The following is a 47,755-nucleotide window of genomic DNA, read 5'->3' as shown; positions in this document are numbered from 1 at the left end:
ATCTCTCTCCTGCCGCGACCAGTAGGCGAGGACCTGCGCGGCGCCCTCGACGAGCCAAGCGTCGAGCATGGCCGGGACCCAGTCCGGCTCTGTCCGCCCGTACTCGCGCTCTGCTTCGGATCAGCCCTCTCGCCTTGTGGCCAACGGGATAATCCGGCCGTGCCGCCTACCTTGCTGCCGGTCGCCCCCCTCTCTGTCAGACTGCTGTGGGACGTGGGACGAGTGAGTCCTTTTGGTACGTAGCGGGGTGAGACGGGACGATCGCGACAGTGACGATGACTCTCTCCGACCAAGCCGCCATGACCGGGCAGGATGGTCGGGTGACCGATGAGCAGCCGGGCCGACCCAAGCGGCGGACGTTCACCAAGGCCTCCAAGGCACGGATCCTTGCGGCCTTCGACGCCCTTCCCGAAGGCAGCCCCGAGCGTGGTGCGCTGCTGCGCTCCGAGCGGCTGTACCACTCCCACATCGAGCACTGGCGTAAGCAGGCCGAGAACGGGACCTTGGCCGCCACGACCGGCAAGCCGAAAAGGACGCCGACTCTGAGGAACTGGCCGCTTTGCGGGCTGAGATCAAAAGCTCAAGGCCGAGGCCGCCAGGCTCGAGTCCCGTAACCAGAAACTGACCAGAGGACTCGGCAGGACCAAGACCGCGCTCGATATCGCGGGAAAAGCATTCGCGCTGCTTCAGGACATCTCAAGCAGCGCGGACTCCGACGTGAGCTGAACCGCGTCCTGGACGAGCATTTCCCCGCCCTGGAAGAGTCGGTCGGCACGGTCCGGGCGCGCCGGCTTCTGGGGAGGTCGCGGGCCACCTTGCACCGGCACCGCAACCCCCGCCCACCCGTGCACGGCCCGCGCCGGCCGTTTCACCACCCCGCAGAATTGTCGGATGCCGAGCGCGAGCGGGTGCTGGCGGTGCTGAACTCGCCGCGGTTCGCCGACAAGTCGCCGGGCCAGGTGTGGGCGGTCCTGCTGGACGAGGACGTCTACCTGTGCTCCCACCGGAAAGTCGTGCACTGGGAGATCTGGCCCACCGAGAACGGCACCCTGGCCAAGGAGTTCCTGACCAACGCCATCGCGGCCAACGGCGGTATCAGGCCCGCCTCGATCCACGCTGACCGCGGTACGTCCATGACCTCCAACACCGTCACCGGCCTGCTCGCACTCCTCGGTATCGACCAATCCCATTCCCGGCCGCACGTGTCCAACGACAACCCGTACTCTGAAGCGCAGTTCAAAACACTCAAGTACTGCCCGGCGTTCCCCGGGAAAGTTCGGGTCCATCGAAGACGCCAACGTCTTCTGTACCCAATTCTTCATCTATTACAACAACGAACACCGCCATTCCGGGATCGGAATGCACACCCCTACGTCGGTGCACGACGGCACCGCTGCGGCAATCCAGGCCCGGCGTATCGCAACCCTCCATGAGGCCTTCCTGGCCCACCCTGAGCGGTTCCGCGGCCGGCGCCCCTATCCGCCGCCACTGCCGACCAAGATGTGGATCAACCAGCCACCAACGACACCGAAGAGCGACACCTCACCGCAAACCACGCAAGTAGCCTGACGTCTCAACAGGTTTGACAGCTTCCGCCGGCAGCACGCCGAGTGAGTTTCTCGCTCGACGCCTGCCCGATCGCGGCGGTGTGTCCCTGCGGCTGAGCACCGCGCGCGGGTGACATTCGTCCAAGACGGGTGTCGATCTGCGGACCTAGCGTGGGCGAACCTCAAACCGACAGGAGCGCAAAATGGCCCAGCACACGCGAGCCATTGCCCCGAACATCTTCCCCGAATTGATCTACGACGACGCGCCAGCCGCACTCGGTTGCCCTGGTCGGCACCCGGATAGCGGGTCTTCGACCGGTGGCGGGCGACGAGCAGCTCGCGCTGCTGCGGATCCTGGTCGACCGTCGGGTCGCCGCGGAACTGATCAGCGACCTCGAGCGGGTCTACCGGCGTTCCAAGGACGCCGACAAGGAGCTCAAGGAACTGGTCGCCCGACTCAGCCGGCGTGATCGGCGATCAGCCGGTCAGCGGCCCAGCGGCCGTTGTAAGCGGCAGAGTCGGTCCAGGGGAAGTTGAGGTAGTCTCCGGCCAGCAGTACCGGGCTCGCGGAGGGCAGCCGGTCGCGGTAGCGCTGCACCGCCGCGCCGTGCCCGACCGGAATGTAGGGCATGGCCTCATGCCAGCGCGTCACCTGGCTGGCGATGACCCGGTCGGCCAGCCCCGGCAGCCAGGGCGCCACTGCGTCGACGGCCGCGGCGCGGACCTCACCGTCATCGGCGTCCGTCAACCGCCGCGCGGCGTCCTGCCGGAACATGACGGTGAGCACCTCACCCGCGGCGGTGGCGTCGGCGCGCGAGTAGACGGCGATCGCCGCCAGCGGGGACGGTGAGCTCGGCGTGACCAGGACGCCGTAGGCACCGCCCAGTTCGTCATCCGCCAGTGGCTCGGCCAGGGCCAGCCCGGCGAGCAGCCCGCAGCTGTAGGGGGTACGCAAAACCGCGGCCTCGTCCGGAGTGGGGTCTGGCAGCATCCTCGTGGTCGGGCCCGCCGGGGTCGCGATCATCACTGCGTCGGCCTCCCGTGGGCCGCGGGAGGTGGTGATGGTGACGCGCCCGCCTGGGGAATCCGGCCGTTCGACGCGTTCGACCCGGACGTCGTACTCGACGTCCAGCTTCGCGGCCAGGGCCGTGGTGAGCGTTCCCAGCCCGCCGCGCAGCGTGTAGGCCGAGGAGGCTCGGGCCAAGAAGGCCGTCAGCGCCCCCGGCAGCGCGGCGCTGTTGGCGGCCAGCTCTTGGAAGAAGAGGCCGTGAACCGTCAGGGAGGTCACCCGATGGGCCACGCCGAACCCGAAGCGCGCCTGCGCCCATTCCAGCCCGCTGTGGCCATCCAGATCACTCCAGCGGCCGAGGTCATTCGTCGAGCGGGCGGCCAGTTTCCGTGTGGCCCATTGTCCCCGTGCCGCCGGGATGACGTCCCGGACCCGCAGCAGCCCACCGGACAGCAGGGACTGCGGGCGGTCGGTGTCGAACCACCATGACCGGTCGCCGTCCACCGCCATGGTCCGTCCGGAGACCTTGACGAACTGGTCGGCCAGCCCAAGCGTTCGCAGCAACTCGGGGATGATCTCGTAGCCGGTGGACAGGAACTGCGCGCCCCGCTCCATCAGCCCACCGCCCACCGCTTGCGTGGACATCCGCCCGCCGGGACCGTGCTCCGCTTCGAGCACGCTCACCTGCAGCCCGGCCGCAGCCAGCCGGTGCGCGGCGGTCAGGCCGGCGATACCCGCGCCTACGACGATCACCTGGTCCGAACGAACACTGCGCATGCGACCCGCCATCCTCCGCGCTGATCCTCACGGCCGACCACGCAGAACCGCCAGAATTGCGCTCAAGCCCCGCCGGGTACCGGCCGTATCCATGTCCCGCGGACAGTAGACCCTGCGGGTGCCGCAAATCCTATCCATCACCTGCGACCTGCATTTATTCGAGAACAGCTACGATCGGCGCACGGGCGCCCCAAAGATGACCCGTCGTGCTGCTGCGACTTCCTTATCTGGCACTCACAAGCGTGTTCACCTATACGGGTACTGCTGATGAGTGACACCGACAAGGCGGACACACTGGCGCCATCGCCTACCGTCCGTGACGCTTCGTTCAGAGCAGGCCCGTACCCACGAGCACCAAGCACGCGCCCCTGTCCGCCACCGGCCGCCCACCCACCACGCCCCACACACCCCATCACAGTGCGTACGAGGGGTCGGACACTACGGGCGGCGCTTCGCGCCGTCGTCGGCCGCTGCGGACGGTCCGCCGCGTGCACGCGCGCCGCACAACCGCTCCAGCCCTGCGGGGAGGACCACCGGCACCCGCGCCGAATCGGTGGCGTGACCGCCTACCGTGACGCGGGCACCGGCCGCCGTGGCGGGCAGAGCGATCTTCATCTCTGCCCGGGTCGGCGGTCCCGGGGGGCATGGCCGCCGGTCAGGACGTGACGGGCAGGAACGCGTCCACGGGCAGTTCCTTGAGGTTGCTGATCGTGTGGTCGCGTTTGGTGGAGTCCAGCCACGCTATGGCCACGTCACCAGGCTGGAACGTGTCCGGGTCGTAGCGGAAGAAGACGGAATCGAGGAGGACTCGGAACTTCTGCCCGGCCGGGACCGTGCCCGAGCCGATATTGATCTCGCTCGTGTTCTGGTCGAACCGCCTGACCTGTTCCGGCTGGTATAGCCCCTCCAGGGGGTGGTCTGTTCCCCCGAGCGAAATTCCGTAGGCCGCGATGCCGCCGATGCAGTAGTTCGGGTGTCCCTGTACCGGGAACGTGCAGTCCTGGGCGCCCGCCCTGACCCGGCCGGCGCTCACCGCGTCTTTCCTGTAAGCCAGGAACCAACCGGTGTGCAGGCCCCCCGTGAACTCGCGGTTGCCCCAGTCGGGGCCGGTCGTGCCGTTAAGGTCGCAGTGGTCGATGCGGAACCGGTGGCGGAGGTACTGCGGTCGGGAGCGGGTGAGGCCTTCGGCATGCCCTCACTCCGATGCAACCTGCGGATCTCCTTGTAGAGGTCGGCCTTGTCGCTGGGGTCCGCTTCTTAGAAGACCTGGGCGAGCCCGCCCAGGTCTTCTAAGAGTTCAGTGATCTCCTCGGTGGAGAGACGCGCGCTCGTCGGGGTGCTCCTCAGTTCACCTTCTGCCCGTGCTCGCTCTTGCTTGGTGGCGTTGATTCAGCCGCTGACTTCGAGGGGGTCTGCGCCCGTCGTGTGGGGCCGAGTTCGGTGATGAGCCACTGGTCGACTTTGGGAAGGACCCGGATCCTGATGCGGTTGCGTTCGCCTTTGCTGAGGCCCCCGAAGACTCCCGTGATCATGTCGTGGGCTTCGTTGGCCGGGTCGATCGTCCTCCGACTTCGGGGACCCACAGTGGCACGAGGAAGTGTTCGAAGATCGGAAAAGTGAGGCCGTACTGGTTGCTCTGCACAAGCCCCTGACCAGGCACTTCCCGTCTCCTGGCGCCCGCCGTCCCTCAGCCCGGCCTGCGGACACCGAGGCGTGCCGTGGTTCTGCTGCTTGGGCATGGTGGCCTTCAACTGGTTCGGGTGGTGGTCGTGGGACTGATAGAGGACGAAGCTGTGGCCGCGGTTCGGCGCATAGAGCAGTCGGCCCCGGGGAAGCACCACGTCCACGCCCACGCGACGTCCAGGCCGAGGCCGAGACGGGCTGACGGCGTTGCCCCAGAGGTCCATGGCGCGCATATATTCGCATTCTTGAGAGGTGATGGTCTGCGCGGAGGCAGGTGATTTCACTGTGCCGCCCGACGGCGCGCCTGGCATCGTAATTGCACCAGCAGGTCGTCTCGAGGCCGTCTTGCGACTGAGTATTCGCGCCGGTCGGATCCGAGCCATCGACGTCATCGGTGACACACGCCGGCTCGCCTCCATCGCCGTGACCCTCCCAGGCCGAATCCGATCCGCGGTCCCCCTCATCCCAGCGGCTGACACTGACACGGAAGAGCGGAAGGCATGATCGTGGAGACGCGCTGGTCAGCCCAGCGGGAAGCCGAGGGCACGTCCGGCCTTGCGCAACCCGTCCCGTGCGGTCGGATGCGCGACACGATCAACGATTGAGCAGGGCCTGGACCGCCACGAACGCGGCGACGGCGAAGACCAGGTAGGCGAACCAGCGGCGCAGCCGGTCGGCCGGTAGCCGGGCGGCGACCCGGGCCGCAGTGATAGAGCCGACGGTGGCGGCCAGGGTGAATACGGCCGCGATCCGGTAGTCCAGGACGGCGTCGCCGGCGTGGGCGGCGAACCCGGCTACCGAGTTGGTCACGATGATGACCAGGGAGGTGCCGACCGCGACGGTCATCGGCAGGCCGAGCAGCAGAACGAGGGCGGGGATGATGAGGAACCCGCCGCCGACGCCGAACAGGCCGGTGAAGAACCCGACCACCACCCCGGCGCCGACAGCTTTGGGTAGGCAGCCGCGCCAGTTCACCCCGCCGCCGGGCAGGGCGCAGTCCCCACCGACGGTGGCCTGTTCGCGCAGCATCCCCGCCCCGGCGGCGACCATCAGCGCCGCGAACCCGACCAGCACCGCGCGGGGGTCCACTAGGCGGTTGACCGTAGCGCCGCCGAATGCGGCCGCGGCGCCGGCGGAGCCGAAGACCGCGGCGATCCGCCACTGCACCTGCCCGGCGCGTAGCCGGGGCAGCACGGCGGTGGCCGAGGAGATCCCGACGACGAGCAGGGAGGTCGGCACGGCCGCGCGCAGCGGCAGCCCGACGCCGTAGACCAGGGCCGGCACGGCCAGGATCGACCCGCCACCACCGAGCAGCCCGAGCAGCACCCCGATCAAAGCACCCAGGACGAGCGCGGCGGTCACGTCCGACCTCGCCGCGTTGGTTGCACGCGGTTCACGCCGCTTCGCCGGGTGCTTGCAGCCGACCGGGGATCTCCCGGGTGCGTTCACCACCGGCGGAGCCGGTGAGCACAGCGGCGGCGATGGTGAGCGCGAGCATGCCGCCTCACCGCCTGTCTCTGGCCAGGGCCGCCACGACGGTGTCGAGGTCGGTACGTGGGCCGCGGTTATAGGGCAGCTTGGCCAGCAGCATCCCCATCGCGCAGGTGTTCGACACCGCGGCAAAGGTCAACCCGGCGCCGATGGCGGCGGCGAGCCACTTCGCCGGCGGGAACACCACACTGGCCAAGACCGCCGTCAAGACGATGGAGCCGGCGACGAGGCGGACCTGGCGTTCGAGGTCCCAGCGGACGCGGCCGTGGCGCACCGGGGCGCCGGCGGCCTGCCAGGCGGTGATCCCCCCGTCGAGGACCCGCAGGTACGACAGGCCGGCGGCGGCCAGGGCCTGCTCGGCCCGGGCGGCGCGCTGTCCGGAGCGGCAGATGAGCACCATCGGCTCGTGGAGGTGCTGGCACAGTTCGTCGCGGTGCTCGCGTAGCACGCTGAGTGGCACGTTGCAGGAGCCGGGGATGTGCACGGTGTCGAACTCGCCCGGGGTCCGCACGTCGATCAGCCGCAACCCCGCCCTGGCCTCCACAAGTTGCCGCAGCCCGGCGACGTCCAGTCTGTTCCGCTCTGAAGCGGTGGTGGTCTGCTTGTCGGTGATCATTGGTGGTTCTCCTCAGGCGTGACGATGGGCAGGCCGGCGTCGGCTGCCTCGGCGTAGGCGTCGTCGATGTGCACCATCCGCCGGCCGGCGCGGGCCAGCAGGCTGGTAGCGGCGGCGGCCCGGTAGCCAGAGCCGCAGTGCACCCACACCGTCCCGGCCGGCACCTCGTCCAGGCGGGCGGGCAGTTCGGGTAGCGGGATGTGCACGGCACCGTCGATGTGGCCGGCGCGCCACTCGTTGCCCATCCGCACGTCGAGGACGACGTCGGGGGCGGGCAGCCCATGCGGCGTTCGGCCGTCGCGCGCGGCGGCCAGCTCGACGAACGTCGCCGTGGCGAGTTCACCCAGGCGGGTGTCATCGCCGTTGTCCCAGGACTCAGGGGTGCCGGTCGCCATGGCGGCCGGGCGTTCGATGCCGATGCGGGCCAGCTCGCGCTGGGCGGCGGCGACCTGCTCGGCGGACTCGCCGAGCAGGGTGATCGGCGCCCCCCACGGGGCCATCCAGCCCAGCCAGGTCGCCATCGGCCCGTCCAGGCCGAAGCTCAGGGTGCCGGTCAGGTGCCGGTGGGCGAACGCCTTGCGGGAGCGCAGGTCCACCACCCACTCCCCGGCCTCGATCCGGGTCCGCAGCTCGGCCGCGTCGGCCGGCCGGGCGGGGGTGAGGTCGATCAGGTCGGCGCCGGCAGTATTGCGGGCGCCCATGTGGGCGTAGTAGGCGGGGTAGGCGTCCAGTCCGGCCAGGGTCTGGGTGACGAAGTCGTCGGCCTCCAGCCGCAGCGCCGGGTTGACACTCTTCTCCCGTCCAATTGTCGAGGCCGGTGCGTCGGACTGGGTGGCCGAGCAGAAGCTGCCGAACCCATGCGTCGGCCAGACCTGCGCGCCGTCGGGCAGCAGATCAGCCAGCCGCCGAACCGAGGCGTGCTGGGCATGGGCCAGGGTGTGGGCGTGCTGGGTGCCCAGCAGGTCGGTGCGGCCGGTGGTGCCGAACAGCAGCGACCCGCCGGTGAACACCCCCACCGGCCCGTCCGGGCCGTCCAGCACATACGACAGGTGGTGGAAGGTATGTCCCGGGGCGGCCACGACGGCCAGACGCATCGCCGGGGACACGGCGATCGCGTCGCCGTCGCTTACGGGGACCCGCTCGAAGGCGACCTCGTCGGCCGCCGCCACCAGGTACGCCGCCCCCGTCACCTTGGCCAGGGCCAGACCGCCGGAGACATAGTCGTTGTGCAGGTGGGTCTCGGCCACGTAGGTGATGCGAACGCCCAGCCGGCCGGCCATGGCCAGGATGCGGTCGATGTCGCGTTGCGGGTCGATGACCACCGCGACCTGCCCGTCGTAGGCCAGGTAGCTGCGATCCCCCAGAGAGGAGGTCTCGACCGTCTCGATCTGAATCACAGGTGCTCCTTATGCCGTACCCCGTAGGGTATCTAGCCTCGAAATGAAACCGCCGACGCCGGCATGCGACGCGGGCCGTGCAGCCGACGGCGTCGCATGCCGCCGTCCAGGGTTGGGCACTCAATCCGACCTGGGCGAGCTGGGGGCGTCGACGGTGACGGTTGTCAGGCGAGGGACAAGAACAAGCGCTCGAGCTCGGCCTCGTTCAACCGGCGCTCACCGCCGTCGTCTTCGATCATGCACTGCCGCATTCCCGTGGCGATGATCTTGAAGCCGGCGCGATCCAGCGCCCGGGAGGCGGCGGCGAGCTGCGTCACCACCTCTGAGCAGTCCCGGCCTTCCTCGATCATGCGGATGATGCCGCCGACCTGCCCCTGGACCCGATTGAGCCGGACGAGCACATCAGCGAGCCGATCGGCGTTCACTTCCATCGTCTCTCCACTTCATAGTACCCCCGGGGGTATCGGGTCAGGATAGCCGACATTGTTCCCCGCCTGGCAACCCAGGCCACCCGGCGGCGGGTGGCCGGCCGGCGGGTTCCGATCCGGCCAGGAGGACGTACAGCGCTGGAAGGTGGGCCAGGATGCGGCCCTCGCGGATGTAGAGGTTTTTCGGCCGGTCGGGATCGGGTCTGGAGGCGCTGGTGTGGCCGTGCCGGCACCACCCATCAGGTCTGCTCGATTCTGCGGTCGAAGCCGTCGATGACGGTGGTCCGGTGGAAGTTGCGATTGTCGGCGGATCTCTCGGAGGCGACTTCGATCGCCGTCCCGATGGCGGCCACCTCGTCGGCGAGCAGGCCGATAGCGCCGACGGCACGGGTAATCGCGTCGTCGTGGTCGCCGCGGAGAGCCTGGGAGCGCTGGTAGGCGGTCTTCACCTGGGTCCAGCGCTCGGTTTGCTCGGGTGTCAGGGTGCCGCGGAGTTCGGCGAGTTTGAGCAGGTTGGCCTCAGCGCCGGAGGTGAGGGTCTGCGCCTCGCCCAGGTAGTGGTCGTCGATGAAGGTTTGCAGTTCGTCGTCGCTGGTGACCGGGAGGACCCGTTCGGCCACCTTGTTCATGTCGCGGTAAGAACCCTGGAGCCGAAATGGTGGCTCTGTGCGGGAGACGTCGGCTTGGGCGGCAGAGGCGATGTAGGCGCGGTTGACCGTCAGGATGACCTCTCGGACGTGCAGCAGCTTGCGCAGGACGGACAGGATCTGGTCCAGCTCGGTCTGCGGGTAGGGGTGTGCGAGCAGGTCGGGCCGTACGGCCTGGTCTCCGGCGGCGAGCCGGACGAGCAGTTCGATGTCCTCGCGGTCGTGGGTGGACAGCGGGGCCAGCACCGGGTTGGAGGTGAGGGCGTTCTCGATGTAGCTGAGCGCGAACAGATCGTGCTTGCCGGATAGGACGTCGCCGATGTTCCAGACATCGGCGCGGTTGGCGAGCATGTCGGGGATGTGAAAGCGCTGCCCGGACTCGGTGTAGGGATTGCCGGCCATGCACACGGCGAAGCGTTTGCCGCGCAGGTCGTAGGTCCGGGTCTTGCCCTCCCAGACGCCTTCGATGCGGCGCTGGGCGTCGCAGAGCGGGATGAACTTCTGCAGCAGCTCGGGTGAGGTGTGCTGGATGTCATCGAGGTGGAGCAGCACGTTGTTGCCCATTTCCAGGGCGAGATTGATCTTCTCTACCTCCTGGCGCGCGGTGGCGTCGGGGGCCTTGGCGGGGTCGAGTGAGGTGACGGCGTGGCCGAGCGCGGGGCCGTTGACCTTGACGAAGATCAGGCCGAGCCGGTGGGCCACGTACTCCATCAGAGTGGTCTTGCCATAGCCGGGCGGGGAGATCAACAGCAGCATGCCCATCTGATCGGTGCGCTTGGCGTCGCCGGACGCGCCGAGCTGCTTGGCCAGGTTGTCGCCGATGAGCGGCAGGTAGACCGCGTCGACCAGCCGGTTACGTACGAACGCGCTCATCACGTGCGGCCGGTACTCGTGCAGCCGGAGCCGCCTCTGCTCTACGGTGACCAGTTCGTTGCGGTGGCGCTGATGGGCACGGAACGCCGGGACGTCCTCGGTGCGGAACCGGCGGGTGCGGGCGAGGACCTCGTCCAAGCGCAGTTCGAGGCGGCGGCCTTCCATGCGCGGGTGGGTACCGAGCAACTCCTCGACGACGGCCGCCGGGGGTGCGGCGACCTCGTAGCGGGTGAGGGCGCCGCACAGCAGCAGCGCGATGGTCTCCGGCAGGTCGTGGGAGGTGCCGGCGAACGAGCGCAGCCATGCCTCGACGAGCTGGTGGCGGGCGCTGAGCGCGCCGGCGCCGAGGCCGGTCAGGTCCGCTTCGAATTCCCGGTGGGAGTCGCCGAGGGCTCGGCGGAACCCGTCGAGCAGCGTGCGGGCGGCGGCACTGGTCGCGAAACCGGCGGGGGCGGCCGCCAGTTCCTCCACCAGATACTCACCGGCGAGATCCGGGTCCGCCGGCACCGGGCCGTCGAAGTCGGTGATGGCGGCCGTCAGCTCCGCGGCGAGGGCGGTGACGGCATCGGAGCGGCCGAACAGACAGCGGGCTCGGACGAGTGACGCGGCGCGCGTCGTCCAGGCGGCCCGGGCCGGTTCGCCGGCACCGTACGCCCAGAAGATCTGGGCGGCGGCCCGCGCGTCCGCCGGGTAGCGCAGCAGTCCGGCCTGTGCGTGCAAGCGGAGGAGCGTCGCCAGGATCGCGGTGGCGTCGTGGTCGTGGACGCCGCGTTCATAGCCTTCGTCGTAGCGGGTGGCCGCCATCGAGCGCACCAGCTCGAGCAGCCGGGACTCGGATTGGGCCGCGCCGTGCAGCTCGTCGAGAGGGGTGTCCTGGAGGATCGAGGCGGCCAGGTACTCGGCGCGGTAGACCTCGGCCGTCTCGGAGACCAGGCTCTGGTCCCAGAACCGCCGGCTCGCGGCGAAGGCCTCGTCCCGTACGGGTGAGCGGTAGTCGGTGCCGGTGACGGTGAAGGCCAAGGTGCCCTGGTGCGGAACGAGCGTGAGTTCGATCGGCTGGGTGTTGACCGCGAAGTGGTGCCTGCCGAGCCGGATGGTGTCGCCGCCGTCGGAGTACAGGTCGAGGTGGTCGCGCAGGGACAGGCCGGCCTCCTGGCGGGCAGACTTGATCCGGCCTTCCAGCTCCTCGGCGCGTACCGGTTCGCCGAGGGAGCGCAACTCGCCGGCTACCGTGCGGAGCCGCGCCACCATGGCGTCGGTGGCGAAGTAGGTGTTGACCTCCTCCAGTGAGCCCAGCCCGGTGACCCGGTGGCGCACGCCGGACAGGATGCGGTCGGCGGACTCGCTGAGACGGGCGGCACGGCGGGCGCGATCGTCCAGCAGGGACTGCTTGCGTGCGGAGAGCGCCTCGTAGACGTCGGTGCGCTTGGCCTCCAGCTCGGTGAGGTAGTCGTCGAAGTCGGCGAAGCGTGCCTCCAGCGTCTCCACCTGGAGCAGCAGCCTGCCGAGCCGCTCGTCGCAGCGTTCGGGGGTGTCGGCGGTGGCGATCGCCGCGCCGATGGCCTGGTCGAGCAGCGCGAACTCGGCCGCGAACTCCGCCCGCCTTTCGGCGCCGAGGAGTTCCCTGCGCCGGTTCTCCAGTACCGCCCGGGCCCGGTTGAGGCCGCCGAGGACCTCTCCGACCCGTTCCAGGATGGCGGTTCGGGCGGTCGCGTCCGTGAGGTCGAGGGTGCCGACGATCTGGATGACGACCTCCAATCCCTCGATCTGCGCGCTGAGCCGTTCGGCGACCGGTTCCGCGGCGGCGACGGTGGTGATGGCGCCGGCCTCTCCGGTGAGCCGTTCGACCTCCGCGTGCTCGTCGGCGAATGCTCCTTCGTCCTGCAGGAACTCGACGGTACGGAGGCCGGCCGCGTGCACTTCGGTGTCGAGCGTCGCGGCCAGTTCGTCGATGCGCGCGGTGTCGGCGTAGTGCAGCTCGCGTAGTGCCTCCAGCCGTCCCTGGCCGCGGCGCAGCTCGGCGAGCCGCGCCACCCAGCCGTCGGCGCTTTCCGGCATTTCGGCGTACGACCGCCGCACCGTCGCCTCGATCCGCTTGGCCGTCTCGTCCACGGCGGCGGCGGCCTGATCAGTGAGCGCCCGGACGTTCTCGTACTCGGTCAGGACCCGCTCAGCGGTGACGCGTACGTCCGCCAGCGGCGTCGCGAGATCGCTCAGCTCGCCCTGGCCGAGCCAGTGGTGACGGTCGGCGGCGCGCACGCAGGCGGCGATGAGGCCCTCGAACATTTCCGTGGACGGGGCCATCTCGGCGATCATCCGGGTGACGGACAGGCAGTCGGAGATCCCGCGCACCAGGTCGGCGTTGCCGACGCGTTCCAGCGCTCCGGTCCCGACCGGTTGCGCGGCGGCGTGCGCGTCGGAGACGTACGGCGTCTGCCATACCTGCATCGGGTGGACGCGGCTCGGCTCGTCGGTGAACGCCCGCAGCACCACCAGCGTGCCGTCGTCGAACAGCGAGAAGCCATGACAGGTGACGGGGGCGGCGACCTGTTCGCGGATCGCGTTGTAGGTCAGCAGCAGGGACCGGCCGTCGGCGCGGGCGTGGAAGACGTAGAGCACGTCCTCGCCGTTGGGCGAGCGCACGGTCCGTTCGAACTCCAGGTCGGTGACGTCGGTGTCGAACGTCTTGGTCACACCGGTGTCGAGGAGGTAGCCCCCCGGGAAGATGATGCCGTGGTCGCCCGGCAGCCGCCGGCACCCCTGGGCGATGCCGTCGAGCCGGACCACGTTCTTGGTGCGGGTGTTGAAGACCAGATACCGCCAGGCGATCTCGTTGTACGGGCGGATCCGCAGCAGGATCAGCGCTCCGACGCTGGCGTGGTGCACCTCGGCGTCGGCCAGGCTCTGCAACGGCTCGTCGACGGGCTCGCTGTAGATCCCCGAGCCGGTCTCGGTGTTGTCCTCGATCTTGACCGTCAGGGTGCCGCCGACCGTCTCGACGAAGACCTCGCCGCCGATCGAGATGTGCGGGTGGCGGCCGAGCACGTGGTCGTCACGGGTGGTCGCGATCCATTCGACGTCATGGGACGCCGGGAAGACATGGTCGCGTTCGCCTTGGTTGTCTTCGTACACGACGGTGCCGTCCGTGCCGACGCGCCAGCGCAGCACCCGGATGTCGGCCAGGCGCGGACCTGTCTGGAAGACGGCGAGGAGCCTGCCGTCCAGCAACCGCAGCTGCAGCAGGCGGGCCTGCCGGTAGTAGCGGTACATGTCGGCGAAGTCGCGCTGGAAGCGCGGGTCGTCCAACAGGCCCGGCACCGCTCCGGGCCCGGCGTCACCGAACGTGAAGGCCGTCCCGCCCTGGCCAGGGCGCTGCCGCGTGAGACGGTGCAGGGAGAAGACGTCCGTGACCTCCGACCCGGGCTTCAGGCCGAAGAACACGTTGTAGCCGAACAGCATCGTCTCGCCGAGCGCGACGATGTCGCGCGGGACGCAGTTGTGCTCGGTACGGATCCGTTCGGTCCCGATCAGTTGGAGTTCAGTGCCGCCGAAGACCGCCAAGCGGCCGGCGTTCAGCGTCTCGGCGCGCCGGGCGAGCTCGGCGGCGTGGTCGGCCAGCCGGGCACGCAGCACCTCATAGGTGCCGTGGTCGAGCCCGCCCTCGCCATCCGGCGCGGGATTCTCGTCGGCGGTGTCGATGACGGGCTCGTTCACGGAACTCTCCTCTGGTCGGTGCGCCTGTGTCACTACGCCTGTGTCACTACGCCTGTGTCAGTGCGCCCTGTCAGTGCGCGACCGAGTTGACGGTGGTCGGGGCGGGCGCTTCGGCGAGCCTCGTGTCGGCGACACCGATCCGCTGCGCGGTTTCCAGCAGCTCCCGCAGCCGCCCGGTCTCGGGACCGTCGGTCTTGATGAGCCGCATCAGCAGCGCCGACAACGTCAGGTCCCGTACACCGGCGGTATCGAGCGAGCCCAGTAGCCGGGACATGTCCCCGGTGAAGCTCGCTGACCCGTCCAGCCAGGGCCCGGCCAGTGTCTGCGCGACATCGGAGTGCTCGACGAACCCGTCCACGCTCTTGCCGAGCGCGATCGAGCCGACAAGCCGGTCGAAGAACACGCTGTCGCCGCCGACGATGCTGATGTCGGCCTGCTCGAGACCGGTCGCCAGCACTGTCGCCTGGGCTTCGGCGACCTGTCGCTGCACCTCGATGCCGGCCAGCCGGATGTCCTTCTCGGCCTCCAAGCGCAGCCGGTACTCCTCGTGCTGGCGGCTCGCGTCGTCCAGCGCCGCCATCGCGCCGGCCTTGTCGGTGAGCCCTTCGGCCTCGGCCTTCAGCTTCTCCCTGATGGCCATCGCCTCGGCCAGCGCGGTCTCCTGGGCGACCGCGGCGTGCGCGCGGCCGACCTTCTCGATGGCCTCGGCGTCCCGCTCGCGCACCTGGACCTCGGCGAGCCCGGCGGCGGCCGCTTCGGCCTGGACCCCCTCGGCCAGCCGGATCTTGGCGTGCGCGTCCAGCTCGGCGGTCTGCCGCCGGGCCTCGGCCAGGGTGAGCTCCTCACGTGCCTTGTGCTCGGCCGCGGCTTCCGCCGCTTCGGCCGCCTTGATGCCCTTGACCAGGTTCTCCTGAGCCTCCGCCTCGGCGTGGATGATGATCGACTGGCGAGCCCGCTCGGCCTCCTCGACCGTGCGCAGCCGCTTGATGTTCTCCTCCTGCTCGGCCACGGTCCGCTCCACCGCGATCCGCTCCCGGATCACTTCGGCGATCTCCCGCTTCTCGGCCTCGACCTCCTTGTTCGCCGAGATCCGGCTCAGCTCCGTCTCCCGCTCCCGGGCGATGACCTCCAGAAGGCGTTCCTTTTCGATGCGCTCGTTCTCGATCGCGATGACCCGCTCTTTGTTCTTCTCCGCGACCGCGACCTCCCGGTACTTGTTCTCGTGCTGGACGCCGAGTTGCTCGTCGGTGCGGATGTGCGCGGTCTGCGCGCGCAGCCGCTCCTCGGCCTTCACCCGGTCGATCTCGGCATGCTCACGAGCCCGTACGGTCTCGATCTCGCGCTGCTGCTTCAGCTCCGCGTCGGCCTGCCGCCGCTCCAGCTCCAAGATCACCTCACGCGCCTCCACGTTCTGGCGGGTGATCTCTTTCTCCTCGGTACGGGCGTGCTCGTTCGTCCGCACGTGCTGGATCGCGGTCAACTCGGTGATCTTCCGGATGCCTTGGGCGTCCAGGATGTTGGACTTGTCCAGCGACAGCAGCGGCGTCTGCTCCAGGTAGTCGATCGCCGCGTCCTCCAGGCTGTAGCCGTTCAGGTCGGTACCGATCACCTGGATGATGTGGTCGCGGAACTCGTTGCGGCGGGTGTAGAGATCCTCGAACTCCAAGTGCTTACCGACGGTCTTGAGCGCCTCAGAGAACTTGGCCGCGAACAGCTCCTGCAGCGTGTCCTGGTCACTGGCCCGCGCGGTACCGATCGCCTGAGCCACCTTGATGACGTCCTCGGCGGTCTTGTTCACCCGTACGAAGAACGTGATCCGGATATCGGCACGGATGTTGTCCTTGCAGATCAGGCCGTCGCGCCCGGTGCGTTCGATCTCGATGGTCTTCACCGAGATGTCCATCTGCTCGGACTTGTGCAGCACCGGCAGCACGACCGCGCCGGTGAAGGTGACGTCCACCTTCTTGAGCTTGGAAATGATCAGCGCCCGGCCCTGCTCGACCTTGCGGAACAGGCGGGTGACCACGAACGCCACAACAATGGCGACGAACAGCAGGAGCGCGATGAACACGCCGGCTCCTATGGTGATGGCATCCATCGAAGATCCCTGTCTATTGGGGGGATGGGCAAGGGGCGCGGGGATCAGGTGGCCGGGCCGTCCAGAGGTGGCGGTGCCTCGTAGGGCATGACCCAGAAGCACTCACCGGCCGCGTCGTAGTCGAAGATCAGTGCGGTGCTGCCCGCCGTGAGGCCCATACCGTCCGCGCCTCCCGCCAGGTCCGCGCTCGGCTGCCGGACCTGCACGATCGCCGACGAGCCGTCGGCCGCGGTGACCTCGGCCTGGCCGAAGCCGGGCCCGACCCGGACGGTACGGATGACGCACATCAAACCCACGAAGTCCCGCCGAGACGGCTCTGCCACGCTCGGGAACACCCGGCGCAGCGGCACGACCAGCGTCCGCGTGCCGAGCCAGGCCGCCGCCAAGGCGGCGAACAGCACCGCGACGGCCAGCACCGCGTGCACCACCGCGCCGCCGACGCCGCGGACCAGCACCGAACCCGTGAGGCTCACGAACCAGGCCATGCAGATCAGCAGCGACAGCGTCACCGTGGCCGGGACACCACCGAGCCCCGAGGCCGCCAGGAAGCCGCCGAAGCCGCCGCCCTCGACGTCGGCGCCGGCCCCTGTATCGGCATCGGCGTCAAGGGCGTCGAATCCCAGGCCCACGAGCAGGACCACGGCCCAGTACCCGGCGACCACCAGCAGCGCGAAACTGAACAGAACCGCTGGAAAACTCAGGGCAGCATCAAAGAATTCGCTCATGTGAATACGCTTTTCTGCGTTAATGGCATGGTCGACCAGGCCCATCGCGCGGAACGCGGGCCTGTGAAGAAAGAGATGAGCGAGTGGCTCAGCTAACGCACACGTGACCGAAAGCGGTCATTGCGTATCGTGGAACGGAAACACCGAGAGCAGGCAGGGATGCGGTCCGGGCTGGAAACGATGGGACCGCGGTGAGGGCGCGATGCGCTGCGATACTCGTATCCGGAGGTGTGCGTGCATCCGCTCATCAGCCTTCCAGGTCGGAGACGTGCTTCTTGCAGCACGTCCTACATCGCCGACCAGGCTTCCCGGCACACCAAGGGATACAATAGCGCATTCTTGACGTTTGGTGAAGCGCTTTTGTCTGGCCGGCTGGTCGGTGAAGGGCCAGCCGGCATTTGTCACCGCAAGCCGATGCACTTTCGGAGTGCTCGCCGTGGCTCGGTAGCGGCTCTTTCGTACTCGTTAATCAGTCCTCCGAGGACCTGGCGGCGTTCGATCCGGCCGAGCGGCATGCTGACTCGTGGCGAATCCACCCATTTGAAGATCGCCAGGGGTGGATTCGCCGCAACTCACCGACCAAGGGTCAGGTCGTACGCAGGGCCTCGGTCGGTGAGAGCCGGGCGGCGCGCAGGGCGGGCATCAGGCCGGCGATCGCGCCGATGACGACGGCCGAGCCGATACCGCCCGCCCACGCCTCGGCGGGAATGACGACCGGCCAATCTTTGACGCCGGCGTACACCGCGGTCGCCACGGCCCCGGCGGCCACGCCGACCACACCACCGAGGACCGCCAGCATGATCGCCTCCGACAGGAACTGCGTGCGGATCTGTCCCCGGGTCGCCCCGAGCGCGCGGCGCAGGCCGATCTCCGAGCGGCGCTCAAGGACAGAGATGATCATGATGTTGGCCACGCCAACCGCCCCTACGAGCAGCGCCACCACGCCGAGTCCCAGGAACAGGCTGTTGAACGCTCCCTTCGCTGCGGCACGCGCGGTGAGCGCATCGGAGGGCTGGCTCACGTCGACCTCGTTCGGCGCCTCCGGGTTCGCGGTCTGCGCGAGCACCGACTGCACCTCGCCGACCGCGTCGGTCTCCGACCGTACGTAGAGCGTGCTCGGCGGGCCGTCCGCCAGCCTGCCGCGGGCCATGCTGGTGTGGCCGAGGTAGCGCCGCGCCGCCGGATATCCGACCAGGGCGCTTGTGTCGATGTCCGGCGCGAGCGTCGCCGGGGTGAGAGTCCCGGCGACATAGAACCACTGCCCGTCCAGCCACACTCGCTGCCCGGGATAGACGCGGCTGATCCCCAGTCGTTCCGCGGCCGCCGCGCCGAGCACGACGGCAGGCTGCGTCGCCGTCGCCTCGTTGAGCCAGCGGCCATGGGCGACGCCGGCGCCGGCCACCCGCGGCAGGTTCAAACTCGCCGCCTGGACCTTCAGCCCGTTGGTGTTGATCGGAGGTATCAACGGGCTCCGGTACACCTTCGCGTCGCTGACCGTGCCGGTATGTGCCACCTCCTCGACGGACCCGAGCCGCGACACCCGGGCGGGCGCGGCGACCGGCATGACCGCTTCCTCCTGGGTGAAACTCTGGCCGGTCTTGGCGGTCAGCAGGTTCGTGCCGAGCCGGTCGATCTCCGCCAGCAGACCGGCCTGGGACGACGACGACAGCCCGAGAACCGCGACGATCGCCGTGGTGCCGATCGCGATCCCGAGCGCGGATAGCCCCGCCCGCAGTGGCCGGGCACGCAGCCCGGTGCTCGCCACCCGGGCCTGGTCTCCGGCGCGCAAGCGTGCCGGCACGAGATGGGATGGGAGCCGCATGTCACTCCACCTTTCCTGGCCTGCTGTACGCACCCGAGCCGGCGAACGAGCCGGGGCCGTCGTCGGAGACGATCCGGCCGTCCAGAACGTGCACCTGGCGAGGCAGCCGCGCGGCCAGGTCACCGTCGTGCGTGATCACGATGATCGTCGCGCCATCGGCGTTGAGCTCTCGCAGCAGCTCGAGGATCGAGGCTCCCGTAGTGCTGTCGAGGTTGCCCGTCGGCTCGTCGGCGAGCACGATCGCCGGCCTGCCCACCAGTGCGCGGGCGATGGCCACGCGCTGGCGCTCACCTCCGGACATCTTCGTGGGACGGAAGTCGCGGCGATGCGCGAGCCCGACACGATCGAGTGCGTCAGCGGCACGGCGCCGTCGCTCGCCGACCTCGACGCCCGCGTACAGGAGGCCGTTCGCGACGTTCTCCAGGGCGGTGGAGTGCTCGGCCAGGAAGAACTGCTGGAAGACGAACCCGATGCAGCGGGCGCGCAAGGCCGCGAGCTGCCGGTCGCCGAGCCCCGCCGCGTCGACTCCGTCGATCCGGATCAGCCCGTCCGTGGGCCGCTCCAGCGTCCCCATGACGTGCAAGAGCGTGGTCTTCCCTGACCCCGACGGCCCGACGATGGCGACCAGCTCACCATGCCGGGCGGTGAAGCTCACGCCCCGCAGCGCGGGCACGGGTGGTTGTCCTTGGTAGATCTTGGTGACGCCTTCCAGCTCGAGCGCGGGAGCCTGGCCGTGTTGATCGTGAGTCGTGCTCATGAGGCCGGCACCACCACTTGATCGCCGGCGGACAGGTCCCCGGATACCTGCACGAGCCCGTTGTCGTTGTCGAACATGCCGAGCGTCACGGGAATCGGACGGCGCCGCTGGCCACCCGCAGGGTCGGCCACCTCGACGACGTAGCCGCCTCCGGCCTTGCCCATGAGCGCGGTGACCGGGACGGTCAGCGCCTTCTTGACCCCGTCGGTTGTGATCTGTACCTGAACCGGGGCCTCGTCCAGTTTCCCCGCGTCCTTGGGACGCGTGAGCGTGATGTACACCGGGATCGTGGAGCCGGACGTGTCCTTCTTGTCGTCACCGGATTTCGCGACCGTCCCGATGCGGCTCACCTTGCCCGGGGTCGTCCTGTTGTCCGGAAGCGTGATCTGGGCACGGTCACCGACCTTGACCTGGGTCTGCTGACCGGGGTCGAGTTCCACCGTCACCTGGCGCCTGGCCGAGGTGGTCTGGGCCACCTGGGCTCCCGCCGCCGCCCGCGTTCCGGCCTTGGCCATCGCCTTCGTCACCCGGAGCGGACCGGGCAGGAATACGGCGTCCCCGAGATTCAGTCTCCCGGTTTCCTCGACGCCCAGCTCGTCCTGCAGTTCGGTGACCGCCTCCGCGGTCTCCGATCCGTAGTAGTCCGAGTCGGGATCGAGCTCGGACTTCTCGGCGTACCCGAGTCTCACGAGGTTCTCGTTGAGGTCGCGCACCTCGCGGCCCTTGTCGCCCTCCGACAGAGCGCGGTAAGCCGGTGTGCCGCCGCAGATCAGCGCCAGCGGTTTCTCGTCCACCCGGTAGAGGGTCTTGCCGCAGTCGATCTCCTTGCCCTCGCCGGGGACCCACGTGTAGATGCCCTCGGCCTGGTTGACCACCGCGTACGGGGTTCCGTCACCATGGGCCGCGTACGAGAGCGTCCCACTCTGCGTCACCTGCGTGGACAGCGGTCCTTCCCGTACGGCCGCCAGCGAGGTGCCATCGGTCGAGGACGCGGGCTGGGCGTCCTCGTCATCGAAGGGATCCATGACGGCGGCGGCGACACCCGCGGCGACCAGCAGCACCAGGACGCCCGTCCCGGCGAGCACCTTCGGCCGTCTGCGCCGGCGCGGCTTCCGGCGGTCCGGAACCGGGATGCCGGGGGCGTTGTCCTCGGCACCGGGCATACCGGCCTCATTGACATCGGTGCTCATCCCCCACCACCCGCCGGCCGCAATGACTGGCATTTCTGCGCCGCGGCCTTGAACTGCGGCGAGTCGGGATTGATGTCACCCAGGTCCAGTGCTCCGCCCTGAGGGTCGGGGAACTGAGGCACCCCGTTCTTGCGCATGCACTGCGCGTACTTCAGCGCGCGGGCCTGATTGGCCGGGTCCTGCCGGGAGCCGTCCCATCCCGGCGGCGCCAATGACTTGCATGCCTGCGACGCGGCCTTGAACTGCTGCGAGTTGGGGTCAACGGTTCCCAGCTTGAGACGGAACTTCGTCCCGTCAATGGGGTCAGGCCACTCCGGGACTCCGTTCTGGCGCATGCATTGCGCGAACTTCACATACTGGTCGTTGTCCTTACCAGTGGCACCACCGTCCGCTGCCGTGCCCGAACCGCCGGAAGAGTCGTCCGATTCACCGCAGGCCGCGAGCACCGGCAGGAAGATCGCGAGCGCCACCAGCGGCAGCGCCAGGGCCCGTTTCGGCTTCGCCTTGGACATGCGATGGTCTCCTTCGCGTCAGTGGATGGGCGCTGGAGGCCATTTCTAGGCAACGGGCGGTCACACCACGGTCAGAGCTCCTGTGACCCGGCTGTGACCGCGGCAGTGGTTAGTCTGATTACACGATGAGAGTGCTGGTGGCCGAGGATCACGCCGAGCTCGCGGCGTCCGTGGCGAGGGTCCTGCGCCGCGAGGGCATGGCCGTCGACGTGGTTCACGACGGCGAGGCGGCCATCGAGCGGACCTCGCTGCTGGACTACGACGTCGTCGTCCTCGACCGGGATCTGCCCGCCGTCCACGGCGACGATGTGTGCCGCTCCCTGGTGAGCCGGACGCGCCGTACCCGCGTCCTGATGCTGACCGCCTCCGGCACGATCGCCGACCGGGTGTCGGGCCTGAGCCTCGGCGCCGACGACTATCTGCCGAAGCCGTTCGCGTACGCTGAGTTCGTTGCCCGGGTCCGGGCGCTCGGCCGCCGGGCGCAGCCGGCGCTGCCGCCGGTCCTCGTCCGCGGTGATCTGCGGCTGGATTCGGCGCAGCGGATCGCGACCCGGGCGGGAATGCGCCTGGCGCTGAGCCCGAAGGAGTTCGCGGTTCTGGAGTACCTGCTCGGGGCCGACGGCCGTGTCGTGTCCGCCGAGGAGCTGCTGGAACGGGTGTGGGACGAGGCGGCCGACCCGTTCACGACCACCGTCAAGGCCACGATGAACCGGCTGCGGTCCAAGCTCGGCCCGCCACCGGTGATCGAGACCGTCCAGCAGGGCGGTTACCGGATATGTGATGCCCATGCGCCTTCGTGACCTGCTCCGCCCACGCGTCTCCCCTCATCTTTCACTCTGGACCGTGCGCATGCGTCTCACGGCCTTGTACGGCGCACTTTTCACGATCTCCGGTGCGGTCCTTCTCACGATCACTTACGGGCTCATGCGCCGCGCCAAGTGGGTCGTCATTGTGTACGACGACAGAGGGCCGGAAATCCGCGAGAATCTGAACCGACTCAAGGGAGCACAGCTGCGCGAGCTACTGACGCAGTCCGGGATCGCTCTCGCGATCATGGTGATGATCTCGATCGCGCTGGGCTGGCTGGTCGCCGGACGTGTCTTGCGGCCACTGCGCACGATGACGGCCACGGTCCAGCAGATCTCCGCTCGTAACGTGCACGAACGGCTCGCCGTCACAGGACCCCGCGATGAGCTGAAAGACCTCGCCGACACCGTCGATGGCCTGCTCGGCCGTCTGGAGACCGCCCTCAACGCGCACAAGCGCTTCGTCGCCAACGCCGCACATGAAATGCGCACGCCGCTCACCCTGGAGCGTGCGCTCCTCGAGGAGACACTCACCGACCGTGAGGCCACGCTGGAGTCCTACCGGGCGACCTCGGAGCGAGTGGTCGCGATCAGCAAGGACCAGGGGCGGCTGCTGGAAGCTCTGCTCACGCTGGCCAGCAGCGAGCGTGGTCTCGACCGCCAGGAGCCCTTCGATCTGTCCGATCTCGCCCGTCAGGCCCTCGACTCATCACAATTCGAGGCGGACGCGCGCGGCGTGCGCATCGATACCCGGATCGCGCCCGCCCCGTCCGCGGGCGACCCCGCGCTGGCCGCACGCCTGATCGCCAATCTCGTCGACAACGCCGTGCACCACAACGTGACCGGCGGCCACGTGGAAGTCGCGACCGAGACCAGGGCCGGGCGAGCGTTCGTCTCGGTGATCAATACCGGACCGGTCATCTCCCCGCAGCAGGTCGGCCCGCTCTTCGAGCCCTTCCAGCGGCTCGGCGAACGGACAGCGCGCAGCGATGGCCACCACGGCCTCGGCCTTTCGATCGTCCGCGCCATCGCGACAGCGCACGGCGCTGACATCACCGCACACGCGCGCCCGTGCGGCGGCCTCTCCATCGGGATCAGCTTCCCCGCAAACTGTCATACCCAGGTACCAGTACGCGCACATGCCTGACAACCTGCCGCTACGCGGCCTGCATACGATCCCGGCCGCGACCGCGCCCCCTCACCCGGGCGGCGGCCGACGTCGAACCGCACGGCCAGGTGACGCCCGAGCAGATCGCGATGTACGGCAACCTGCACCTCGTGCTCGCCTACACCGCCGCGCGGCGTAACCGCCTACCTCCTGGCCGACGGCCCCTGGCTTCTCGCTCCCGGAGCCTCGGTTCGTCAGCATCCACGCGTCCGATCCCCTCTCGGCCCGGTCACTACCGGGCGGCATACTCTTTGGGCGATCAGGTGGGTTGACCCGAAAGTGGATGGCTGTGAGGGGTGTTGATTGGTCGAGGTGATCAGGCCGCTGGTGGTGGCGAGCGGAGCGGACGTGCCGGTGCTACCGGCGCAGGTGTTCGATCCGGCACGGCTGACGGCGGTGGCCGCGACCGGGTTGATGGACACCGGACCCGTCGAATCACTGGACGATCTGGCGGTGCTGGCAGCGTCACTGACCGGGGCACGGCGGGCGTTCATCACGTTGGTGGACGCGCGGCGCTCATTTTGGGTGTCGGCCGTGGAGGTATCGGACCGCGTTGAAGGGGCCAGTGAACCGGCAGAGGCGGGAGCTTGGGAGAACCCGGTGGGTGACAGCCCCTGTCATCTTCTGATCGGTACCGGCCGTGAGCTCATCGTCGAGGATGCCGCCGGCGATCCGCGGATCGCTCACCTGGCCGCGGTGCGGGAGCTGGGGATCGGGGCGTGGGCGGGATACCCGATCCACTCTGTGTCCGGGCAGGTGCTGGGCGGATTGTCAGTGGTCGACGACCGAGCGCGGCCGTGGACGGCGGAACAGACACGCGGGCTGGCGACGCTGGCGCGAGCGGTCAGCAACTCGATCGCGCTGCGCCAGGCGCTGGACCAAGCCCACCTGCGGATCAGCGAGCTGGAGAGCGCCACTGAAGTATCGGCCGCGCTGGCCCGCACACTCCAAGACAGCCTGCTGCCGCCGGTGATCGCCTGCCCACCGTGGCTGGAGGCCGCTGCGGTGTACCTACCGGCGGCCGGCGACGTCAAGGTGGTCGGAGACTTCTTCGACCTGTTCCCCACCCGGGACCAGTGGTGGTGCGCGGTGCTGGGCGATGTGTGCGGTCACGGCCTGGAGGCGGCAAAAGTGACGGCGCTCGCCCGCTACACCGTGCGCGCCGAGGCCACCCAGCACCCCTACCCCGCCACGGTGCTGACCCGACTGAATCACGCCCTGGTCCACCAGCAGATCAGCGACCGGTTCCTGACCGCGGTATGCGTGGCGATCCGCCCCTCCGACAATCACGGGACACAAGGGGCACGCGGGCTGGTCAGCTTGGGCGGGCACCCGCCCGCGCTACTACGCCGCGCCGACGGCACCGTCACCCCCATCGGCCGACCTGGCCTGCTCCTGGGCGTCTTCGACCATGTCGAACTGTCCACCCAGGCGTGCGACCTCGGGCCCGGCGACGCGCTACTGCTCTACACCGACGGCGCAACCGAAGCCCGCAACCCAGCCGGTGACATGCTCAAGGAGAAAGGCCTGATCGGCCTGCTGGCCGATACCACCAGCCTTGACGCCCAGCAGATGCTGGACCAACTCACCACCACGCTCATCGACTACACCGATGGCCGGGCCGACGACGACATGGCCATGCTCATCCTCCGCATCCCCGGCCACCAATCCGCGCGCCCCGCTGGCGGCGTCGACGATGGAGCCGTCCAACCTCAGGCAGCGGGATCAGCCGGCCAACCGGGTGCAAACGCCACGTGAGTACAGGTGCGCTTGAAACGGGGGTTTCATAGTCGGTGAAGCCTGCACCACGGCGCGCGGATGATTTCCACATACACCAGGGCACAGCCGGTCGTGGGGTGATCGGTTGTGGTGATGGGCCCTTCCGGGATCGGCTGTTTCCCACGCGGTACGGGCAGGGTTGGCTCAGGGGTGAACGAGCACGAAAGCCCGGCCCCCACGTTCCTGCGGACGATCGGGCCCCTGCTTCGACCGGTCCGGAAGACCGCGCCCCAGCAGACATCGATTCGCTGCTCTAGGAGTTCGGTCATGAGCATCATCGCCTGGATCATTCTCGGACTCGTGGCCGGGATGGTCGCCAGAATGCTGGTCCCCGGCAAGGACCCCCAAGGACTTGTCATCACCACCCTGATCGGGGTCGCCGGAGCACTGTTGGGTGGCTTCCTGGCCACGCAGTTGTTCGACGTCGACGGCGTGCAGGGATTCTTCAACCTCTCCACCTGGATCACCGCCATCGCGGGCGCCGCGGTCCTCCTGCTCGCCTACCACCTGGTCACCGGGCAGAACAGCGGCCGGCGCTCCGGTCGTTGGGCAGGCCGCAGGTGACACCACCAACCGCACCCCCGCCCCCACAGCCCGGCCCCCGAAAAGGCGACAGCTGATGCCCACCGCCGGCGGGATCGCCCTCCTCGTTGTCGGGGCGATCCTGACGTTCGCCGTGACCGGGTCCGTACGCGGCCTCGATCTACACATAGTGGGCGTCATCCTGATGCTCGCCGGCGCTCTCGGGCTCGTGCTACCCCTGCTGACGCGCACCAGGTCACGCTCGAACCGGCCGGCCGCCCGCAGCCATCTGATATGGAACCGGTCACATATGAACCGGCCGGCCGCCCGCAGCCGCCAAGACGTCATCGATGAGGAGCCGCAGACCCTCGTGCAACCTCCGGGCCCCGACCCCGCGCCCAATGACGACCGCAGGAGCCCTGACCGTCGCCGGCCCTGGGCAGGAAGAGGCCGGGGCTAGGCCGAGGCGAACCCGACGCGACCCGATCCGGCCTGTCACCCGGCGCCTGCTCGCCGCACGGCTCGGCGCGGTTCGCCCCGGTGATCGCCTTCACTCAGGCGGAAGGGCCGCCGCTTACACGACCACCAGCGAAGCGAACGGATCATCGAGTCCGCCGCCCGCTGATTCCGGGCCACGTAAGTCTGGAGAAGCTGATGCGCATTCTGTTGTTCGGCGCCACCGGTCCGCTCGGCCGGTCCATCTCCGAGACCGCGCTGCGAGACGGACACGAGATCACCGAATTCGTGTGCATGCCGGGACGGCTGGATCAGCGACATGAGCGGCTGACGGTCATCACCGGCGATGTCCTCGACACAGCCTCGGTGACCGCTGTGATCCCCGGGCACGACGCGGTGGTCGGCGCGGTCGGTCAAAGCAAGCAGGCCCCGGCCGGCATGTTCCGGCACCCTGCCCTCGAGCCTGTCATCGAGGCCATGAAGACCCACCAGGTGCCGCGCCTTGTATGGGTGAGCGCGCACGGCGTGGGCGACAGCCGTGGCTGCTCCGGCCTGGTCTTCGAGCATGTTCTGCGGCCCCTGTTGTGGCGGGCGGAGTACGCCGACAAGGAGCACCAGGAAACAGCCGTACGCAACAGCGGGCTGGACTGGACCATCGTCCGGCCCGCCAGACTCACCGGCGGTCTGGCCACCGGCCGATATCGCGCCGCCGAACGGATCAAACTGCTCTGGCGCTCCCACATCTCCCGCGCCGACGTCGCCGACTTCGTGGTCGGAGAACTGCACAAGCAGGACCATCTGCGCCGATGTCCCACGCTGACCGGCCCATAGTGGCGCTGACGCGAAACATCACCGAACGCCTTCCGATCCCGGCACGGGAACAGTGTGGTGGCAGGCAGTAGATCGGTGGACGAGCTCGCGCCGCCACACCCCAGTCGAGCTGCGGCCGGAACTGTCAGACACCGCAGGGGCCGCTGCACGGCCCTCCTGGCCGGCCTGACCTGCGGCAAGGCGCCACCCGGCTACGCCGACGCGCGCAACGGCGGGCGCAATCGGTCCGGCCCACCTCATCTGCGCCGCCCGCAGCATCGTTCCGGGTTTCCGCACGCCGCATGCCTACGACTTGATGCCTCCTGCGACCTCATCGTCGTGCCCGGCCTCTTGTTCCGGGGTCGGCAGCCAGCCCAGTCGCTGTGACATTGCGCGTGCGCAGGTGATGATGGCGCGTACGTGATCGGAGGTGTCGGTCGCCCTCCACAGAATCGACCAGGGGTAGTGGGATACCGGTTCGATCAGCGGTCGCCAGATGGTGCCGGGGAGGGAGGAGATGCAGGAGGAGGGCACGCAGTACAGGCACCGTCCGCCGGCGACCAGATCGGCGGCGGCGCGGATGCTCTCCACGGTGCCTTCGTAGACGGCGGGCGTGAACCCGGCCGACCTGCACATCTCGACGACGAACTGGTTGAACTCCGGTGCCTGCGCGTCCTCGGCGAGCAGAAGTGGCTCTTGCGCGAGCGTGGCGACCGGCACACCGTCTAGAAGGCTGAAGCGGTGACCGTCGGGCACCAGCACGCCCAGAGGGTCCTGGCGGAACAGGTGCGAGGCGACTCCGGGCGGGGCCATGGCGGCCCGGCCGATGCCCACGTCCAGACGGCCGTCGAGGAGTTGCTGGTACTGCTCGGGAACGCTCACCTCGACCTGGTGGATCACCAGGTCGGGAAACCGGGCCTGGACCTCGTGCAGGATCTGCGGCATCGAGTCGTAGCTGGCGTCGATGATGCCCACGCGCAGCCGCGGAGATGATTCGGCCGCGCTACGGGCGACCTTCGCCGCCCGCTCGACATGGGCGAGGATCTGCCGGACCTCGACCAGGAACACCGCTCCCGCCGCCGTCAGATCGACATGGTGGGTGCTGCGTTCCAGTAGCCGTACGCCGAGTTCGCGCTCCAGTCGCTGCAGCTGCTGGCTCAACGCCGACTGCACGATGTGCTCCCGTGCGGCCGCGCGCCCGAAGTGCAGCTCTTCGGCCAGGCTCACGAAGTACCGAAGCTGACGAAGCTCCACGCCCGCCACCTCCGCTCACTGCCGGGACACCGCCCATGCGGTTTCCACTCCGCCCAGCATCCCAGGTCGGCTCGCGTACCTCACGTACAGGTTCGCACGCATCGCAGGTCGCGATCCAGGCCTGTGGTGAGGTTCTGCCGGTGAGTGACGTCTCTCTCCCCCGGGGGGCCAACGATGCCGGTTCGCCCACTGCGCGCGCTCGACGGCACTTCGCCATCGGGGCAGGTGATGAGGCTTGCTCGGGTTGCCTGTTTCCGCCCTGACGGACGGGATGTTGACTGAAGAGATCAACCAGCCGCCACCCAGCCCAGCCAATGAGCGCTGATGAGGGAACTGCGATGACCCCGGATAGATCCGGCATGATCCTGGATGCGCGAGCGGTCAGCCTGAACGGGTCGGCACCCAGATGTGAGCACCTGGATGCGCTCTTGCCGGTGACCCCCCAGTCGAGGACCTGCCGCCAGTGCCAAACCGTCCGCGAGGAATGGGCCGGCCTGCTGGTGTGCCTGACGTGTGGGTGGGTGGCATGCTCCGACGATTCACCCCGTCGGCATGCGCTCGCGCACTACGAAGAGACCGACCATCCCGTGGCAAGTGCACTGCCGCCAGGGCCGGCCCGGAGATGGTGTTACGTCCACGGGCGCGCGGTCTGAACAACCGCCCCCGGCCACACCTCCGGTCATCTCGTCACCGCTGAAGGAGCAGAGAAATCGTCTTCGACACCGTCAGAGCCGACATGATGCCGGCGACCGATCTCCGGGACCTGCCTGCGACCGGGCGCGGCAGCGATTACGCCGAACTGTCCCGCGAAGTGAAACAGACCGGGCTGCTGAGACGGCGACCCGGCTACTACTGCGTCAAGATCGTGGTGAACCTCTTCCTGCTAGCCGCCGGGTGGACCGTGTTCGCCCTGATCGGGCGGTCGTGGTGGCAGCTGCTGGTCGCCGTCTTCCTCGCGGTCATGTTCACCCAGACCGCGTTCATCGGGCACGACGCCGGTCACCAGCAGATCTCCGGGTCCAAGCGAGTCAACACCCTGCTCGGCCGCCTGCATGGCAATCTGCTGGTCGGGCTCAGCTACGGCTGGTGGATCTCCAAGCACAACCGGCACCACGCCCATCCCAACCAGATCGACCGCGACCCCGACATCGCCGACGGCGCGATCGCCTTCACCGAGGACCACGCCCGCGCCCGCCGCGGACCGGGCGCCTGGCTGGCCCGCCACCAGGCGTGGCTCTTCTTTCCCATGCTGCTTCTTGAAGGCCTCAACCTGCACATCGCCGGCGTACGCGCACTGCTCACCCGCACCGGTAGCTCCCAGGCGACCAAACTCGCCGAGGCGGGTCTGCTGACCGCCCACCTCAGCGGCTACCTCACCGCCCTGTTCTGGGTCCTATCCCCCGGCCAAGCCGTGTGCTTCCTCATCGTCCAGCAGGGACTGTTCGGGCTGTACATGGGGTGCTCGTTCGCGCCCAACCACAAGGGCATGCCCATCTTCACCAAGGACGACAAGACCGACTACCTGCGCCGGCAGGTGCTGACCTCACGCAACATCCGCGGCGGCCGGCTCACCGACTTCGCACTCGGCGGGCTGAACTACCAGATCGAACACCACCTGTTCCCCTCCATGCCACGACCCAGCCTGCGCCACGCCCAGAAGCTCATACGCACCTTCTGCGCCCAGCACGACGTCGCCTACTACGAAACCGGCATCTTCCACTCCTACGCCCAAGTGCTGCTGCACCTCCACAAGGTCGGCGGGCCCCTGCGCCCCGAACTGGAGTACTGACCGCCTGCGCCCCGGCGCATGTCGAGGCCACCATGGTCGCCTCCAACATCGTCAGTGACGGGATAGGGATCTTGCTGCTCGGCGGACTCATGGTGGTGGCGACCAGGTCGCACTCGCCACCCACACCACGCTGTGATTCGTCAAGAGGCGCTAGGCCGATCCGACAGAATTCATCTCGCCAATCCACGATCGATGACGCGTTGCGTCACGAGGAATTGACGCTCAGTGACAACCGCAGAGATCTGGCACTAATCGACAATTACGTGGCACGGAAGAACAATTAGATAGGATGTCTTTCCTATATGCATTTAACCCCATCGCCGGTCATCGACGCGCTACTCTGATTAGGGTCAGTCTTCTCGCCGACGAGTCAAATGGACGAGACTCGCTCTAGCAGTTGCCTAAATTGGGGACTCCACCGGCGACGCAGCCAAAGATCCTGGAGGTTCGTGTTTCATGGCAGCCAGTCCCACGGTCCGACGATTCATTCGGCCGGCCACTATCGGCGCCCTCGTGGTGCTCGGGCATCTCGCCGGGACGCCCGCAGGCGCCTTCGCCGCCACCCCGGCACCGGCGGAAACAGGGGTCGTCCAAACACCGAGCAGTGCACGTGCCGACGAGTCGGCTCCCATCGTGGGCGGATGGGAGGGAAGCCTCGGTGGTCAGCCGGCCGCCCTGGGGGTAGGAGAGGTGAGTCCGTCGCGCTTCAGGGCGACCGCGATCAGCCCCGCTCCAGGATGCCGGGTCTTCGACGTCTCCGGGAGTGGAAATCTCTACAAGGGATTCGGCTACCTGGAAAGTTGCGACGGCACGGGACCGACGTTCGACCTCGTCGTGGAGATCCACTCGAACGGACGGGGCATGACGATCCGGCCACTGGGCGATGCCCCAATCGAGCCGATGGTCTTCGTACGGTCGAAATGACGGCGCCTCGGGGCAGGCGGTACATGCCGGCCCCGGGATCCTGAGTAGTGTATCCGCCGCTCCGACACCAACCGCCGTGACGACATCTAACCGCGACTCCGCCAGAACCGGCCGCCCCGAAATCATTTCGGGGCGGCCGTCTCCCACCCGCGGGCAATGGCAGGGCCGCCCCCTGCGGGTGTGCGCCAACGCGATGATCATTTCCGCCTATCGCGGACCTTTCCTGGACACAGGGGCCGGAACCGACCAATCGGTATTCATGGTGATCTAGTATCACGATTACCTAACGATCTCGCGAACTTTCTTTCCATGCGACAAGCGGACAAGACAATCTACATCAGTCGGAAATTTCGAAGTTTGCAGGGTGAGGTTGAGATGGCCGACCTGTACCAACTATCACAAAGGCCGGATCCAACCGCAGACTGGCGCCGGTTGCGTGAGACACAGATATCCACGGCTCTTCTCGACACGTCGACCGGTCAGACCATTCCGGTGCTGGCTCGCTATGCCGACGTACGGGCAGCGCTCCATGGAAGCGGCGGCAAAGACAGCTCATATCTCAACCGAAGCACGCTGGCGCCGCTATATATGCCGTGTCCCGAGGCACTCTCCATAATCGGGGAACTCAAGGCGGAGCCGGTCACCGCCGCCGGCGATCCTCCCTTCCATCCGCCCATGCGCAAGATGCTCGAGAGCGTGTTCCCCTGGAAACTGAATCAGCTTCCGCCCTACCACTCAATGATCCAGGAGATCGTCGATGATCTCCTGGGCGAAATCAACGACCTGCGCACCGTGGACCTCGCGGATGTCCTCGCGGCCGAACTCCCCTTGCGGGTGATCTTGCATCTCATCGGGGCGCCGGCGGGAGACGGCCCCATGGTCCGCGCGTGGTCGGATGGGCAGATCCACTTCATCTGGGGTCGCCCCACACCGGACGAGCAGGTCCGGGTCCTTCGTAACCTGATCTCCTTCTGGGAATACTGTCTGGACCTCGTCAAAGGCGATCTTCCGCGCGAAAGCGTGACGGCGCGGCTGATGGTCGCAGGGGCGACCCCCAACCAAGCGGCGAGTTTCGCGTTCAATCTGTTGGTGGCCGGCCACGAGACGACTCGGAGTCTGATTGCCAACATGTTCCTGCTGCTGCTGCAACAACGGGACAGATGGGAACGAGTTCGAGCGGCCCCCGAACTGGTCCCACGCGCGGTGGCCGAAACGAGTCGGTACATGCCGGCCATCGTCGGCTGGCTACGGGAGACGGCCCGAGACGTGGTCTTTGACGAAGCGACGCTGCCTGCGGGCACGCGCGTGCTGCTCCACCTCGGCGCCGCCAACCGCGATATGCCCAACGGCGACGACTTCGACCTGCACGCGCGACGCATGAAGAGCCTGTCGTTCGGCGTCGGCCCGCACTATTGCATTGGCGCCTTCCTCGCCATACTCGAAGCCGAGACCACTTTGGCAACGGCGCTCAGGCGCTTCCCCGACCTCGAACTCGCACCGGGCTTCATCCCTTCCTATCCGCAGAACCTGGGCTTCCGTGCACCTAGGGAACTTCGTGTCACCACTGGTCACTGAAGTCCGAGTCCGTCGTCCGGCCAAGAGAGACGGCTGCCTGAACGGTCTCATCAGGATGCCAATGAGGGCCCGCTCTGATTTATCAGCTCGCACTGCTGTCTACCGGACCCGCGCTGACACCTGCGTCAAGGAGAAACTTTCAGTATCGCCGACAACGTGCCTTGGCGTCTTGCAGCAGAGTGCCAACAGGTTGTGCATGCGCGACAGAACTCGAATGCCCCATCGTCTTTTCTGCTCTTATCGCCACTGTCGTAATTCGTTGTCAACCCCATATGGCCTCGCGGCGTCGTCTACATGACATCAACATGATGATGAGGAGATACTGATGACGGTCCGCTCTATGATCACTATTGGAGTCGCCGCCGCGGCCATCACCGCGATGCTCAGTGGGGTTTCCGCCTCGGCTGCGGCGGCGCCTGCGGGTGCGGGTGATTTCAACGGCGACGGCCGCCGCGACGTCGCGTTCGGGAGCCCGCTCGGGACGGTCGGCGGAGTCGGGGGCGGATTCGTGACCGTCGTGCACGGCGGCTCCTCCGGGCTCGACCCGGCGACCACTCGGGTGATCTCCCAGGCCGGCTCGGGCGTTCCCGGCGACGTCGCCGCGAACAACCGGTTCGGGGCCTCGCTCGCCTCGGCCGACTTCGACCGGGACGGCTATGCCGATCTCGCCATCGGCGCTCCCGGCGAGACCGTCGGCCAGTTCACCCGCGCGGGTACCGTCACGGTCGTCTACGGCAGTGCTCAGGGCCTGTCCACCCGCACCGCCCGCCTCACGCTGGAGGGCGCGCGCCAGAGCGACGACGGCCGGTTCGGGGAGTCGCTGGCCGCCGCGGACCTCACCGCCGACGGGGCAGCGGATCTGGCCGTCAGCGCTGGAGGCGATGAGGCCTTCTGGGTCTACGCGGGACTGGGCTCCGGGGGCGGTGCCGTCACCCGGGTTCCATTGGACGACGGCCAGTTCTACGACTCGGGACTGAACCTGACAGCAGCCGACTTCACCGGGGACGGCCACGCCGACGTGGCCGCCGGCTGGGTGGAGCGGATCGACGGCATCCCCGGCGGACGGGTCGACCTCTATGCCAAATCCGCGTCCGGGCTCTCGCTCCTGCAGTCCGACGCCGTTCCGGGCGGGGGCACGTCGGCCGCCGGCGACGTCAACGGCGACGAGATCGCCGATCTGGTCACCCGGGTCGTACTCAGCGAGGACCCGGAGACCAACGGCGGCACCGTCGCGGTGAGCCTCGGGTCCGGTACCGGCCTCCACCTGCAGACGCTGGTCACGCAGGACACGGCGAGCGTGCCCGGCACCGGCGAGCAGGGCGACCTCTTCGGCGCCGGTCTGGCCGTCGGCGACGTCAACGGCGACCGCCGGGCCGATGTCGCCATCGGCGCTCCCGGCGAGGACGTCTCCACCACCTCGGATGCCGGGGCTTTCATCCTCCTGTACGGCAGCGGAAACGGGGTGACCACCACCGGCGCCGTGCAGATCGGCCAGAACACCGCGGGCGTGCCCGGCAACGCCGAGAGCGGCGACCGGTTCGCCGCCGAGCTGTCGGCCGCCGACGTCACCGGCGACGGCCGCGCCGACCTCCTCTCCGGCGCACCGGGCGAGGACGGCACCGAAGGCGCGGTGTGGTCATTCCCCGGCGCCGCCTCCGGGCTCACCGGAACCGGCAGCACCGCCTATAACACCACCACGCTCGGCATCGGCGGCCGCACCGCCCGCCTCGGCGAGATCATCCTTCCCTGACCCGGCCGACCGCGCCGGCACCGAGCCCGGGCTCACGGTCATGGTCGGCCCCAAGAGCCGCATGCCGGTGCCGGCGCATATCAGTCCGATACACCGAGGACGATTCTATTAGCACAATCAATGCGACTCTGATGTCGATGGTCTCTCGGGCTGACCCCATAGGCTTTACGAAATAGGTTGGCGAAATGAGACGCAGACGTAAAGCCCCATCGAGCAGCGATGACGCCGATTGATTCGCCGTAGTACGCCGGGTCGGCGAGATCCCGCCGGCAGCGCTCAAGCCGACGAGCGCGAATCCATCCGGCCACCGTGACATCCTGCGAGCGAAAAAGCCGGTGCAGCGAGCGGATGGAGATTCCATTTGCGGCCGCGACCATCTCAGGGGACAGTTCAGGGTCGGCTAGATGCTCTCGAATGAAGGTATGGATGCGAAGCAAAAAGGTGTGCTCATAGGAGTTGTATTCTCTCACTGCTCCAGTCTCAAGTTCGCGAGCAGCGAAAATAGCGATGAGATCGATGAGTACGCCTTCGAGCCGGACCAGATCAGAGGTTCTGTACCGCCGATTACTTGCGATCAGCTCCGTGACGAGTCCGACGATCAGAGCTCCGATACCGCATCGGCCCGAAAGAGGAACTCCGGTCAAACTCGCGAGCTTGCGCGCGGAGATCGACAAGGAGCTCGAAGAGAGGGCGACCGAGAGGCTGCGAGTAGCGTCACCGCCAGCAGCCAGCTGGACTCGACAGGGGCGCGAAGTATGATAAATGAATAGGTCATCGGGCTTTAGGACATTCTCCTCCCGGTCCTGCGTTATCACGCACTTACCGCCCGAGTTGAAGGTGAGCACCAGCATCTCCGGATCAGCCTGCCGGATCATCTGCTGGGTCCGGTAACCCTGACACGGCGAGGCCTCGACCGAGGAGATGTTAACAATACCCAGGTTCACGATGCCAAGCTCTCCGTGAAAGGCGACAGGGTCGTCCGCTGTGACTCTCACGGGAGCCGCCACCATGCGGGACATATGCTCAGACCAGGCATCGAACCGCTCAGACACAGGAAGATCTTTCGTGCGTATCAGCGTCTCCAACGCATCACCTTTCATAGGCAGTGCCGTATAATGGGACCTATCGTGCCACAATCGTTCATCGCCATGGAGTCAATCAGCCGGGAAGCGGAGATGGTCACGGTCACCGCTACCGCCCCGTATGCGAACACACTTCCGCGCAGTTGACACTTAAATCCAGAGACGGCGAAATGACGTCCGGCAGAATAATGTGACGGCCGCACGTCAGGCAGGCTCAGCCGCGTCTGGGTGACGATCGGCGGCGCACCCGGCAGACGTGATCAGACGTCTTCCCGTACTGGCGGACCAGGGTCCCGCACGCTCGTGCGCCGAATCCGGGTGAGCATGAGGACGCTCGCGGTCACTCCGGTGCCACCGAGCGTGATCAAGCGCGGATCGGATCTGTAGAGACCATAGATCGTCCAGCAGAAGAGCTCGCCGAAGATGAGCATCCAGGTCCAGTGTGAGACACCGGTGGGGTGCGCTGTCCGGTAGGCGGTCCAGATCGAGGGTGTGACCTGGATGATGGACGCCATGGTGAGCAGGTTCCCGAGCCCGGTGTGCCCGGCGACGGCATATCCCGCGACGAGTAGCGAAGCCCAGGCCCCGATCGCCGCCGCGGCCCGCGACGTGGCCCGACCGCGTACGGTCAACATCGTCGCGACCGCGCCGGCGAGAAGCGCCGCGGCGGAGGAGGGCACGATCGCCGTCCAGTATCCCGCCGAGATGAAGTAGGCCAGCCACGCGGCGTTGTTGAGACTGGTGAGCGTCGCCCACGACCACGAAACACCCGCGGTGTCGTGCGTGACGCGCAGCTTGATTATCTGTGGCAGGTACTGAGGGATCCCGAACACCGCTGCGGCAAGCGGAAGGTAGTCGAACAGTTGTCCCATGAGTGCCCGCCGTCCATCTCGGATTGGAACTGAGCCGGCTTGCTCGGCAATGATACGCCGAAATGGTCAACCGAATATTGCTATCTCATCCCCATATAGCGACAGTCGGGCTAAATTCCTTATCGTGGATGCAATTGACCGAAAGATTCTTGCCGTACTGCAGGCGGAGGGACGGCTCACCGTCACCGAGTTGGCGCAGCGGGTCGGGCTGAGCGTGGCACCGTGCCACCGACGGCTGCGCGAGTTGGAACGGACGGATGTCATCCGCGGGTATCGGGCCGTCGTCGACCCCGCCGCGATCGGTCTCGGCTTCGAGGTCCTGGTGGCCGTGACGATGGACCGAGAGGACGCGGGGACGATCGCGGCGTTCGAGAGCGGCCTGGCGACGGTCCCGGAGGTCCGCCATGCGGAACGGCTCTTCGGGGAACCCGACTATCTCGTCCGCGTCGCCACCGCCGACATCGCCGCCTATCAACGGCTTCGGGACGAGAAGCTCGCCGCCCTGCCCGGTGTGCAGCGGCTCACCTCGACGATCATCATGAAACGCGTCGTCGACGAGCGGCCCTTCCCGACCTCGCCGCACTCCACACGCCGCGAGGACCTGCGCTGAAGTGCAGGCAACCGAGACGAGGAACGTCCGGACCACGATCCGGTCAAGCGGTGTAGCCACCGTTGGAGCCGAGCACGGCGCCGGTGATGTACAACGCGGCCGGGCTCGCCAGAAAGGTGGTCTTCACCGCGGGCCTGATCAACCATCTGCCCCAGGTGACCGCCGGTCACGAGGTCTCGAAACCGGCCTTGGTCATCACGCTCTTGCCCTGGGCCGACAGCACCAGGTCCACGAACTGCTTGGCAAGGTCGGCCGCAGACGCCTTGGACAGCGCCGTGATCGGATAGTCGTTGATCGCCTTGTCGGCCTCAGGGAAGGTGATGCCCTGCACCTTGTTCCCGGCCGCGAACACATCGGTCTTGTAGACGAGGGCGGCGTCGACCTCGCCGAGCTCGACCTTGGTCAGAGTCGCCTTGACGTCCTGCTCGAGGGTGACCGGCTTGACCTTCAGCCCGGCGGCCTCCAGCGCCTTGGCCGCCGCCGCGCCGCAGGGCACCTGCGCGGCGCACAACGCGACCTTGACCTTCGGGTCCGCCAGATCCTTCAGGTCATCGACCTTCGCGGGGTTGTCGGCGGGAACGGCGATCTGGAGCTTGTTCCGTACGAACGTCGTCGGGGCGGTGGCCATCGAGGCATCGGTGACGGTCTTCATCGTCGCCGGACTGGCCGCGGCGAACACGTCCGCCGGGGCACCTTGAGTGATCTGCTGGGCCAGCGTGGCGCTGGACCCGAAGTTGAATCGCAACTTCACCCCGGGGTGAGCGGACTCGAACGTCCGGCCCAGCTCGGTGAAGGACTCGGTCAGCGACGCGGCGGCGAACACCGTCAGCGTCTTACCGCTCCCGCCGGAGGCAGGACCTGGATCGTCGTCCCCGCAGCCGGACAGGCCGGCCACCAGGGCAAGGGCAAGCGGGACCGCGGTGGTCCACCGGGACAGGCGTTTGAACACCAGGGCTCCTTAACCGACTCACCGCGTGAGTACGTCGCTGATCTCCACGACGACGTTGGTGGACTTGATCACGGCTACCGCCACCAATCACCATACCCTCGCATATTCAGGCCATAACAGATCTTTCTCATTGCAAAAACAGGCAAGACTTGCCTGTAGCGCCAGAAATCAAGTGGCCGCCGTTAGACAGATCACCAGGATCTGGGTAGGCCCCGCCGACCGGCTGCCCTCCACTCACGCCTGACCACCCGGCGCGGGCGTCGAGGACGGCCTGCTCACCCGGATCGGAACGGTGCCGAGGCTCTTCGAGAGCCCGCACCCTCCCCTCCGGTGCTGACCCGGCAGGCCGTGCCGTACACCTGCGACTGGCTCGCCGGATTCGGCTTCTTCGACGACCGGACGTACGCCGTCCCACGCACGCTCTGCCGGGCATGGTCGCGTCGCGCTTGGGCGTGCTCGTCGGGACGGTCGCCGAGCCGGTCGAGCGCGTACTCGCGAATGGCGGCGAGAAGCCGGTAGCGCGTCCCGCAGCGGTCCGCTCGACCTTCACCAGCGACTTGTCGAAATAGCCGGCGGCTCACCATTGCGGGAGCCGCCGGCTGAGCGGCAGGAAGGGCGCAGGTGCGTCACGGACCGGTCCGGTCGCACGGCCGCACGCGCACCCGGACTGAGTCTCAGAGACTGGTGGCGACCGCGCAGGGGGACGAGTCACCGGGCTGAATGCGTACCCGCGGGGACTGCCGGAACGCGACCGGGACGACACCGCGGCCGGCACACAGGGTGAAGCTGGCGCCGGCACTGTTGTTCAGTGCCACCCGGCAGCCCGGCAGTGGCCGGTTGTCGAACGCTCCGACCTGCCCGGACACCTGCCGTACCAGGCCGCACGTGGTGTAGTCGACGACGGTGGCGGCGCCGGTGAAGTCAGGACCGGCGAACAGCGTCAGCTGCCCCGACGCCGCCGCCTTGGATTCGATGGTCGCGGCACCGGCGGTGCCTGTCACGGCCAGGGCCCCCAGCAGCAGCCCGGCGCCCAGCAGCCCCGCCCTGGCGCCCGCCCGACCAGGGCGCGACGTGTCGCCGCTCCGACCGCCCAGCCGTTCACCATGGTTCGCCCCATGTATGCGACGCAAGCTCTTCCTCCCTCATTCGGCGCACCGGCGCCAGAATCCGACGTGATGTGGGATGTGGTGACCTGTTCCGCTCCCGCGGAACCATTTCGAGCCCCTACCAGCCCGCTCAGCATGAGGTATCGCGGTTGCGAGGCGGTTGCGCCACGGTTGCACGGGCCCAAGGGGCGGACCGGTCGGCCGGCGAAGTGGCCGGCATCGGTGCTGAGCCCTTGGTCGAGCTCGTCGCCTGGGCCGCGTTCGCGGTGGCGCGGCGAGTGCCGGACCGTCGATGTCGAGATCGGACGACCGGTTCCGACGTTCCAGGTGACAGATGATTCCGCTTGGAGGCGACGACGTGACCGACAGTCTTCGATCCGAACCGGCCGCGACCGTCGAGCCCGGGCCAGAGCCATCGGCGCCGGATCCGCGACGCTGGAAGGCGCTGATACTGCTCTGCGTCACCTCGTTCATGGTGATCCTCGACGCCCAGATCGTGATCCTGGCGCTGCCGTCGATCGAACGGGAACTGGGGTTCGCGGCGGGGGACGAGCAGTGGGTGCTGAGCGCCTACATGCTGGCCTTCGGCGGTCTGCTGCTGTTCGGCGGCCGGCTGGCCGACCTGCGCGGGAGGCGCCAGATGTTCATCGTCGGAACGGCGCTGTTCCTGGTGTCCTCGTTGCTGTGCGGCCTTGCCTGGTCGGCGGGCGCGCTGATCGGGGCACGCGTGGTTCAGGGAGTCTCTGCGGCCATCATGGCGCCGTCCGCGCTGGCGATCCTGATGAGCATGTTCCCGAACGGTGCCGAGCGCAACAAGGCGCTTGCTTACTGGTCGGGAACCGGTGGGGTCGGGGCCACGGCGGCGCTGCTGATCGGCGGCCCGATCACCGAAAGCCTGGGCTGGAAGTGGATCTTCTACCTCAACGTTCCGGTGGCCGTCGGGCTGCTGGTGTTCGCTCCCGTTCTGCTCCTGGAGAGCCGGGAACGGGATAAGGCGCGGTCCTACGATCCGGCCGGGGCGCTCACGATCACGCTCGGGCTTGTGCTGCTGATCGGCGCGCTCGTCTGGGCTCCCTCTGAAGGATGGACCAGCGGATCGGTCGTGAGCATGCTGCTCGGCGCTGTCGTTCTGATGGGCCTGTTCATCGTCGTCGAAAGCCGGGCTGCCGCGCCTTTGATGCCGCTGCGGATATTCCGTTCCCGGCTGTTCGTCGGGGGCAACCTGGCGATGGTCTTCTTCGCCATGACCGCGTTGGGGATGTCCATCACCGTTTCGGCGTACGCGCAGCACGTGCTCGGCCACACACCGATGCAGTTCGGCCTCGGCATGTTGGTGATGACCCTGATGACCATCGTGGGCGCCTACGCCGGCCAGGCGGGCGTGACCAAAGTCGGTTTCCGCCCGGTGGCCGCCGTCGCCATCGCGGCGATGGGCATCGGAGCGTTTCTGCTCTCGCAGGTGTCGGCCGACGGTACCTACTTCGGCGATCTGTTCCCGGGCCTGCTCGTCTTCGGCCTCGGGCTGGGCGGCGGCCCGGTGGCGGCGGTCTCCGCGGCGCTGTCCTCGGTGGACGAGGAGATCGCGGGCGTGGCCTCCGGCGCCAGCAACGCGGCCTTCCAGATCGGCGGCGCGCTGGGCGCCGCGGTCGTTTCCGGCATGGTCGTCTCCCAGGGGGGCGACTCGACCGTGCCGACGGTGATGACCGAGGGATTCCAGGCGGGCTTCACCACCGACGTCGTCATCGCCGTGATCGGCCTGTGCGTCGCGCTGGTGCTGTTGCGGCCGCCCACCCCCACTCATGACAAGACTTCGGCCTGTTCCAGGACCGAACCGGAAGGATCGCCGCACCGGCGAGGAGAGGACTGACCATGGGACTACCAGTGGTGCATTTTGAGATCATCGGGAACGACCCCGCGAAGCTCCACGGCTACTACGGCGAGCTGTTCGGCTGGGAGTTCCGCGTGGGCGACGCGACCACCGAGAAGGTCTCGCAGCCGGGCATGTACGGCTTCGTGGACGGGAGCACGACCGGCGAAGGGAACGGCATCAACGGCGGTGTCGGCGGCGGCCCGGGCCATGAGCGCCAGGTCCTGTTCTATGTGGGCGTACCCGACGTCGAGTCCGCGCTCCAGAAGGCCGAGAGCCTCGGCGGTAGGCGCCTGATGGGCCCTGAGCCGGGGTCCGGGGATTTTGCGGTCGGGCGGTTCATCGACCCCGAAGGCAACGTGATCGGCGTCGCCGGTCCATCGGCCTGATCGGGGCACCGTGCATCGCCGGTCGATCGGCGTGATCGGGGGGTGTGCATCGCCGGTCGATCGGCGTGGCCGAGGGTCGGATCTCGCCCTGGGTATCGTGCTCGAAGAGGGAGTCAAGATGAAGTATCTGCTGTTGATCTACAGCAACCCGGAGAACTGGGAGCATCCGATGTTCCTGCGCAACCCGGAGTTCCTGGCGATGCCGGTGGAAGAGCGCGATGAGCTGACCAGGCAGTCCGAGGCCCTGCACCGGGAGATCACCGAATCCGGTGAGCTGGTCGTGGCCGCCGCGCTGGCCGATCCGACGAACACCAGGAGCATTCGGGTGCGCGACGGTTTCCTGACCACCACGGACGGGCCCTACGTCGAGACCAAGGAGCAGATGGCGGGGTACATCGTGGTCGACTGCGAGAGCCTGGAACGGGCGAGCGAGATCGCTGCGCGCATCCCCGACGCACGGTTCGCCGCGGTGGAGGTGCATCCGATCATGGACATGCCCGATGGGCAGATGTGAACATTTGCCGACTTTGAAATCGCCCTGCGGTGCTCTGGGCAGCCTGGCGGCGTACTGTGCGGGTCCATTAGCTCGGAAGTACGGCGACCACGGCCGATGCCACCGGATCGTTGCATCAGTGTGAGTCGAACAGGTCGGTGATCGAGGTCGCGACTGCGGCACGGTCGAGCCAGACGTCGAGCTGCCGCTGGTCGGTGCACTCCCGGATGCGGGCTCGAGCGTCCTCGGGCACCTCGATCCGCCGCGCCGCCAGCACCCGCAAGACCGCCTGGGCCTCCCCTTCCGCACGGCCTTCCGCACGGCCTTCGTCCTTGCCGCGTCCGTAGTGCTCGCGGGCGAAGGGACTGTAGACCGGCCAGGTCGCAGAAGACATGATCTCCTCCAGAATGCGTCGTACCGCCGGCGCGGCCATGCCGTATGCGTACTCATAGTACTGCGGAGCGTATTCGGGCTTCATCAGATCGAGTGCGCCGACGAACGCTTCGGCCACCGGCCGCCGCAGTCCGTGCACCATCACTGCCATCGCGGCCAGCTCCGGATGCGCCGCGGCCTCCTCTATATCCGTGATCACTGGAACGCGACCCGGGCTCAGCACAGCGGCCCGAAAGACGTAGCCGGGTAGCCCGGTCGAGATCGGCTCGCTGTACCACGCCGCCGCACCCGGATCGGGGCAGACGCACAGGACGGTCACGGGGCAGCGCAAGAGTAGCCACAGCGCAGCCGCGTAACGGGGCAGTTGTCTGCGCTTGGCCTCGGTCCTGTCCTGCTGAACCTCGACGATGATGCCGTGCACCGGTGCCTGCCGAGGGCCCACCGTGATGACCGTGTCGGGTTGAAAATCCTTGGAGGGCCGGTCGTTGAAATCGTTGCTCTCGAGCTGCACGGGCGCGACCGCGGGCACCTCGACATCCATCAGTTCACGGAGGATCTCCACTGCGAGCTCGGGACGATCGCGGAACAACCGGTTGATGGTGTCATGACGGGGGGAAGGCACGTCGCAGTAAGTTATCTAATGAATCCGCAGAGTAGTCGCGATATGGAGCGAACAACTGCATGATCACGGCGGAGATTCCTCTGCCGTGATCATGCAGTTGTTCCTTTGATTCATCCCGCCCGGTCAATCGCTGAGCTTGCGCTTCTGCGGGTAGATCGTCTCGCCGCCGGCCAGCATGGTGACGTACTGCTCGATACGACGGGCTCGGGTGTCGGAGCGCTTGGCACTCATGATCCGGTACAGGACGGCGTAGCGGTTCTGGCTCGTCAGGATGTCGAACATCGCTCGCGCCCTCGGCTCGGCGGTCAATGCCGCGTCCAGATCGGCCGGCATCTCGATGCCGGCCTGACCGGCATAGGCCGCATCCCAGCGCCCATCCGCCTTGGCGCGCTCGACTTCGGCCACTCCCGCCGGGTGCATCCGGCCTTCGCCCGCCAGGCGCTCGATGTTGCCGACATTGCGTTCGGACCAAGGGCTCCGTGCCCGGCGGGGCGTGAAGCGCCGGTAGTAGGTGGTCTCGTCCCGGCGGCGCGACTGGCCGTCGATCCACCCGTGGCACAACGCCTCATCGAGCGCCTGATCATAGGTGAGGCTGGTCGGCCGCGTCGTGCCCTTCTTGGCGAGCACCAGCCATACCCCGGCCGAGGTCCCGTGCGATTCGCCCAACCATTCGCGCCACGCGGCGGCGTCGGCAACGGCGAGTTCCAACGGTTCGGCGGCCATCGCTTCGAGCCTCACAGACGTAAGCCGGGTTGCACGGTGATCCAGGGAACGTCCGTCGAGCCTAGTCAGGCGGAGTCGCGTACGACCAGTTCGGTGGGGAGGATGACTGCTCGGCTTCCACCACCAGTTCGAGCAGCGCTGAGTACGGTCAGCGTCGCTCGACGGCGACGCGCAGCCCGAACGCGATGAGCACCACACCGGTGGTCCGCTCGATCCATGCCTTCACGCGCGGCGCGGTGAGCACGCCGCGTGCGCGATGGACGAGGCGGGCGTACGCGGAGAGCCAGACGAGCCCGATGACCACGTGTACGGCCGTGAGGGTCAGCGTCTGCGGCAGGACCGCCGAGTCACGGTCCACGAACTGCGGCAGGAAGGTCAGGAAGAAGATCGCGGGCTTCGGGTTGAGGACGGTGCTGATGAGCCCCTGCAGGAACGCCCGGCGTGGTGCGGCGGCGCTGACCGGGGGCGGGCCGGCCTGCGGGCGCTTGGAGGTCAGCAGCGTCTGAACGCCGAGGTAGAGGAGGTAGGCGGCGCCCGCGAGCTTGACGACGGTGTAGGCCGTCGCCGACGCCACGATCAGCGCCGACAGCCCGGCGGCGAGCGCTACGCCGTGGACGAGCAGTCCGGCGAGATTCCCGAAGATCGTCTTCTGCGCCTGCGCCGCCCCGCCGACCAGGACCTGCCGGGTGACGAGCGCCATGTCCGCGCCCGGGATCACCGTCACCAGCACCGACGCGACGAGGAAAGGGAGGAGCAGATCGAGCGGTACGGCCACCAGGCCAGCGTGCCATAGCGCTGAGCTCGTGTCGCCGTGAGGAGAGCCCCACTCCGCTCCGTGCATATCCGATCGCAATGTGAATTTCCGTGAACGGAAACTGCCTCTGCGGGTGATCATCTATGACCGGCTTCCGCGCCCGACCTGACTCCGGGCCGATCCAGGCCCGGCGAAACGAACCGCCCCGGCTCCTCCACGCTCCCCCCGGGCCGGGGCGGTTCGCCTTGCTCGTACCGGCTCGGGCCTGGAACGCGGAGGTACGAAGCTCAGAGGTCCAGCCGGCCCTCCTTGATCTGGGCGATGAGCCGCCGCCAGGCGTCCGGGGAGAACCGGAGGATCACCCCATCGGGATCCTTGCTGTCACGCGACAAGACCCGGTTCGCCGCACGTGCCACCTCAACGCAGTTCCCGCCATTCGCACCGCTTCGTGACGCCTTGCGCCACTTCAAGCCTTCCATCGCTCTGCCGCCCTGATGATGAGTTCGACCGTCTCCTGCCGCGGCAGGGCGTCCGCTCTGAAGACCTCGAACATACGCCGCAGTCGCACAACGCACTCCGCCTGCTCGACCACCTCGCCGCTGAGTTGATTGTCCACGTATGCCACGTCATTGCCACCATCGAAGTTGGCGATGACGAAGCCTCCGAGGAAACCGGCGCACACGGTCGCCATCAACGGGACGATCTGGATCACTACGTTGTCGTGCTGCGCCATCTCCGCGAGATGCGTCAATTGGCCGCACATGACATCGGCACCGCCGATGTTGCGTTGCAGCACGCTCTGGTCCATGAGCACCACGAGCATCGGCGCCTCATCCTTGGAAAGGATCCGCTGCCGTTCCAGCCGAGCGGTCACCATCTCTTCGGTGTCGGCGAGATGGTTCGCCGCTCGCAAGACAGCACGAGCGTATTCGGGTGCTTGCAACAGGCCGGGAACGACAGCGAGTTCGAAGGACCATAAAGCGGTGGCCTTCGCTTCGATCTCGACCCAGCGGCCGAACCACTCCGGCGGTACGGTGACGCTGACCAGGTCGTCGAGTATGCGGCCGAGAACGCCCCTGGTGCCGAGAACGCTCTCCAAGCGATCTATCACATCGGGCTTGGGCAGATATCTGCCCTTCTCCCAGGCGGTGACGAGAGACTCCGAGACGAAGACCGCTTTGCCGAGTGCAGCCCGACTCATCCCTTTCGCCTCGCGAGCTATCCGGATCTCTCTAGCAAGAAAAGCGCGCGCTGTCAGGTGATTACCGGCCATCGTCCGCACATCTCCATAGTTCTGCCGAGGAATCCTTGTGCAGGTGGGCTGCCTGTGTTTCGGCTATCTCAGCGTAGTCCGTCCGCGAGACCCTGTGGGCACCGAATTCGCAGGTGAGGGCGGTGCACAATGCCATCTGATCAATTGTCGTCCGGGCCGCCGGGCGGGCATGCGCGGGAAGGCGTCGACCGGCGGTCTAGCGTTCCTGGGAGCGACCGATGTGCCGGCCGTGTGGTTCCGCCTCCAACACCGATCGACCGATCAGGAGAGCACCACTCGATGATCCTCTGGACGCTCACCCCCTGGTGGGCGCCTCGCCACCCGACGGAGACGACAATGAATCCCCCGACCGAGGAGCCCAGAACCCAGCGGTGCGGCGGCGAGCGGCTCAGCGCCGAACAGCGCCTGGCCATCGATCTCGCCCGGGACCTCCGCCATCATCTTGGCCGCTGGCTGACGGTTCGCAGCGTCGTCACGGCCACCCTGGGCGTCTCTCCGTACATCGACCCGGCCGGTCGAGCGAGCGTGCTCGTCCGCATGGACGCCGGAGCCGCCCACACCCTGCTGTGCCGTCTGATCGACGACGGCGTCGTCCTCGACCCTCCGGGACAGCACAGGCGCCATGACCGTGCGGGCTCATGAACACTGCGCCACCGATGGTCGTCCGGTCAGGGCTTGCGGGCGACGCCTCCGTACATCGCGATGTCCTCGTCCCTGACGGGCTCGGTCAGGTCGAGCACGTCCAGGAGCTCGGGTGCGTTCAGAATCTCCTCGGGCCGGCGCATGTCCGCGTCGATGAAGGTGGTGCGGCCCTCCGGCGTGCCTTCCGTCAGCGCCTGGGCGTGCACGAGCACGATCGGACCGTCGTCGACGTACACCACCCGTGAGGCGGGCGCCACGTCCTGAACTACCTCGTGCAGGTTCGGCGAGGTCGGGATGCCGCTCCCGATGTCGAGAAACTGCCGGATGCCCTTCTCGACCGCGAGATAACGCGCGGTGCGATGCATGAACTCGCGATTGGCCGGCATGTGCACGCGCAACGCCGGCCACGCCGCGAGTGCGGCATCGCCCGCATCCCGGTCGATCCGGAAGTGGTCCTTCCCGCCGAGGATGTAGTCATAGATGCGTGCTCCGTGGGCCTGGTCGGCCCGCAGGTCGGGCATGAAGCGCCTACTCCTTCTCTTTGACGGCCTCGGTGATCTTGCTCGCCTCGGCGGGGCCGAAGGTCGGCGGCCTGGGCAGTCGGCCGGGTCCGACCCGGACGACGACGGTCCCGGAACCCGGATCGACCTGGATGAGCTGATTGCCGAACCCGAGCGCCCAGTACATCCGGTCGGGACCTCCGGGGACCAGGCGTCCCGTCTTGGTCACGCGGCCGGCGCCCGAACGCCCCGTCGCGGCGAGCGGCTCGCCCAGGGGCCCCCGCCGGTTGAGCCACCACAGATGGCCGTAGGCGGCGTTGAGCTTCGTCGACGATCGGCCGGTGGCCTCCTTGACCCAGTCCGCGGAGACGATCTGCCTGCCGTCCCACCGGCCGTTGTTCAGCATGAGCAATCCGAAACGCGCCATGTCACGACAGGTGGACTGCATCCCCATGAACAGCTGTGCGTTGCCCGCGCGGTCGGTCGTCAGCGTAGACCGGGACATGCCCAAGGGTTCGAACAGGCGTTGGCGGGCGAACGCGGCGACGTCCTGTCCGGTCGCCTTCTGGAGGATTCGCTGGAGAGTCTGTACCGCCGAGTTGTTGTAGGCCCAGACCTCGCCCGGCGGCCGGGCCTGCTTCAGGCCTATCGCGAACGCGGTGCGGTCCCTGGCGCCGAGCAGCCTCCGGTAGTCCGTGTCGGTGCTCCATTCCCGCCCCGAGTCGTTGCTCAGCAGGTCGCGGACCGTGACCGCCTCGGAGGGCGTGCCCTTCCATTCGGTGATCCATTTGGAGGCCCTGTCGCCGATGCGCAGGTCGCCGTCGTCCTGGGCGATGCCGACCAGGGTGCTCGCGACGGACTTCGTGACCGAGTAGACGTTCCGCCCGGTGTCCTGATCCGTCCCCTGGAAGTACCACTCCCCGGCCAGCTTGCCGTCGCGGACCACCACGAGACAGGTCGACTGCCCTCGTTCGGCGACCGCCGCGAGCCGCTCCAACTCCGCCGCGTCGAGACCGACGGCGTCCGGCGCGACCTGCTCCCAGGCCGAATCGAAGGTGCGGCCGGGCGACGGGACGTCGACCGGGGTCTTCTCCCCGCCGTTCTCCGACGAGCAGGCGGTCAAGATCAGGAGCGCTACGAGGCCACCGGAGATCCGGCCGTTCATGCCCGGCCGCCTCATGCCGCGGCCACCGTGACCCGTGACAGGCTCTGGTGTCTTTTCCCGATCGGAGGATCCCTCTGATCTCGATACATGGCCCACGAGCGCATGGAACCTCCGGTTCGGGCCATGCCACGGCCCAAAGAGATGATCTCTCACACTTTAAGCCCCTGATGACCGACAAAGCAGGGTCCATCGAACA

44 protein-coding genes and 1 pseudogene are annotated in these 47,755 nt (G+C 67.9%); 19 read left to right on the top strand and 26 right to left on the bottom strand.

Annotated elements, in window-relative coordinates; translation table 11 throughout:
- The first annotated feature begins 320 nt into the window (after positions 1–320).
- The 3 genes and pseudogenes from HKK72_RS14710 (at position 321) to HKK72_RS42735 (ending at position 1,569) form a co-directional block, all read left to right on the top strand.
- Positions 321–614 (top strand): hypothetical protein, encoded by a 294-nt coding sequence (locus HKK72_RS14710; RefSeq protein WP_187234910.1) that lies wholly within the window; start codon positions 321–323, stop codon positions 612–614.
- A 231-nt stretch (positions 615–845) separates the two neighbouring features.
- A pseudogene (locus tag HKK72_RS42740) lies at positions 846–1,190 on the top strand (hypothetical protein); the annotation flags it as partial.
- Positions 1,189–1,569 (top strand): integrase core domain-containing protein, encoded by a 381-nt coding sequence (locus tag HKK72_RS42735; RefSeq protein WP_410050303.1) that lies wholly within the window; start codon positions 1,189–1,191, stop codon positions 1,567–1,569. The pseudogene HKK72_RS42740 and the gene HKK72_RS42735, both read left to right, overlap by 2 nt.
- 435 nt (positions 1,570–2,004) lie before the next feature.
- Here the strand turns inward: HKK72_RS42735 and HKK72_RS14700 are convergent, their stop codons facing one another.
- From HKK72_RS14700 to HKK72_RS14635, 14 genes are all read right to left on the bottom strand, one after another.
- Positions 2,005–3,333, bottom strand: coding sequence for a protoporphyrinogen/coproporphyrinogen oxidase (locus HKK72_RS14700; protein ID WP_261986822.1), 1,329 nt, complete (start codon positions 3,331–3,333; stop codon positions 2,005–2,007).
- 438 nt (positions 3,334–3,771) lie between these two features.
- Complete coding sequence (locus HKK72_RS14695) at positions 3,772–3,948, bottom strand: hypothetical protein (protein WP_187234907.1); 177 nt, start codon at positions 3,946–3,948, stop codon at positions 3,772–3,774.
- Positions 3,949–3,988: 40 nt separating this feature from the next.
- Entirely contained in the window at positions 3,989–4,366 is a 378-nt protein-coding gene (locus HKK72_RS14690) for a hypothetical protein (protein ID WP_187234906.1), read from the bottom strand.
- A 1,244-nt stretch (positions 4,367–5,610) separates the two neighbouring features.
- The gene (locus HKK72_RS14685; protein ID WP_187234905.1) at positions 5,611–6,378 is read right to left on the bottom strand and encodes a sulfite exporter TauE/SafE family protein; all 768 of its coding nucleotides are present in this window, start codon (positions 6,376–6,378) and stop codon (positions 5,611–5,613) included.
- 142 nt (positions 6,379–6,520) lie between these two features.
- Positions 6,521–7,123: a rhodanese-like domain-containing protein gene (locus HKK72_RS14680; RefSeq protein WP_187234904.1), complete on the bottom strand. Its 603-nt coding sequence runs from the start codon at positions 7,121–7,123 to the stop codon at positions 6,521–6,523.
- A complete protein-coding gene (locus tag HKK72_RS14675; RefSeq protein ID WP_315987255.1) occupies positions 7,120–8,520 on the bottom strand; it encodes an MBL fold metallo-hydrolase in 1,401 nt (466 codons plus the stop codon). Before HKK72_RS14675 ends, HKK72_RS14680 begins: the two co-directional genes overlap by 4 nt.
- A 164-nt stretch (positions 8,521–8,684) precedes the next feature.
- A complete protein-coding gene (locus HKK72_RS14670; protein WP_187234903.1) occupies positions 8,685–8,951 on the bottom strand; it encodes a metal-sensitive transcriptional regulator in 267 nt (88 codons plus the stop codon).
- A gap of 236 nt (positions 8,952–9,187) precedes the next feature.
- Positions 9,188–14,182, bottom strand: coding sequence for a DNA repair ATPase (locus HKK72_RS14665; RefSeq protein ID WP_315987254.1), 4,995 nt, complete (start codon positions 14,180–14,182; stop codon positions 9,188–9,190).
- Positions 14,183–14,252: 70 nt separating this feature from the next.
- A complete protein-coding gene (locus tag HKK72_RS14660) occupies positions 14,253–16,280 on the bottom strand; it encodes an SPFH domain-containing protein (protein WP_187234902.1) in 2,028 nt (675 codons plus the stop codon).
- 44 nt (positions 16,281–16,324) lie between these two features.
- A complete protein-coding gene (locus tag HKK72_RS14655) occupies positions 16,325–17,005 on the bottom strand; it encodes a hypothetical protein (protein WP_187234901.1) in 681 nt (226 codons plus the stop codon).
- Positions 17,006–17,591: 586 nt separating this feature from the next.
- On the bottom strand, positions 17,592–18,827 hold the full coding sequence (locus tag HKK72_RS14650; RefSeq protein WP_187234900.1) for an ABC transporter permease: 1,236 nt from the start codon (positions 18,825–18,827) through the stop codon (positions 17,592–17,594).
- A 1-nt stretch (position 18,828) separates the two neighbouring features.
- Entirely contained in the window at positions 18,829–19,584 is a 756-nt protein-coding gene (locus HKK72_RS14645) for an ABC transporter ATP-binding protein (RefSeq protein WP_187234899.1), read from the bottom strand.
- Complete coding sequence (locus tag HKK72_RS14640) at positions 19,581–20,774, bottom strand: peptidoglycan-binding protein (protein WP_187234898.1); 1,194 nt, start codon at positions 20,772–20,774, stop codon at positions 19,581–19,583. Before HKK72_RS14640 ends, HKK72_RS14645 begins: the two co-directional genes overlap by 4 nt.
- Complete coding sequence (locus HKK72_RS14635) at positions 20,771–21,286, bottom strand: hypothetical protein (protein WP_187234897.1); 516 nt, start codon at positions 21,284–21,286, stop codon at positions 20,771–20,773. Before HKK72_RS14635 ends, HKK72_RS14640 begins: the two co-directional genes overlap by 4 nt.
- Positions 21,287–21,411: 125 nt before the next feature.
- Between HKK72_RS14635 and HKK72_RS14630 the strand changes: the two genes are divergently transcribed.
- The 6 genes from HKK72_RS14630 to HKK72_RS14605 all read left to right on the top strand — a co-directional run bounded on the left by HKK72_RS14630 (position 21,412) and on the right by HKK72_RS14605 (position 26,848).
- Positions 21,412–22,086 (top strand): response regulator transcription factor, encoded by a 675-nt coding sequence (locus tag HKK72_RS14630; protein ID WP_187234896.1) that lies wholly within the window; start codon positions 21,412–21,414, stop codon positions 22,084–22,086.
- A 49-nt stretch (positions 22,087–22,135) separates the two neighbouring features.
- A complete protein-coding gene (locus HKK72_RS14625; protein ID WP_261986824.1) occupies positions 22,136–23,239 on the top strand; it encodes a sensor histidine kinase in 1,104 nt (367 codons plus the stop codon).
- 333 nt (positions 23,240–23,572) lie between these two features.
- A complete protein-coding gene (locus HKK72_RS14620) occupies positions 23,573–25,018 on the top strand; it encodes a GAF domain-containing SpoIIE family protein phosphatase (protein WP_315987256.1) in 1,446 nt (481 codons plus the stop codon).
- Between the two features lie 288 nt (positions 25,019–25,306).
- Positions 25,307–25,603: a GlsB/YeaQ/YmgE family stress response membrane protein gene (locus tag HKK72_RS14615; RefSeq protein ID WP_187234894.1), complete on the top strand. Its 297-nt coding sequence runs from the start codon at positions 25,307–25,309 to the stop codon at positions 25,601–25,603.
- A gap of 55 nt (positions 25,604–25,658) precedes the next feature.
- Complete coding sequence (locus HKK72_RS14610) at positions 25,659–26,021, top strand: DUF6458 family protein (RefSeq protein WP_187234893.1); 363 nt, start codon at positions 25,659–25,661, stop codon at positions 26,019–26,021.
- A 194-nt stretch (positions 26,022–26,215) separates the two neighbouring features.
- Positions 26,216–26,848, top strand: coding sequence for an NAD(P)-dependent oxidoreductase (locus tag HKK72_RS14605; protein ID WP_187234892.1), 633 nt, complete (start codon positions 26,216–26,218; stop codon positions 26,846–26,848).
- 285 nt (positions 26,849–27,133) lie between these two features.
- Here HKK72_RS14605 and HKK72_RS14600 read toward each other — a convergent pair whose 3' ends face one another.
- Positions 27,134–28,081, bottom strand: a complete 948-nt coding sequence (locus HKK72_RS14600) for a LysR family transcriptional regulator (protein ID WP_187234891.1) — start codon at positions 28,079–28,081, stop codon at positions 27,134–27,136.
- 314 nt (positions 28,082–28,395) lie between these two features.
- Between HKK72_RS14600 and HKK72_RS14595 the strand changes: the two genes are divergently transcribed.
- The 5 genes from HKK72_RS14595 (at position 28,396) to HKK72_RS14575 (ending at position 34,119) form a co-directional block, all read left to right on the top strand.
- Entirely contained in the window at positions 28,396–28,734 is a 339-nt protein-coding gene (locus HKK72_RS14595) for a UBP-type zinc finger domain-containing protein (protein ID WP_222720708.1), read from the top strand.
- A gap of 83 nt (positions 28,735–28,817) precedes the next feature.
- Positions 28,818–29,870, top strand: a complete 1,053-nt coding sequence (locus HKK72_RS14590; RefSeq protein WP_315987253.1) for an acyl-CoA desaturase — start codon at positions 28,818–28,820, stop codon at positions 29,868–29,870.
- A gap of 456 nt (positions 29,871–30,326) precedes the next feature.
- Entirely contained in the window at positions 30,327–30,794 is a 468-nt protein-coding gene (locus HKK72_RS14585; protein ID WP_187234890.1) for a hypothetical protein, read from the top strand.
- 375 nt (positions 30,795–31,169) lie between these two features.
- A complete protein-coding gene (locus HKK72_RS14580; RefSeq protein WP_187234889.1) occupies positions 31,170–32,369 on the top strand; it encodes a cytochrome P450 in 1,200 nt (399 codons plus the stop codon).
- 325 nt (positions 32,370–32,694) lie between these two features.
- A complete protein-coding gene (locus HKK72_RS14575; RefSeq protein ID WP_187234888.1) occupies positions 32,695–34,119 on the top strand; it encodes an FG-GAP-like repeat-containing protein in 1,425 nt (474 codons plus the stop codon).
- Between the two features lie 80 nt (positions 34,120–34,199).
- Here HKK72_RS14575 and HKK72_RS14570 read toward each other — a convergent pair whose 3' ends face one another.
- On the bottom strand, positions 34,200–35,204 hold the full coding sequence (locus tag HKK72_RS14570) for a helix-turn-helix domain-containing protein (RefSeq protein ID WP_187234887.1): 1,005 nt from the start codon (positions 35,202–35,204) through the stop codon (positions 34,200–34,202).
- A 257-nt stretch (positions 35,205–35,461) separates the two neighbouring features.
- Positions 35,462–36,073 (bottom strand): PQ-loop domain-containing transporter, encoded by a 612-nt coding sequence (locus tag HKK72_RS14565; protein ID WP_187234886.1) that lies wholly within the window; start codon positions 36,071–36,073, stop codon positions 35,462–35,464.
- A gap of 124 nt (positions 36,074–36,197) precedes the next feature.
- Between HKK72_RS14565 and HKK72_RS14560 the strand changes: the two genes are divergently transcribed.
- Positions 36,198–36,683, top strand: coding sequence for an Lrp/AsnC family transcriptional regulator (locus HKK72_RS14560; protein ID WP_187234885.1), 486 nt, complete (start codon positions 36,198–36,200; stop codon positions 36,681–36,683).
- A gap of 166 nt (positions 36,684–36,849) precedes the next feature.
- On the opposite strand, the gene modA is transcribed toward HKK72_RS14560, so the two are convergent.
- Both modA and HKK72_RS14550 read right to left on the bottom strand, forming a co-directional pair.
- Positions 36,850–37,632, bottom strand: coding sequence for a molybdate ABC transporter substrate-binding protein (modA, locus tag HKK72_RS14555; protein WP_187234884.1), 783 nt, complete (start codon positions 37,630–37,632; stop codon positions 36,850–36,852).
- A 674-nt stretch (positions 37,633–38,306) separates the two neighbouring features.
- A complete protein-coding gene (locus tag HKK72_RS14550) occupies positions 38,307–38,762 on the bottom strand; it encodes a hypothetical protein (protein ID WP_187234883.1) in 456 nt (151 codons plus the stop codon).
- A gap of 334 nt (positions 38,763–39,096) precedes the next feature.
- Here HKK72_RS14550 and HKK72_RS14545 point away from each other — a divergent pair, with 334 nt between their 5' ends.
- The 3 genes from HKK72_RS14545 (at position 39,097) to HKK72_RS14535 (ending at position 41,508) form a co-directional block, all read left to right on the top strand.
- On the top strand, positions 39,097–40,605 hold the full coding sequence (locus HKK72_RS14545; RefSeq protein WP_222720707.1) for an MFS transporter: 1,509 nt from the start codon (positions 39,097–39,099) through the stop codon (positions 40,603–40,605).
- A gap of 2 nt (positions 40,606–40,607) precedes the next feature.
- Positions 40,608–40,994, top strand: coding sequence for a VOC family protein (locus tag HKK72_RS14540; protein WP_187234881.1), 387 nt, complete (start codon positions 40,608–40,610; stop codon positions 40,992–40,994).
- 118 nt (positions 40,995–41,112) lie between these two features.
- Complete coding sequence (locus HKK72_RS14535) at positions 41,113–41,508, top strand: YciI family protein (RefSeq protein WP_187234880.1); 396 nt, start codon at positions 41,113–41,115, stop codon at positions 41,506–41,508.
- A gap of 115 nt (positions 41,509–41,623) precedes the next feature.
- Here HKK72_RS14535 and HKK72_RS14530 read toward each other — a convergent pair whose 3' ends face one another.
- From HKK72_RS14530 to HKK72_RS14510, 5 genes are all read right to left on the bottom strand, one after another.
- The gene (locus HKK72_RS14530; RefSeq protein WP_315987252.1) at positions 41,624–42,502 is read right to left on the bottom strand and encodes a hypothetical protein; all 879 of its coding nucleotides are present in this window, start codon (positions 42,500–42,502) and stop codon (positions 41,624–41,626) included.
- Between the two features lie 123 nt (positions 42,503–42,625).
- Positions 42,626–43,225 (bottom strand): YdeI/OmpD-associated family protein, encoded by a 600-nt coding sequence (locus HKK72_RS14525; protein WP_187234879.1) that lies wholly within the window; start codon positions 43,223–43,225, stop codon positions 42,626–42,628.
- A gap of 148 nt (positions 43,226–43,373) precedes the next feature.
- Entirely contained in the window at positions 43,374–44,000 is a 627-nt protein-coding gene (locus tag HKK72_RS14520; RefSeq protein WP_187234878.1) for a LysE family translocator, read from the bottom strand.
- A gap of 266 nt (positions 44,001–44,266) precedes the next feature.
- Positions 44,267–44,458 carry a DUF397 domain-containing protein gene (locus HKK72_RS14515; RefSeq protein WP_187234877.1) on the bottom strand — a complete coding sequence of 64 codons (192 nt, stop codon included), beginning with the start codon at positions 44,456–44,458 and terminating at the stop codon, positions 44,267–44,269.
- The gene (locus HKK72_RS14510) at positions 44,446–45,252 is read right to left on the bottom strand and encodes a helix-turn-helix transcriptional regulator (RefSeq protein ID WP_187234876.1); all 807 of its coding nucleotides are present in this window, start codon (positions 45,250–45,252) and stop codon (positions 44,446–44,448) included. The genes HKK72_RS14515 and HKK72_RS14510 overlap by 13 nt, the downstream gene beginning before the upstream one ends.
- A gap of 336 nt (positions 45,253–45,588) precedes the next feature.
- Between HKK72_RS14510 and HKK72_RS14505 the strand changes: the two genes are divergently transcribed.
- On the top strand, positions 45,589–45,894 hold the full coding sequence (locus tag HKK72_RS14505; protein WP_187234875.1) for a hypothetical protein: 306 nt from the start codon (positions 45,589–45,591) through the stop codon (positions 45,892–45,894).
- A 26-nt stretch (positions 45,895–45,920) separates the two neighbouring features.
- Here HKK72_RS14505 and HKK72_RS14500 read toward each other — a convergent pair whose 3' ends face one another.
- Positions 45,921–46,415 carry an SAM-dependent methyltransferase gene (locus HKK72_RS14500; RefSeq protein ID WP_187234874.1) on the bottom strand — a complete coding sequence of 165 codons (495 nt, stop codon included), beginning with the start codon at positions 46,413–46,415 and terminating at the stop codon, positions 45,921–45,923.
- Positions 46,416–46,422: 7 nt separating this feature from the next.
- Positions 46,423–47,559, bottom strand: coding sequence for a serine hydrolase domain-containing protein (locus HKK72_RS14495; RefSeq protein WP_222720706.1), 1,137 nt, complete (start codon positions 47,557–47,559; stop codon positions 46,423–46,425).
- Between the last annotated feature and the right edge of the window lie 196 nt (positions 47,560–47,755).

The sequence above is a fragment of the Actinomadura sp. HBU206391 genome (genome assembly GCF_014323665.1).
In the GTDB taxonomy this organism is placed as follows: Bacteria; Actinomycetota; Actinomycetes; order Streptosporangiales; family Streptosporangiaceae; genus Actinomadura_C.
The sequence above is the reverse complement of the archived record's forward strand: the minus strand, read 5'-3'. Positions and strand labels throughout refer to the sequence as shown.

Coding starts and splice junctions, on each gene's coding strand:
- HKK72_RS14700 (WP_261986822.1), bottom strand. CDS start 3,333: ATGCGCAGTGTTCGTTCGGACCAGGTGATCGTCGTAGGCGCGGGTATC.
- HKK72_RS14695 (WP_187234907.1), bottom strand. CDS start 3,948: ATGAAGATCGCTCTGCCCGCCACGGCGGCCGGTGCCCGCGTCACGGTA.
- HKK72_RS14680 (WP_187234904.1), bottom strand. CDS start 7,123: ATGATCACCGACAAGCAGACCACCACCGCTTCAGAGCGGAACAGACTG.
- HKK72_RS14670 (WP_187234903.1), bottom strand. CDS start 8,951: ATGGAAGTGAACGCCGATCGGCTCGCTGATGTGCTCGTCCGGCTCAAT.
- HKK72_RS14660 (WP_187234902.1), bottom strand. CDS start 16,280: ATGGATGCCATCACCATAGGAGCCGGCGTGTTCATCGCGCTCCTGCTG.
- HKK72_RS14655 (WP_187234901.1), bottom strand. CDS start 17,005: ATGAGCGAATTCTTTGATGCTGCCCTGAGTTTTCCAGCGGTTCTGTTC.
- HKK72_RS14650 (WP_187234900.1), bottom strand. CDS start 18,827: ATGCGGCTCCCATCCCATCTCGTGCCGGCACGCTTGCGCGCCGGAGAC.
- HKK72_RS14645 (WP_187234899.1), bottom strand. CDS start 19,584: ATGAGCACGACTCACGATCAACACGGCCAGGCTCCCGCGCTCGAGCTG.
- HKK72_RS14640 (WP_187234898.1), bottom strand. CDS start 20,774: ATGAGCACCGATGTCAATGAGGCCGGTATGCCCGGTGCCGAGGACAAC.
- HKK72_RS14635 (WP_187234897.1), bottom strand. CDS start 21,286: ATGTCCAAGGCGAAGCCGAAACGGGCCCTGGCGCTGCCGCTGGTGGCG.
- HKK72_RS14630 (WP_187234896.1), top strand. CDS start 21,412: ATGAGAGTGCTGGTGGCCGAGGATCACGCCGAGCTCGCGGCGTCCGTG.
- HKK72_RS14625 (WP_261986824.1), top strand. CDS start 22,136: ATGCGTCTCACGGCCTTGTACGGCGCACTTTTCACGATCTCCGGTGCG.
- HKK72_RS14615 (WP_187234894.1), top strand. CDS start 25,307: ATGAGCATCATCGCCTGGATCATTCTCGGACTCGTGGCCGGGATGGTC.
- HKK72_RS14610 (WP_187234893.1), top strand. CDS start 25,659: ATGCCCACCGCCGGCGGGATCGCCCTCCTCGTTGTCGGGGCGATCCTG.
- HKK72_RS14605 (WP_187234892.1), top strand. CDS start 26,216: ATGCGCATTCTGTTGTTCGGCGCCACCGGTCCGCTCGGCCGGTCCATC.
- HKK72_RS14595 (WP_222720708.1), top strand. CDS start 28,396: ATGAGCGCTGATGAGGGAACTGCGATGACCCCGGATAGATCCGGCATG.
- HKK72_RS14590 (WP_315987253.1), top strand. CDS start 28,818: ATGATGCCGGCGACCGATCTCCGGGACCTGCCTGCGACCGGGCGCGGC.
- HKK72_RS14585 (WP_187234890.1), top strand. CDS start 30,327: ATGGCAGCCAGTCCCACGGTCCGACGATTCATTCGGCCGGCCACTATC.
- HKK72_RS14580 (WP_187234889.1), top strand. CDS start 31,170: ATGGCCGACCTGTACCAACTATCACAAAGGCCGGATCCAACCGCAGAC.
- HKK72_RS14575 (WP_187234888.1), top strand. CDS start 32,695: ATGACGGTCCGCTCTATGATCACTATTGGAGTCGCCGCCGCGGCCATC.
- HKK72_RS14565 (WP_187234886.1), bottom strand. CDS start 36,073: ATGGGACAACTGTTCGACTACCTTCCGCTTGCCGCAGCGGTGTTCGGG.
- HKK72_RS14540 (WP_187234881.1), top strand. CDS start 40,608: ATGGGACTACCAGTGGTGCATTTTGAGATCATCGGGAACGACCCCGCG.
- HKK72_RS14535 (WP_187234880.1), top strand. CDS start 41,113: ATGAAGTATCTGCTGTTGATCTACAGCAACCCGGAGAACTGGGAGCAT.
- HKK72_RS14525 (WP_187234879.1), bottom strand. CDS start 43,225: ATGGCCGCCGAACCGTTGGAACTCGCCGTTGCCGACGCCGCCGCGTGG.
- HKK72_RS14515 (WP_187234877.1), bottom strand. CDS start 44,458: ATGGAAGGCTTGAAGTGGCGCAAGGCGTCACGAAGCGGTGCGAATGGC.
- HKK72_RS14510 (WP_187234876.1), bottom strand. CDS start 45,252: ATGGCCGGTAATCACCTGACAGCGCGCGCTTTTCTTGCTAGAGAGATC.
- HKK72_RS14505 (WP_187234875.1), top strand. CDS start 45,589: ATGAATCCCCCGACCGAGGAGCCCAGAACCCAGCGGTGCGGCGGCGAG.
- HKK72_RS14500 (WP_187234874.1), bottom strand. CDS start 46,415: ATGCCCGACCTGCGGGCCGACCAGGCCCACGGAGCACGCATCTATGAC.
- HKK72_RS14495 (WP_222720706.1), bottom strand. CDS start 47,559: ATGAACGGCCGGATCTCCGGTGGCCTCGTAGCGCTCCTGATCTTGACC.